This window comes from Algibacter ulvanivorans, assembly GCF_048381495.1.
In the GTDB taxonomy this organism is placed as follows: Bacteria; Bacteroidota; Bacteroidia; order Flavobacteriales; family Flavobacteriaceae; genus Algibacter_B; species Algibacter_B ulvanivorans.
The window spans coordinates 173,015-230,685 of sequence record NZ_JBLWGD010000003.1 but is presented as its reverse complement, the minus strand read 5'-3'; the positions used below and the strand labels follow the sequence as shown (position 1 = coordinate 230,685).

Below are 57,671 nucleotides of genomic sequence, written 5' to 3'. Positions count from 1 at the left end.
ATTGCTTTTTAATGCTTGGAAACGTTTTGAAACCGATGAGATTAAATGTGCTAAGATTAAAATTAAGCTAGGTGATGATAAATATTTTTATACTAAAACAGATTATAAAGGTTATTTTTTGTTTGAAAAAAATGTAGAAAATTTAAATAAGTATATAAACTCTGAAGGATGGATTAATTTAGAGTTCTCTTATGAAAAACCACCGCTAACCAGAATTATTAAGTCTGAAAATATATTTCCTGCCGAAATGCTTGTGCCATCAACCAATGCGTCATTTGGAGTAATAAGTGATATTGATGATACCATATTGCATACAGGGTTAACATCGGTTTTAAAATGGCGTGTTTTAATTAATACATTGCTTACATCTGCAGGGAGGCGTTTACCGTTAGATGGAGCACCAGAGTTTTACCATTTATTGCACCAAGGCAAAACAGGGCAAGAGGCAAACCCTATTTTTTATGTAAGCCACAGTCCGTGGAATTTATATCGTTATTTAGAGTATTTTTTAAAGAAAAATAAATTTCCTAAAGGCCCTATTATTTTAAGAAGTTTCCCAAGGCCATTTTCATCAAATACAAAGGAAGAAAAACCACAGAAGTATAAAGAAATAGTTAATATTTTAAAAACATATCCAGAATTACGGTTTATTCTTATTGGCGATATAGGTGAGCATGATCCAAAAATTTATTTAGAAATAGCAACAAAATACCCTAAAAGAATAGCCGCAATATACTTAAGACATGTAAACGATAAACGTAAAAAGGAATATGTAATACAGTTATATAAAAATTTTGATAATATTCCTGTATTGTTAATAGAAACTAAGCAGCAAGCTTTAAGCCATGCTAGAAATAATGGGTTTATTAAGTAATTTAAAAGTTAAAGTACTGCTTTTAAAACAGGCCGTTAATTTCGGCATCAATGGTATTTATAATTTTACCTAAATCTTCTTGATTATCAACAAAGTCTAGATTATCAACATCAATAATTAATAATTTACCTTTATCGTAGCCATGAATCCAAGCTTCGTAACGTTCATTTAAGCGGCTTAAATAATCAATACTTATAGAGTTTTCGTAATCTCGCCCTCGTTTATGTATTTGGGCTACTAAATTAGGAATAGAACTGCGTAAATAAATTAATATATCTGGTCCTTGAACTAAAGATTCCATTAACTCGAAAAGCGATTTGTAGTTTTCAAAATCGCGATTAGTCATTAAACCCATGGCGTGCAAATTAGGAGCAAATATATGAGCATCTTCATAAATGGTTCTATCTTGAATAATTTGCTTTCCGCTTTGTCTAATTTGTAAAACTTGACGAAATCTACTATTTAAAAAATACACTTGTAAATTAAAACTCCAACGTTCCATTTGGGTGTAAAAATCATCTAAATAAGGGTTGTCTACGACGTCTTCTAATTGCGCTTCCCAATTATAGTGTTTCGCTAACAATTTTGTAAGCGTTGTTTTTCCAGCTCCAATATTTCCGGCAATAGCAATATGCATGGTTTTAATTAATTTTTAGTTGATATTGTTGTAGGGTTTTACCGTTGTAAATATACAAGGTTTCGTTGGTTACTAAAAACTGATTTATCAATAAATTTGATGTTGCAATTGGTATTGTTTTATCGCTATTCTTTTTCATGTAAAATAGGGCGTTTTCTTTCTTTAAAACAATATCTTCGTTGTTTTCGGCTAATGCTGTGTACCCTAAATTTTTTACTTTTTTTATAAGGCTTCCAAAGTAATTATACATTAGTAAGTAGTCTGCTGTAAGTAACCAGCAAAAGTTATAATTACTCTTTAAATCTATTATTTTACTTTGTACAGGAACAGTATGTGCTCGGGTTTTTCTGGTTTTGTAATCAAAAAGTTCTAAACGTTGTAAGTCTTGGTTAAATACCCAAATAGTATTGTCATGCCCTGTAGAGATGTGAGAAACGTTTTTATAATTATCAAGGTTATTAAAATCTATCTTAAATATTTCAGACAGCCTATTGTCTAGAATAATAGCAGTATTAAAATCTTTATAAAACAGGTTTGTTTTTAAAGGATTAAATGTATTAGCACTATGTATTGTGCCTAGTTGTAAGTTATTATAAGTTATGTTGGTTTTGTCTGTTTTTTTATAAAGTACATTGTTTGTTATATAATAGGACGTACCAAAATTATCTACAGATATTAAAAAATCGGTATTATAATTTACTTGACTAATAAATTTAGCTTCAATAGGCTCTTGAGCAAATATTGAAATGGATAGTAAAATATGAATATAAATAATGTATTTCATAGCAGTTTGAAAAGTACAAAAATCAATCCATATTATTTATTTCAAACCTTATAAATAGGAGTGTTAAAATTTTGTCTGTTTTTTTAACGTAATATTAACTTTTTATGGATTAAACTAAAAAGCTGTAAACATGTCCAAAAAAAATACAGAAAAGCAACAAAAGCTTTTTTACCATAAACTACAACTTTATATATTTTTTTATTATGAAAATAAACAACAATAAACGTTATGCTTTCATTTTAATTTTATTAGCTACTATATCTTTTCAAGCACAAGATTTTCAAGGTAAAGCGTACTACTTTTCTAAAACAACAATGGATATGAGCCGCTTTAATAGAGGAGGCGAACAAATGTCTGAGCAAAGAAAAAAAGAGCTGCAAGCTCGTTTAAAATCTATGCTAGAAAAAAACTATATTTTAACATTTAATAAAGAAGCATCTATTTTTAAAGAGGAAGATAAGTTATCTACTCCTGTTTCGGGCTCTGGAAGAGGTCCAGGTGGATTTGCAAGCAATTTTTCTCCTGGGCCTGAGTATAAAAATATTAAGTCACGTTTGTATTTACAAGACCAAGAATTTTTTGGCAAGCAATTTTTAATAAAAGAAGAGTTGCAACCTTTGGCTTGGGTTATGGAAACAGAGACAAAACAAATAGGCCAGTATTTATGTTTTAAAGCAACTGCTAAAAAAGTATCTACAAGTATAGAGTTTGGACCGCCACGACGAGGCAATAATAAAACAGAAGCGCCTAAAGAAGAAAACAAGGAAAAAGAAACGCAAAAAATGATTGATGTTGTAGCGTGGTATACTCCTCAAATACCTGTAAGTCAAGGCCCATCAGATTATTGGGGTTTACCTGGTTTAATTTTAGAAGTTAGTGCAGGTAACACTACAATACTTTGCTCTAAAATTATAATTAATCCGGAAGAGAAAACAGAAATAGAAGCACCCAAAAAGGGGCAAGAAGTTACAAAGCAAGAGTATAAAGATATTATAACCAAAAAAATGGAAGAGTTTAGGTCTAGTCGAGGTAGAAGAAGCGGAAGACGTTAATAAGTTATAACATTTTTATATTATGATAAAGAAACTGGTTTTAATTGCAACTGTATGTTTAACCCATACCACAATAGCACAAATTAAATTAGAAGGCGTAGTAAAAGATAGTATAGGCGAACCCTTAGAGTTAGCAAACGTTATTGCTATTAATCAAGATACAAAAACATTGCAATCTTATGGTATTACAGATGCTAATGGATTTTATAGAGTAAGTTTATCTAAAAATACTTCATACAGCATTCAAGTAAGTTATATAGGAATGAAAACCCATACCGAAACGGTATTTACCAAAGAAAATCATATAATAAAAGATATTACTTTACAGGCCGATAATGCTCTAGATGCTGTCGAGCTAACTTACGAAATGCCAGTTACTGTAAAAGGAGATACCTTAATTTATAATGCAGATTCTTTTAAAAGTGGTTCTGAACGAAAACTAGAAGATGTGTTAGAAAAATTGCCAGGCGTAGAGGTTAATGATGATGGACAAGTAGAGGTAGAAGGCAAAGTAGTTAGTAAACTTATGGTTAATGGTAAAGATTTTTTTGATGGCGATACCAAATTAGGAATAAAAAACATTCCTTCTAATGCTGTCGATAAAATACAAGTATTGCGTAATTACTCCGAAGTTAGTCAACTAAGTGGTGTTACAAATAATCAAGATAACGTGGCCTTAAATATTAAGTTAAAAGAAGGCAAGGAAAACTTTTGGTTTGGTAATGTTACTGCAGGTGGTGGTGCATCAACCAATAACGAATTATACTTATTACAACCCAAATTATTTTATTATAGTCCTAAATTTAGCTTAAACTTTATTGGCGATTTAAATAACCTTGGCGAACTTGCCTTAACACGTCGAGATATTAGAGGTTTTGGTGGCGGATTTCAAGCTCCAAGCAGAAGTAGTGGTACTAGTATAAATTTAGGAGATAATAGTCTTAACTTTTTAACATCACAAAATAATGCCCTGGAGATTGAAAATAAATTGGCAGCAACAAATTTTAGCTACTCGCCAAGCAAAAGTTTAGATGTAAGTGGTTTTGCGATTTTTAATAGTAGTAAAATAGAATCTAAAAAAACAAGTTTTATACAATACACCGATTCCGACTTAGGAATTCCAGACGAAAATACCGAGCAAAGTAGCCTTGAACGCTCTAACCAAGGTTTATTAAAGTTAAGTGCATCATATAAACCTAATGTAAATAATCAATTAGATTATGATATTTTAGGGCGTTTTTCAAAAGACGAGCAAGATCAAAACTTTTTATCATCCGTAGTAGGTAATACCAATCAATTAGAAGAAGTAACCCCTTTTAGTATCAATCAAAATTTAAATTACTACTATACACATAACGAAAATAATATTTTTGCTTTTGAAGTTCAACACTTAATAAAAAACGAAGATCCGTTTTATAACGCATTGTTAGTTAACAATCCAGATAATAACGATGAAATTAATGAAGATGATAGAGATGCTTTTGATACTACAGCTGAAGCTATTGGTTTTGTAACAAATTTGGATTATTATGATATTGGTCAAGACCGTCGCATAAAATCAAATCAAGTTGATGCTAAGTTAGATTATTACAATATACTTAACGCAAAAAGTAATTTAAATTTTACATTAGGTACCATTTTGAGCAAGCAAGAATTTAATTCTAATATTTTTCAGTTTTTAGACGATAATTCGCAGTTTCAACCCACACCAACCTTTAATGATGGTTTGGCTACTAACGATACCCAATATAATTTCACCGATTTTTATTTAGGCACACATTACACAATAAAAACAGGAATTTTTACAATAACACCAGGATTTTCGCTACATGCATATGGTAATAAAAATATTCAATTTGGCGAAACGTTTGAAGATAATTTCTTTAAATTTTTACCAGACTTTGAAACCATAATACAGTTTAAAAAAAGCGAGAGTCTTACACTTCGATACAAAATGCAAAACCAGTTTACCGATGTAACCAATTTAGCGCAAGGTTTAGTGTTTAACAACTATAATAGCATTCAATACGGAGAGCCCGAATTGCAAAATGCACTATCACATAATGTAAGCTTATTTTACCGCAGTTTTAATTTATTTAATTACACTAATGTTTTTGCAAGGTTATCTTATAATAAAAATATAGACCAAATTCGAAGCCTTACAGACTTTGATAATGTAATTAGAACAAGCACATTTTTTAATTCTAATTTTGCCGATGAAAATGTTTCTGCAAGTGGGCGTATACAACGTACTTTTGGTAAGTTAAGAGCCGGGCTTTCTACCAGCTTTAACTATAGTAAAATAAACCAATTTATACAAGGTGTGCAGTCTTTAAATGAGCAATTTACACAAACTTACAGACCCGAATTGCGTACCAATTTTAGAGAGGCTCCAAACGTAAGTTTAAGGTATAGGTATAGTGTTTCAAACAATAATCAAGGGTCTAACTCTACAAAGTTTGTTACCAACGCCCCGTCTATAGATTTTGATGCTTACATCTGGAAATCGTTAACATTAAAAACAGATTTCACATACACCAATCAAGATAATGGTGTAAACCCATCGCAAACATTTAAAACCTGGGATGCATCATTATCTTACAGAAAAAACGAGAATTCGAAATGGGAATACGAAATAAAAGCAACTAACTTATTAGATATTGATTCTAGAATAACAAATAGCGCAAATAATTTATCGGTTTTTAATACAGAAACCTTTGTGCAACCTCGATTCGTTTCATTTAGAGTACGTTACGAGTTGTAAATATTCTGGTAATATTTAAGCTTGTTTAAATAATATATTTTAAACGAAATTATTATTAAGTAATCTATATTAATTAAATAGCTTAAACTTAATAAATTGATAAATTTTTAAATTAATTATTCAATTTCTCTTTGCAGAATTAAGAAACAATAATATATTTGCGGTCAGTTTTGGGGAGATACTCAAGCGGCCAACGAGGGCAGACTGTAAATCTGCTGACTATGTCTTCGCAGGTTCGAATCCTGCTCTCCCCACCAAAAAGCAAGCTAATATTAGCTTGCTTTTTTATTTGTTTTTAGTTTATAGTATTATTTGTGTTTTTAAATAATATGAAATAAAAAAAATCTGTAATTATAAATTACAGATTTTAAAATTTATTTAAAAAAGTATTTTATCCTTTTTTCTGTTTATTAATTTCGTCTTGTAATTGGCGTCTAACCTTTTGTTCGCGTTCTAAAGCCGTTTTACGGTGCTCGTTAAACTCTTCTTCAATTTCAGCTAAATTACGGTTAGCTTTTCTAGTAATAGCATTACTATTTTTAAATTTATAGATAAATAAAATAAGTAAAGCTAATAAGCCTCCAATTATAGACCACATAAGTACATTGTAGCTAACCTTACTCATTTGCATACCAAACAAAGCCATATTGTTTTTTTCGGTATTTGTTTTATCTAAATCTATTTTAGTGTTTTCTAGATTAGATTTTAAATCTGAAATTTCTTTAGCCTGTGCTTTAACTACAGCTTGTGTTTCTGCTAAATTTTTATGAACGGTTTTTAAAGAGTCTAAAGTGTGTGCCCTTAAAGCAAGAAACATACTGCGTTTTACAGCCTCGTATGCTTGTCCGTTTGTGCCTTTAAAATTACCAGATTTTTTAAGAATGTATTCAAATTGATTATCTATAGAACTATTGTATAACGATAATTGCTCGTCGTTTTTATTAGTTTGAGCATACAAATTTAAGCTTAGTAAGCAGGTAAATACTATTAAAAGTAAAGATTTTAAAGGATTCATTTTAAACAATTTTTGGTTGTATTTGGTTTGCGAATTTATAAAATATTGTTTACTAATTGGTTGCAATTAATAAAAAAGCCTCAATTTAACGAGGCTATTTTATATACGATTTAAATTTGAAATTAGATTTTAAAATTAATTTTTAATTTAAATACATATTAATAATAAGTAAAACGCCTTACTTTAGCAATATATTTTGCAAGTCTAATAACTTGATGGCTGTAACCATATTCATTATCATACCAAATGTAAAGTACAATGTTTTTTCCGTCTTTACGTACAATAGTAGCTTTACTATCGTAAATAGAAGGAGCAGAGCTTCCTACTATATCACTAGATACAAGCTCGTCGCTTAATTCGTATTTAATTTGTTCAACTAAATCACCTTCTAAAGCATATTTCTTTAAAATGGTATTTACACCATTAAGTGAGGTTTTATTATTTAGCTCTAAATTTAAAATGGCTAACGATCCGTTAGGTACAGGTACACGAATTGCGTTTGATGTTAGTTTGTCTTCTAAGCTTGGTAAAGCTTTGGATACAGCACTACCAGCACCAGTTTCGGTAATTACCATATTTAGTCCAGCAGCTCTACCACGACGGTATTTACTATGAAAATTATCAACTAAATTTTGGTCGTTGGTATAAGCATGTATAGTTTCTAAATGCCCGCTTTTAACTCCAAACGAATCTTCAACAGCCTTCAATACAGGTGTTATTGCATTTGTTGTACACGATGCCGCAGAAAAAATATTAACCTCGTCTGGGTTGTGCTCTTTGTGGTTTACACCGTATACTATATTAGGAATTTCTTTTCCTGGTGCTGTTAATAAAACTTTATCAACACCTTTAGATTTTAAATGTTTGTTTAATGCTGTTTTATCTCTAAAAGCACCCGTATTATCAATAACTAAGGCATGGTTAATGTTAAATTTTGTATAGTCTATATCTTCTGGGTTGTTTGCAGATATAATATGAACGGTAGTACCATTAATAATTAAGGCATTATTTTTAGCATCAATATCTACAGTACCAGGAAAATCGCCATGCACTGAATCGTTACGTAATAGCGATGCTCTTTTTTCTAAAATTTTAGCATCAATGGTGCCACGGGTAACAATGGCTCTTAAGCGTAACTGGCTACCTTTACCAGTTCTAGTCATAAGTTCTCTAGCAACTAATCTACCTATCCTACCAAAACCATAAAGTATAACATCTTTTGGCTCTATACTTCCATTTTTGCTAGCATCTTTTAATTTGTTAGCAACAAAAGCTTTGGCATTATTGTGTTTGTTTTCTTCTAAATGATATTCGTAAGTTAGTTTACCAATATCTAATTTTGCTGGAGGTACATTAAGGGCTTTTATAGCTTGCGCTATTTCAACAGAGTCAAAAATTGAAATTGGTTTTTGTACAAATTTGCCAGCATAATCATGTAAGTTTAAAATCTGACTTACATTTCTATCAATAAGTTGATTTCTAAATAAAACCAATTCGATAGATTTATCATACCATAAATCGCTTACTGTTTTTATAAATTCTACAGTAGCTTTTCTACGGTCTGCTTGAAAGGCTAATTCTTTTTCATAAGTTTTGTTAGAACCCATTGCTTAAATAGTTTAATTTGTGGTGAATAATTTTGGCAAAAATACCATATTTCAAACGTTTTCGTAAGCTATTTTTAAAAAAATATACACACCTTAAATTTATCTTAATTTTAGTGTGTTTAGAAAGTCTAAATACCCGCATATTTACACAAAAAAATACGCCTTTAAATAAAATTTTATTTAAAGGCGTGATGGTAGTTTTTTTAAGAGATACTTTAAAAATGTGTCTTTATCTAAAATTATAACGCTCTAAATCTCCATTACTATTTATAAGTTCAAGACGTAACGATTCGTTATAAGATTGATTTTTTAATGCGCGTTGTGCATCTTCAATATTATTAACTTTAATATCGTTAATAGAGGTTATAATACAACCTTCATTTATACCGTTCTTTTTCCAATACTCGGCATATTTAGAGTTTAGTTCGGCAATTTTAACACCATGCGAAGCTTTGTACTTTTTTAAATCGGCAGATTTTGCATTTTTAATTCTACCAACTAAAGGCATAGTAAAGGTGTTGTTTTTAGCAAGTGTAACAGGTATGGTTTTAATAGTTCCGTCTCTAGATACTTTTAGTTTTACCACATCATCGGGGCGTTTTGCGCTTAAATGACCAGTTAAATCAGAGAATTTAGATACTTTAATATTATCTATCTCTTTAATAATATCTCCTTTTTTTACACCAGCTTTTTCTGCTCCAGAATCTTCAACTACGCTATCAATATAAACGCCTTCGGTATCTGTAACACCAATTTTTTCGGCCATAATACTATTTAAAGCGCCACCTTGAATACCTAAAATACCATTTTGTACATTACCGTATTCCATAATATCTTCAATCACTTTTCTAGCTATATTGCTAGGTACAGCAAAAGAGTAGCCCACATAAGAACCCGTTTGCGATGTAATAGCAGTATTAATACCAACCAATTCGCCATTAGTATTTACCAAAGCACCACCAGAGTTACCAGGGTTTACAGCAGCATCGGTTTGAATAAAAGATTGCCTGCTAGTACCCGACAAATCTCTAGATTTAGCACTAATAATTCCGGCGGTAACTGTAGATGTTAAATTAAAAGGATTGCCTACAGCTAAAACCCACTCGCCAATTTTAGCATTATCAGAATCTGCAAAAGTTACAAATGGTAAATCTTCATCGGCTTCAATTTTTAAAAGTGCAATATCGGTTTTTGGGTCTGTACCAATTAACTCGGCAGTATATGTTTTATTATTATTTAAAGTAACCGAAAGCTCGTGGGCATTACTAATAACGTGGTTATTGGTAATAATATAACCATCAGAATTAATAATAACACCAGACCCAGTTCCCATTTGTGCACGCTCAGAACTTCTGCCCGAAAACAAATCTTGTAACGTATATTGTCCAGAGCTAAGCGTTACATTTTTTACATGTACAACAGCATTAACAGTATTTTCCGCCGCAATAGTAAAATCTACTTTTTCTTCAGCGCTAAACAAATTCATATTGCTTGTAGGTAAAAAATCTGCCTTTGTTTGTTCTTGTGCAACTACAACGGGTTTTACATCATTTTCTAAAAAAACTTTGTAGGCTCCTAAAGTAAAAATGCCACCTAAAGCCGAAACTAATACTAAAGTTAAAATCTTCTTCATTTTTATATATTCTTAATTAGGTTTAAAAAAATTAATTCAATTTATTTAACGATTAAAATTAAATAATTATTGAATTTACATAGCTTTTTTAACTTTTTTTAACGTGCTTTTTAACGGCTATTTAACAGTACAGCATCCTAATGTTTTGGGCGTTACCACAAGGGTCGGGCTTTCCACTATATCTTTTTTTGCGTGCCTTAAAAAAGGATGCCGTTGCAATCCCTAACGCAACTTAAAATTATTATATATAAATCCAATCAAGTTTTTATAATTCAATAAAAAATTTAAAACACTTCTTTATCTTTGCCTAACATTATGCAACAGATATTTTATAAATACCAAGGAACAGGAAACGACTTTGTGATGATTGATAATCGTCAACAAACATTTAATAAAAAAGATACTAAACATGTGGCATTTTTATGCGATAGGCGTTTTGGTATAGGGGCAGACGGGCTTATTTTATTAGAAAACCATCCCGAATACGATTTTAAAATGGTGTATTACAATGCCGATGGAAACGAAAGTTCTATGTGTGGTAATGGCGGACGCTGTTTAGTGGCTTTTGCAAAGCAATTAGGGGTTATAACAAATACGGCAACCTTCGAGGCTATCGATGGTTTACATCATGCAACAATACAAGATGGCGTAGTAAAACTTCAAATGTTAGATGTAAAAACTGTAGAAACCCATAAAAACCATGTATTTTTAAATACAGGATCGCCGCATCATGTACAGTTTGAAAATGATATCGAAACATTTAATATAAAATCTAAAGGCGCTTCAATTCGTTATGGCGAGCCATACAATGAAGCAGGAAGTAATGTGAACTTTGTTAAGAAAGTAAACGATACTTTGTTTAGAGTTAGAACCTACGAGCGAGGTGTAGAAAACGAAACCCTTTCCTGCGGTACAGGAGTAACTGCTGTAGCTATTGCTATGCATCATTTAGGCGAAACCCATAAAAATCAAGTTACATTAAATGTTGAAGGCGGAAAACTTGAGGTTTGCTTCGATGTTGATAACGGAACCTATAAAAACGTATGGCTTATTGGCCCAGCAACATTAGTTTTTAAAGGAAGTATATGATTACTTTAAAAGGCAATAATATATATTTGCGTGCTTTAGAACCTGAAGATTTAGAGTTTATTCATACCATTGAAAACGACGAGTCTATTTGGGAAATTAGTAACACACAAACACCATATTCAAAATTTTTAATAAAGCAATATTTAGAGCATGCTCACAAAGATATTTTTGAAGTGAAACAACTCCGGTTAGTAATTTCAAATTATAATAATGACGCTATAGGTATGATTGATTTGTTCGATTTTGATTTTAAAAACAAAAGGGCAGGAGTTGGTATTTTAATTAAAGAATCTAGTAATAGATTAAAAGGGTATGGTCGCGAAGCTTTAAATTTATTAATAAATTATAGTTTTAATCATTTAGATTTACACCAACTATATTGTAATATTTCTGAAGATAACGAAGCAAGTATAAAACTATTTACAAACCAAGGTTTTAAACAAATAGGATTAAAAAAAGATTGGAACTATGTAAAAGGTTCTTATAAAAACGAATATTTATATCAGCTTATTAATAATTAAATGTACATAAAAAAAATACTCTTAGCAATAGTAATTATTGGCCTTGTAGTGGCTGCTTTTTTTGCAAATTTTGTTTATAAAGCTATGTTAAAACCTAATACAGCTTTTAACAACGAAAGGGCCTATATTTACGTACCAACAAAAGCTAATTATCAAGACGTTAGAAGCCAATTACAGCCGTTGCTGGTTGATATTGAGTCTTTTGATGATTTAGCCGAACAAAAAAAATATACAACCAATATTAAAGCAGGGCGTTTCGAAATTAAAAAAGGAATGACAAATAACGATATTATAAATTCCATTAGAAGTAATAATTTACCAATAAAAGTATCGTTTAATAACCAAAATACATTAGAAAAACTAGCAGGGCGTATCTCTAAAGATATTGAAGCAGATAGTATTTCGCTTTTAAAAGCTATGAAGGATAGTACTTTTTTAGCCGATAATAATTTTAAAACAGAAACAGCTTTAGGTATGTATTTACCTAATAGTTACGAGTTTTTCTGGAATACATCGGCCGAAGCTTTTAGAGCAAGAATGCTTAAAGAATACAAACGTTTTTGGACAGATGCAAAAATAAAAAAAGCACACAATTTTGGTTTATCTCAAGATCAGGTTTTAACACTAGCATCTATAGTTTATGAAGAGTCTAAACAAGCTTCAGAACAACCAAGAATAGCAGGTGTTTATATGAATAGAATTAGAATTGGGATGCCACTTCAAGCCGATCCTACTTTAAAATTTGCAGCCTATCAACTTCCTAAATATAAAAATACTGTTATTAAGCGGGTTTTAAATAAACATAAAGATATTGATTCTCCTTACAATACATATAAAAATAGAGGTTTACCTCCAGGGCTTATTGCTATGCCAGACATATCGGCAATTAATGCGGTTTTAAATTACGAAAAACACAAATATTTATACTTTGCCGCTGATGCCAAACGTTTTGGTTATCATAAATTTGCAAAAACATTAGCACAACATAACGTAAATGCTAGAGAATATCAACGTTATTTATCATCTCAAGGCATAAATAGATAGTGTATTTTATAGGTTTAAGACATATTATTTTTTTTGTTTTTTTACCGTTGTTTTCTTTTGCTCAATCCTCAAAATTAGATGTATTTTTAACGCCAAGCGATACTTTAAATATACCTAGACGTAATGCTGTTATAATATCCGAAGCATCAATAGGCGTATTAACACTTGTAGGGCTTAATCAACTCTGGTATGCAGATTACGAGCGCTCGAAATTTCATACTATTAATGATAATAACGAGTGGATGAAAATGGATAAGCTAGGGCATGCTTTTACGTCGTATCAATTAGGGAAACATGGTGCACAACTTTTAAACTGGAGCGGTGTTAAAAAACGCGATAAGTTATTGTATGGAGCTACTTTAGGTTTTACTTTTTTATCTGCTGTCGAAATACTTGATGGATTTTCTAAAGAATGGGGGTTTTCTTGGGGAGATATTCTTGCTAATGGAGCAGGAACGGGTTTGTTTATAGGGCAAGAATTACTATGGAACGAACAACGAATTGCTTTAAAATACTCTTTTCATCATACAAACTATGCAAGTAGAAGTCCAGATAAGCTTGGAGAAACGTATTTAGAACAAATTTTAAAGGATTATAATGGGCAAACTTATTGGTTAAGTGCTAATTTACATGCTTTTTTTAATAATAGTAAATTACCTAAATGGCTTAATCTTGCCGTAGGTTATGGTGCTAATGGTATGTTAAACGGTGTAAAAGATATTGACAATCAGTTGTTAACAAATAATGGAAGGTATAAACAATTCTATTTAAGTTTTGATTTAAATTTGAATAAGATAAAAACCAAATCCAAATTATTAAAAACGGTATTTAGCATTTTTAATATGATAAAAATACCAATGCCAACCCTAGAATTTAATAAAAAAGGAACGGTATTTCATCTATTCTACTACTAATTATAGCACATAATCGATTAATTTGGTCATAATCAAATTAATGTGTAATTTTGCACGCTCAAATTTCAAGGCGTATATAATAATTAAAATATGCCGAAAAAATTTAAAAATTATGGTAAGAAATATTGCAAGTTACGTATCTATTACGCTTACAATATTGGCACTATTGTATGTCTCGTTTCAATCTAATGAAACTATTGATTTAAGGAAGTATTCAACAGAAGGCTTAAACTTAAACTATACTGTAAGTATTGATGCATCAGAGCACAATAAGTCTACGCAATTTAATAATCTTGATTTTGAGTTTTCTCCTTATTTAGGTAAATCGTTTGTTGGTTTTAAAGAAGCTTTAGCTTTTAAAGAGTCTGGAGGCGATTATACTTCGGTTAACACCTATGGTTATTTAGGGAAGTATCAATTTGGGTCTGAAACTTTAAAGTTAATTGGTATTTATAATCCATCAAAATTTTTAAAAAGTCCAAAACTTCAAGAAAAGGCTTTTATAGCTAATTCTGCTCGAAATAAATGGATTTTAAGACGTGATATTAAAAACTTTGTAGGTAAACGTGTTAATGGTATTATAATTACAGAATCGGGTATACTAGCTGCAGCACACTTGGCAGGACCTGGTAGTGTTAAAAAGTATTTAAGAAGTTATGGTTTAGATAATTTTGCCGATGGTTATGGCACAACTGTACACCATTACATGAAGCGTTTTTCTGGTTACGACACGTCTTTTATTAAAGCAAATAAAAAAGCTAAAGCAATTTAAAGTTATATTGAATTTAGCTTTTATGAATAATAAAAATGGTAGGTCTTTTATGAAGGTCTACCTTATTTTTTTTCCATTGATTTGCTGTTAGTGTTTTTATAAACTCACTATCTAAAGTAATATCGCAAGCTACACAAACATCTGTATTGTTTTCTAAAATACCCGATAAGTCTTCAAGCATTTTATTATTTCTATAAGGTGTTTCAATAAATATTTGCGATTGGTTTTGTTCAAAAGATAGACGTTCAAGTCTTTTAATTTCTGTTTTTCGTTCTGCTTTATCAATAGGTAAATAGCCATTAAAAGCAAAGCTTTGTCCGTTCATTCCAGAACTCATAATGGCCATTAATATAGATGAAGGTCCAACTAAAGGCACAACTTTTATGTTTTTTGAGTGTGCTATTTTTACAATATCGGCACCAGGATCTGCTACTCCGGGGCAACCAGCTTCAGAAAGCAAGCCTACATCTGTACCATTTAAGCATGGGTTTAAAAAAGTTGGTATATCTGCTTGTTCTGTAAACTTGTTTAAATGAAACATGTTTAATGAAGGTTGCGATTTTTCAGGACTAATCCGTTTTATAAATCGTCTGGCTGTTTTATCATTCTCAACTATAAAAGTATCTATTTTATCAATAACTGCTTTTACTGTAATAGGTAAAACATCTAAAGGGTTGTTATCTCCTAATGTTGTTGGTATTAGATATAATTTGCCAGTTTTATTAGTCATGATTTTGTAAAAGTTTTTTGGCTATTATGTCGCAGGCTTCGTTTATCATTTTGTAAATGTTTTCAAAACCTTGGTCGCCGCCATAATAAGGATCTGGAACTTCTAAATTTTTCCCTTGATGTATTTCATTTAAAATTAATTTTACTTTTGCAATGTCTGCATCTTGTCTTGCTAATTTAATTACATTTTGGAAGTTCGATTGATCCATAACATAAATTAAATCGAAAGTATCAAAATCGGAAACGTTAAATTGCCGACCTTTTAAATTAGAAATATCTAGACCATGATTTCTTGCAACTGCAATAGAGCGTTTATCGGGTGCGCTTCCTGTGTGGTAATTTGCTGTACCTGCAGAATCTACAGTAAAATGATTTGTTAATTTTGATTTTAATATACCTTCAGCTAAAGGAGAACGACAAATGTTTCCTAAGCAAACCATTAAAATTTTAGTCATGATTATTGGTGTAACTTAAACAGAAAGTTTTTTACCTATATCTTCAACGTATTTTCTAAATTGTTTGTCTGTTGATGATAAGTTATCAACAGTTTTACAGGCATGTAAAACTGTAGCATGATCTCGTTTTCCTATTTGCGATCCTATACTTGCTAAAGAGGCTTTAGTAAACTTTTTTGCAAAAAACATGGCTAATTGACGGGCCTGTACGATATGGCGTTTTCTAGTTTTAGATTGAAGTGTATCTATATCCATCTGGAAATAATCTGATACTACCTTTTGTATATAATCTATAGAAACTTCTCGTTTTGTGTTTTTTACGAATTTTTCAACAATAACTCTAGCTAAATCTAGTGTGATTTCTTTTTTGTTGAAAGATGATTGAGCAATTAAAGAAATTATAGCACCTTCAAGCTCTCTAACGTTAGATTTAATGTTTTTTGCTACATATTCAACAATATCCTCTGGCATTTCAACACCATCACGATATAATTTGTTTTTTAATATAGAAACACGAGTTTCAAAATCTGGGTTTTGTAACTCAGCAGATAATCCCCATTTAAAACGCGACAATAAACGTTGTTCAATGTCTTGCATGTCAACAGGTGCTTTATCGCTAGTTAAAATAACTTGCTTTCCGTTTTGGTGTAAGTGGTTAAAAATATGGAAGAAAACATCTTGTGTTCCAGTTTTTCCAGATAAAAATTGTACGTCGTCAATAATTAACACATCTATAATTTGATAAAAATGAATAAAATCATTTCTGTTATTTTTCTTTACAGCATCAATATATTGTTGTGTGAATTTTTCAGCAGAGATGTATAAAACTGTTTTTTCTGGATATTTATCTTTAATATCTACGCCTATAGCATGAGCTAAATGAGTTTTTCCTAAACCAACACCACCGAATATTAATAACGGATTAAAAGATGTGCCCCCAGGTTTATTTGCAACTGCTAATCCTGCACTACGTGCTAATCTATTAGAATCTCCTTCTAAAAAGTTTTCAAAACTATAATTTGGGTTAAGTTGCGATTCAATTTTTACATTTCTAATGCCAGGAATTACAAAAGGATTACGTAACTCAGGATTTTTATTGTTTAAAGGAACATCTACATCTTGAGATTTTAGTGCTCCTCTGTTAGAACTAGGAATTTTTTCGGTAAATGGTTGTTTATTACCATACGTGTTTTCCATTTTAATAATGTAAACAAGTTTTGCGGTTTCTCCTAATTCTTTTGTAAGTGAAACTTTTAGAATTTTAACATAATGCTCTTCAAGCCACTCATAAAAGAATTTACTAGGTACTTGAATACTTAAAGCGGTATCTGTAAGTTTAACTGCTTTTATTGGTTCAAACCAAGTTTTGTATGCTTGCGGTTGGATATTATCCTTTATGAATTCTAGACAGTTATTCCATACCGATTGCGCAGTTACACTCATGTTTTAATTTTTGTTCTGTTTTTTGTTTAGAATTTATATGAAAAATATAATTTTCATACCCCCTTTTAATGTGTGGCAAATATGTGAACAAAATTCTTAAAAAAAAAATGAATATCTATTGAATTTTAAGAAATTTTTCCTCATGTTTAAGCTCTAGCCGAAACTACAAAAAAATATCCAATTATACTTATGAAAATCGATGAAATACAAATAAGAGTGAGATATGGTGAAACAGACCAAATGGGCGTTGTTTATCACGGTAATTATGCGTTATATCTTGAAATGGGAAGAATTGAGTGGTTGCGTAAACTTGGTGTTTCTTATAAATCGATGGAAGAAAACGGCATTATGCTTCCAGTTGTTTCTTTAAGTGTAAATTATAAAAAATCAGCAGGTTATGACGATGTAATTAATGTAAAAACTCAACTAAAAAATAAGCCTACTGCGAAGATTGAATTTGAATACGAAATTACTAACAAGGATGGCGAAATTCTTACTACGGCAAGTACAGTTTTAGTTTTTGTAGATATGAAAACGGGAAGACCTATTAAAGCGCCAAAATATATTTTAGACTTGATAAACGATTAATTAAATTTCTTTTATTTCAATTTCATATAATCGATTGAAAATTTCAAAAATTGAATTAGCATCCTTTTTTCTTACCGAAATTATAATCTGGCAATCCATTTCTAGTTTTTGGTTGGTAATATTTAGTTGTTTTTCTTTTATTACACGCATTACAGTATTCATGTTTTTATAATCAAAAACAATTAAGTAGTTTATGTTTATTGTTTTGGTAATTATTTTTGAGGCCTCAAGACTCATTTGCGCTGCTGTTTTGTAGGCATTAATTAAGCCACCAACGCCTAATTTTACACCGCCAAAATACCTAACAACTACTATTAAAATGTTTGTAACATTAAAAGATTGAATTTGTCCATAAATAGGCATGCCGGCCGAGTTGCTTGGCTCTCCATCATCATTGGCACGATACGCTAAAGTTTCTGTTCCTATTTGATATGCGTAGCACCAATGTCTTGCTGCATGGTGTTCTTTTTTTAAGTTTTCAAGGTGTGTTTTAACTTCTTCTTCATTTAAAACGGGAAAAGCATAGCCAAAAAACTTACTGTTTTTGTCTTTAAATAGAACGGGTTTTGTAGCTTTTGTAATTGTTTTGTATGTGTCTTCTTTAATCAAAGTTATTTAAATAAATGTTTTTTAGTATCAAATAAATTAACAACATCTTCGGTCTCTGGGTTTATGTGCCAGGTGTTAAATTTCATGTTGTTTGCTGTGTTTATATTGTCTTTATTATCATCAATAAAAAGGCATTCTTCAGCTTTAAGTTGGTTTTCGTTTAAAACAAACTCAAAAATATCTTGGTTTGGTTTTACTAGGTTTATTTCGTGAGAGAGGTAAAAAACATCAAAACAACTTTTAAATTCTTCATAAAATGAAACGTGTTTTTTTATGTAATCTATATGTATGGTGTTGGTGTTGCTAAGTAATATTAATTTGAAGTTGGTGCTAGATTTTAACTCTTTTAAAAAATCTAGCCTGTATTTTGGGAAATCTTTAAGTATAAAATTCCAGGCTTCAATGACTTCTTCTTTTGATAAATTTGGAAAATTTTCGGTATAAAAGGCTACAAAATTCTGGGGCGAAATTAATCCTTGCTCTAATGCGTTGTTCACTTTTATTATTTCGTCAGAGAGTGTTTCTGTTTTAAATGTTTTTAACGCATTTTGTAAAGCAGCTTCAATATTTAAATTGATAAATACGTTACCAAAATCGAAAATTAAGGTTTTAATCATTGTAATATATGTTAAGTTGGTCGGTAATTATGCGTGTTTTTGAAATTAACTTGTTGTTAAGTGTAGGGGCTTTTATGCCTGTTGCAAATGCTGTTTTGCCTTTAAACACTCTAGCTTCATCCCAAAGGTTTTTGTTAATAAAAGTTTGAATTGTTTTTGTGCCTCCTTCAATAATTATAGAGTTTATGTTGTTGTTAAATAATAGGTTACATATTTGCTTGGCTATGGGTTTATAGAAATCTATGTTATTTTTTGTTATTAATATAGTTTTGGCTTTGTTGTTAAAAATACTTAGCTCTTTTGGTAGTTTTTCTTCTTTATCTATAACAACTCTAACAGGGTTTTGTCCAGTCCAATCTCGTGTTGTTAGACTAGGATTATCTTCTAGGGCTGTATTTGTTCCTATAAGAATGGCTTGCTCTTCAGCACGCCATTTATGCACCATTTGTCTAGAAAAGGTATTTGTTATCCAAACTGGTTTTTGTTCGTTTTTGTGCTGCGGGGCTATAAAACCATCTGCGCTTTCGGCCCATTTTAAAATAATGTAGGGGCGCTTTTTGTTATGGAAAGTAAAAAAGCGTTTATGGTGTTTTTTACATTCGTTCTCTAAAACGCCTACTGTTACATGGCAGCCAGCATCTTTTAGTTTTTTTATTCCTTTTCCTGCTACTTGCTCATTATCGTCAATGCAACCAATTACTATATTGGGAATTTTGTGTTTTATTATAAGGTCGCTGCATGGTGGTGTTTTACCATAATGCGAACACGGTTCTAGCGTAACATAAATAGTGGCTTTTTTTAATAAGTTTTTGTTTAAAACAGCATTTATGGCATTTACTTCGGCATGATTTCCGCCGTAAGCACTAGTGTAGCCTTCTCCAATTATTTTATTGTTGTAAACAATTACGCTGCCAACCATAGGGTTTGGTCTAGTGTTGCCTAGTCCGTTTTTTGCAATTTGCAAGCAGCGTTTTATGTAAGTTTCGTGATTACTCAAAATTTAATTTTTACATCTTCGGTTTGGTCAATATTATAATAATGCGAAAAACCTAAAACCTTGTATTTTATTTGCCCTTTATATTGTACTTTAACTTTTTTACTAAATAAACTTCCTAGTAAGCCACTAAGGTTTTTGTTGCTAAAAAGGCTGTCTGTAGAAATATTGGTTTTTAAAGGAATTGAAAATTCTTTTTTTGCAGGAACTTCAAAACTTTTTGTTGAAATGGAAGCCATTTCGTTATTATTAACAAATACTTTTATTTCATCAGTTTGTAATTTTCCACCAATATCGTTAGGGTTTATAAATTTTGCATTTGCAGTTAAGGTAATATGTTTTGATGTAGATTTTAAAACTTTAATGTTTTCAACACCAATAAATTGAGGCTTTTCGTTTACAGAGCAGTTAACTAAAACAATGCAAATTGTTGATAAGATTATAAGCTTTTTCATACCTCTTTTTTTCTATTTAATGTATCTTCACTACTTTAAAAGTAAAGATTTAAGTGAGTAAAGATACTATAGTTATTCGAGAAATTGAACCTCAAGATAATAAGCAATTAGAGCAAGTTATAAGGGCGTGTTTTCATGAGTTTAAAATTCCCTTAGAAGGCACAGCGTATTCTGATGCAGAAACACCACAAATGTTTGAGTCTTATCAGAATAGTAACGATGTGTATTTTGTAATTGAAGTTAATGGCAATATTCTAGGTGGTGGCGGAATAAAGCCTTTGGCGAATTTTAAAGACGATGTTTGCGAAATTCAAAAAATGTACTTTTCTCCTAAAATTAGAGGTAAAGGTTATGGTAGAGTTTTGTTTAAGAAATGTTTAAATAAAGCAAAACAACTAGGTTATAAGCAATGTTATTTAGAATCGGCTTCGCAATTAAAAGCGGCCATTCATATATACGAAAGTTACGGATTTAAGCACCTAAAAGGCGCTTTAGGAAATACGGGACATTATTCATGTGGTGTTTGGATGATAAAAAACTTATGAAATTAAAAGATATTCAAAATAATTTCCATCAAGAGTTAGATGCTATTTACGGTAAGAATGAAGTAGATAGTTTTTTTTTCATGTTAATAGAATTTTATTTTAATATTTCAAGAATTCAATTAGCAATGGATTCTTGTTTGGTGGTTAATAACTCTAAAACTATATTAAATGCTTTAAAGTTATTAAAACAACAAAAACCAATTCAATATATAATTGGAGAAACATCTTTTTATGGCTTAACATTTAAGGTAAACGAAAATGTTTTAATTCCTAGAACAGAAACCGAAGAGTTGGTAGAATGTGTTGTTAAACATACCATTAATAGTAAAGAAGTTAAAATTTTAGATATAGGTACGGGTAGTGGATGTATTGCAATATCTATTGCAAAACAATTGCCTAACACAAAAGTATATGCGCTAGATGTAAGTAAAAAAGCATTAACCATAGCTAAGCAAAATGCTAAATTGAATAATGTTGAAATTGAATTTATTGAAGCTAATATTCTAAATACAAAAACAATTAAAGGTTTAAAATTTAATGCTATAGTATCTAACCCACCTTACGTACGTGAAAAAGAAAAAGCATTAATGAAGCCTAATGTGTTAGAAAACGAACCGCATTTGGCGTTATTTGTAAAAGATGAAAACCCATTACTGTTTTATGAGGCTATAGCACATTTTGCAATACAAAATTTAGTAACACATGGCGCTTTGTATTTTGAAATTAACGAATATTTAGGTAACAATATGATTGCCTTACTAAATAAAAACAATTTTACTAACATAGAGCTTAAACAAGATATCTTTAAAAAAGATAGAATGATAAAAGGAATTAAAAATTAATGAATACAGTAGAACAACAAATACAAGATCTTCGTGACGAGTTAAGAACACATAATTATAACTATTATGTACTTGATAACGCTACTATTTCCGATTTCGATTTTGATTTTAAACTTAAAACACTACAGGAACTAGAAGCTAAACATCCAGAATATTTTGATGCAAATTCTCCAACTCAACGCGTAGGAGGCGCAGTTACTAAAAATTTTGAAACTACTGTGCATGAGCATCGTATGTATTCGTTAGATAATTCATACTCAAAAGAAGATTTACAAGATTGGGAAACACGTATAAAAAAACTTGTAGACGGAAACATACAGTATACATGCGAGTTAAAATACGATGGAGCCTCTATAAGTTTAACTTATGAAAATGGTAGCTTAGTAAAAGCTGTAACCCGTGGTGATGGTTTTCAAGGCGATAATGTAACAGCTAATATTAAAACAATTAAATCTGTGCCATTGCAATTAAAAGGAGATTACCCTTTAAAATTTGACATAAGAGGTGAAATTGTTTTGCCATTTGAAGGGTTTAATAAAATGAACGAAGAGCGCATAGAAATAGGAGAGGAACCTTATAGGAATCCAAGAAATACAGCTTCAGGAAGCTTAAAACTTCAAGATAGTGCAGAGGTAGCTAAGCGTCCATTGGAATGTTTGTTGTACAATTTAACAGGTAGTAATTTAGGTGTAAAAACACAGTTTGAAAGTTTGGAAAAGGCAAGGCAATGGGGGTTTAAGGTTCCAGAAGTAGCAAAATTATTTAATTCTATTGATGACGTTTTAGAGTTTATATCATATTGGGATGATCATCGCCACGATTTGCCGTACGAAACCGATGGAGTGGTTATTAAAGTGAATAATTTACAGCAGCAAGAGGAGTTGGGTTACACAGCAAAAGCGCCACGTTGGGCTATGGCCTATAAATTTAAAGCCGAACAGGTTTCTACAAAATTAAATAGTATTACATATCAAGTAGGAAGAACAGGGGCAATTACGCCTGTAGCAAATCTAGAACCCGTAGAATTGGCTGGAACTACAGTAAAAAGAGCATCGCTACATAACGCAGATCAAATTAAAAAATTAGATATAAGAGTTGGCGATGAAGTGTATGTTGAAAAAGGAGGCGAAATTATTCCAAAAATACTAGGTGTAGATTTAACTAAGCGTCCAGAAAACTCTCAACCAACAGAATATATTACAGCTTGCCCAGAGTGTAATACCAAATTAATAAGGCACGAAGGAGAAGCACAACACTATTGTCCTAATTATATTGGGTGTAACCCTCAAATTATTGGTAGAATACAGCATTTTATATCCAGAAAAGCTATGGATATAGATGGTTTAGGAGGCGAAACAGTAGCGTTGTTGGTAAATGAAGGCTTAATATCTAATTATTCCGATTTATATGAATTAACAAAAGTACAAGTTATACCATTAGAACGTATGGCAGAGAAAAGTGCAGATAATTTAATTCGTGGTATAGAGCAATCTAAAAATATTCCTTTTGAGCGTGTAATGTTTGCGTTAGGAATACGGTATGTAGGCGAAACCGTTGCAAAAAAGTTAGTAAAGCATTACAAAAGTATTGATGCTATTATAAATGCAACCCAAGAAGATTTGGTTAATGTTGATGAAATAGGAGTTAAGATTGCAGAAAGTGTAAGTTTATTTTTTAATGCCGAAGCAAATATAAACACAATAAATAGGTTAAAAGCTTTTGGTGTACAATTAGAAATGTCTGCAGAAGCTTTAAGTGGGCAAACAGATTTACTTAAAGGCGATGTGGTAGTTGTTTCTGGAGTATTTAGTAAAGTTTCAAGAACAGAACTTAAAAAAATTATAGAAGATAATGGAGGTAAAGTAAGTAGTTCTATTTCTTCTAAAACTAGTTATGTGGTTGCCGGAGATAATATGGGACCTAGTAAAAAGAATAAAGCAGAAAAATTAGGGGTAAAACTAATTAGTGAAGATGAATTCTTACGTAGCGTGATTTTTTAATCGATAAAACGCACAAAAATACGTTTATTTGTTTTTTTTTAGTTATGTTTGTGTATTAACAAAAATAATCTCTCATGTTCAAGTCGAAAGTCTTGGTAGGATTTGTTATAGTATGCTATTTTTCATTTATTGCTTTAGAATTTAGTGGTAATGAAGAGGTTGCATTCTATTTTCATTCATTAATTGTACCGGTAATTACCATTTTGTATACATTGCTTATAAAACCAAAAAGTAAACTGTTTTGGTTATTTTTAATTTTTTACTCGTTATCAGATGTGTTAGGGCTTGTTGTAGTTAATATGCCTTATGATGATACTCAGAGATTATATGATTTTGAGTATTATGTTGGTAATTCGTTATATATAATAGCGTATGCTTTTTTAATTATTAAAATAAGTAAATCAATTAGTTATCAATATGTAATAAAATCACTTAAAATGCATGTGGTTGTATTATTAGCGCTAAATGTTTATTTGTTATATGTCTTACATGGTATTATAAACCCAAATTTAATTCAAGAAAGCGACTATTATTTGGAGTTAATTTATAATGTAGTAGTTCTTACATTGCTATCTGTGGCATTATTAAATTATTTTTATAGAGATAATAAAAAATCACTTTATTTGTTTTTCGGTGCGTTATTCATAGTGTTTTCTGAAGTTATGGATATTGCATATATTTATATAGCGCAGCGTGTATTGTTAAATTTTTTATCTACAACTTTATCGCTTTGTGCATTTTACTTTTTTTATCAACAATCAAAATTTTTAAATGTTGTTAATGACGAGGAAAGGTATGCTATGTTAGATTAAATATTATTTTTTTTATAAAACGGAATATCATTTTTGTATAAGTATAGAGTTATTCCAGAAAGTACAAATGTAAATAGGGCGGTTATAAATAGAATACCACCATCGTTTTTTACTTCAATACCTAATTGGGTTAAATGCATTATTATTGCACCTCCAATAACTCCAATAGTTAAAATAGCCCCAAGCCAAGCGGTTTTGGGTATGATTAAAAATATACCAGCAATAAGCTCTAAAATACCAATACCTATTCTGCCTATGGGCTCTAATCCTATAGTGCTAAAAATGTAAACACTATCGGGGTGTGCAAAAAATTTAAAGCGTAAAGTTTGTATTAAAATAGCTGCAATAATAAGCCTTAAGGTTAGCGGAATATATTTTTTCATGAGTAAGATATTTAGTTATGTCTGTGTTAATTAGACGTGTTTTACTAAAAATCTTAACAAACTAATTAAACAATAATTGAAGTGCCGCTAGCCGATTTGTTTTTATCCGTATCAAAGTAAAAATCTATTCTACCTAAATTTATTCCATGACACCCAACTTGATTAACTAGCATATTTTTGTTTTCAATATTTTTAACAACTGTTGGTTTGGGTAAAAAGGTATGCGTGTGTCCGCCAATAATTAAATCTATGTTTTTTGTGGCTTTGGCAAGTGTTAAATCGCTTATTTTATTAGGGTTGTTTTTGTAGTGATAGCCTAAATGCGATAAACAAATAATTAAATCGCAATGCTCTTCGGTTTTTAAAATTCTAGTCATGTCTTGACTAATTTCTATAGGATCTAAATATTTCGTTTCTTTAAACATGTTAGGTGCTACCAATCCTTCTAGTTTTATTCCTAAGCCAAAAACACCAATTTTTATACCGTTTTTTACAAATACTTTGTATGGTTTTGTATGTGTGTCCATTATGGTATTAGAAAAATCATAATTTGCAGATACAAACTGGAATTCTGCATGCGGTAATTGAGCAAATAAACCATTTATACCATTATCAAAATCATGATTTCCAATAGTTGCAGCATCGTATTTTAATTTACTCATAAGTTTAAATTCCAATTCGCCACCATAATAATTAAAGTAAGGAGTGCCTTGAAAAATATCGCCAGCATCAAGTAATAATGTGTTTGGGTTTTCTTTTCTAATAGTTTCAATTAAACTAGCGCGTCTTGCTACACCTCCTTTATTTGCATTTCTGGTGTCTTCTGGGCCAAAAGGGTCGATATGGCTATGCACATCATTAGTGTGAAGAATTGTAATTTTAGTGCTTTTCGAAACGTTTGTAAAAGATTGTAAGCCTAAACTTCCTAAAGTTACTAAAGCTGTTCCTGCCGATGCTTTTTGTATAAAATGTCTACGTTTCATAATTTATTTTATCTGAGTAAAACGATTGTCGATTGATGGTTTTATAGTGTCTAATTTATTAAACTTATCAATTAAAATGTTTCTAATTTTATAATTTAATCTGTAAACACTATCGTTTGGTTTAAAAAACGACATATTATCTCCGCCATTAAATAAATAATCGCTTGTAGCTACATAATAAGTTTTATTTTTACTAATTGGTTGATCTTTAATTTTAGCTTCAATAACATTAAAATTTTTATCAAGAGATAATTTTAATTGAGAAATAGGGTGCGCCCTTTTTGCTTTAGCTAAGTAGTTAATTAATTGGTTTATTTGGTTGTATTTAAGAGCTACAATCACAATTTTATTTTCAAAAGGCATTAATTGAAAAGCTGTTCTTTTCGATACTTCTCCTTTATTTAAAGTCGCTCTTATGCCGCCATGGTTTATTATAACCATATCTATTTCAAAGCCTGTTCTACTTTTAAAAATAGGGTTAGCTTCTGTATAAATGGCATCGGCCATAAAGTTTCCAAGTGCCGTATTAAGCTGCCCATTGTTTTTAGAGTATGTATTGGCAGAATAGGCAATTGTACTATCTAGATCCTTTTGGATATTATCTCTGTAAGGTTTTATAAAGGCTTCAATACTAGAATGGCTTGTTAGTGTATCGGTAATTTGAATTTGTTTCCCTTCAATTTTAGAAAGCTTTAGTTTTTCATGTTTACAATTCATAAAAACTAAAAAATATAACAAAATAAAGAAATGTGTAAACCTCATATTAAAATCTATAATTTGAATGTACTTTTGCTACCTTTGCGCAAAGTATAAAGGTAAATGATTTTAAGGGGTTTTAAAGAAAAATCTAATAAAAAGTATTTAAACAAATTGTTAGCAAATAGAGTTGTTAACGTTAATAGCAGTAAAGCTATAAGTTTAGGTGTTGTTTTAAATATTGATGAGTTTAATGAGTTTGAAGCCTTTAGAGATTTAGCTGAATATATAAAGGTAAGACCAAATAGGTTGAAAATTATAGCTTATTCTTCTAGTAAAAAAGAAGGATTACATTCTTGGGATGAATGTTATAACCCTAAAGATTTTGGCTGGAAAGGAACTATAAAAAACAGCGAGCTGCAATCGTTTTTAAACACAGAATTTGATGTTTTAGTTAGTTATTACGAAAAAGATGTATTAGAATTGAAATTGATTACAGCCCAATCAAGAGCTAAATTTAAAATTGGAATTTTACAATCTGATGAACGATTAAACGATTTGATAATTAAAACCAATTTAAAACAGTTTAAACTTTTTAAAGAAGAAGTGTTTAAATACTTAACCATTTTAAAAAAAATTAGTAGTAATGAATAATAAGTTTGTAGGCACAGGAGTTGCTTTAGTTACACCATTTAATTCAGATTTAAGTGTAGATCATACCGCATTAGAAAATATTGTAAACTACAATATTGATAATGGAATAGATTACCTTGTAATATGTGGTACAACAGGAGAAAGTGTAACGTTAACCAAACAAGAAAAAAAAGCGGTAATAGCAACAATATCAAAGGCTAATAATGGGCGTTTACCTTTAGTTTTAGGTGTTGGAGGTAATAATACAGCGCAAGTTATAGACGAAATAAACTCTACAGATTTAAGTAGTATTGATGCTATTTTATCTGTATCGCCATATTATAGCAAACCAACACAAGAAGGTATTTACCAACATTTTAAAGCCATAGCCCAAGCATGCCCAATAGATGTTATTTTATATAATGTACCAGGACGTACATCAAAAAATGTCGATGTAGAAACTACATTACGATTGGCAAACGATTTTAAAAATATTGTAGGCGTTAAAGAAGCCGGAAACAATATGAGCCAATATTTAGAGTTAATAAAAAATAAGCCAGAAGATTTTTTAATAATTTCTGGTGATGATGATTTGGTTTTAGGAGTTACTTTAGCAGGTGGTGCTGGTGTTATCTCTGTTATAGGGCAAGCATTTCCTAGAGAATTTTCAGATATGATTCGTTTAGGGTTAAAAGGCGATGCAAAAGCAGCCTATAAGTTGCATTATAAACTTATGGATATAATTGGTCTTATTTTTGAAGAAAATAATCCTGCCGGAATTAAAGCTGTTTTTCAAACTTTAAAATTATGTCAAGATACAGTACGATTACCGTTAGTTGTAGCATCAAATAACCTAAAGGCAAAAATAACAGAATTTGTAAATAAGTTCTAATCTGTTAAATAATACTTAAACCTTACATTTACTGAGTTTTTGCTATTATTTTAGCCAGCAAATAATATTTTTTAAATTCATAATAATAGCGTATTTTTGCGTGCTGTATTAAAAATCTATGAACAAATTTTTTTACTTATTAGTATTTTTTACTGTTTTAAGCAGTTGTAGCGAGTACCAAAAAGCTTTAAAAGCAGATGGAGAAGGTGCAATAGCTATGAAGTTTAAAATGGGAGAAGCACTTTATAACGAGGGTAAGTTTGCAAAAGCAAATAGGCTTTTTGCTCAAATTGTACCTAATTATAGAGGGAAACCACAAGCTGAAAAATTAATGTATTTGTACTCTAACTCATTTTTTAAAATGAAAGATTACTATGTTGCTGGTTATCAGTTTGAGCGTTTCGCATCAAGTTACCCTAAAAGTGAGAAATTAGAAGAAGCCTCTTTTTTAAGTGCAAAAAGCGCTTATATGTTGTCGCCAGTTTACAGTAAAGACCAAACAGAAACTAAAGAAGCTATTGAAAAACTTCAAGAGTTTATAAACCTTTTTCCAGAATCTAACTATGTAGCCGATGCAAATAAATTAGTACAAGAGTTAGATTTTAAACTAGAAAAAAAGGCTTACGAAATAGCTAAGCAGTATAATCTTATCTCAGATTATCCTGCATCAGTAAGATCGTTTGATAATTTTATTTTCGAGTTTCCAGGATCTAAGTTTAGAGAAGATGCCTTGTTCTATAGGCTAGATTCGGCATATAAATTAGCCATTAATAGTGTAGAAGTTAAAAGAACAATTCAAACCGGCTTAGTATACTTAAAAAAAGAACGTTTAGAAGCAGCCAAAGAATACTCTGAAGCTTTTAAAAAATCTTATGCAAACTCAAAACATATTGAAGATGTTGAGGAAATGGCATTAGAAATAAATGAAGAATTAAAAAATTACAGCACAAAAAGTTAAATATATAATACCAATGGATTTAAAAAAAACCAATGCTCCAGTTAATACGGTAACGTATGATAGAAATCAAATTGATGAGCCTACAGAAAATATCTACGAGTCTATATCAATCATTTCTAGACGTGCAGAACAGATTAATACAGAGATTAAAAAAGAACTTATAGATAAGTTAGAAGAATTTGCTACTTATAATGATAGTCTTGAAGAAATCTTTGAAAATAAAGAGCAAATCGAGGTTTCTAAATTTTACGAGAAATTACCAAAGCCTCATGCGTTAGCTGTTCAAGAATGGTTAACAGATAAAATTTATTTTAGAAATACTGAAGCAGATAACCAGTAATTTTCTAAATTTAAACACCATTAAATAAACTCCAATTCCGTTTTACTAAATGGTCTTGGAGTTTGTTTGGTTAATAAACAAACCCTTTTTTATGAGTGTATTAAGCGGAAAAAATATATTATTAGGTATAACTGGTGGTATTGCCGCTTATAAAACAGCCTCGCTTGTTCGTTTGTTTATAAAATCTGGAGCTCATGTAAAAGTGATAATGACACCCTCTGCTAAAGATTTTATAACACCATTAACACTATCAACACTTTCAAAACATCCAGTATACTCTTCTTTTACTAATGAAGAAGACGAAAATGCTATATGGAATAACCATGTAGATTTAGGTTTATGGGCCGATTTGTTTATTGTTGCTCCAGCCACAGCAAATACGATGTCTAAAATGTCAAATGGCGTTTGCGATAACTTTTTGTTAGCCACATATTTATCAGCTAAATGTCCTGTCTATTTTGCACCTGCAATGGATTTGGATATGTATAAACATCCAACAACCCTCGAGTCTTTTAAAAAATTAAAAGCTTATGGAAATATTATAATTCCTGCTACAAGTGGAGAACTAGCAAGCGGCTTGGTTGGCGAAGGTAGAATGGCAGAACCAGAAGATATTTTACATTTTATAGAGCAAGATATCTTAAAAAAATTACCACTTAAAGGCAAAAAAGTATTAATTACAGCAGGACCAACTTACGAAGCCATAGATCCTGTACGTTTTATAGGAAACCATTCTAGCGGAAAAATGGGTTTTGAAATAGCCAAAGCTGCCGCCAATTTAGGAGCTCAAGTAATTTTAGTGTCGGGGCCAACACATCAAAAAGTAAAACACTCTAATATATTGGTAAAACCAGTAGTTAGCGCTCACGACATGTATGTAGAAGTACATAAACATTTTAAAAACTCGCATATAGCCATATTATCGGCAGCAGTAGCAGATTTTACACCCAAAGAAGTAGCAAATAATAAAATAAAAAAGAAGTCTGATACGTTAACTTTACATCTAGAAAAAACTAAAGATATTTTGGCTTCATTAGGTAAAATAAAAAAGCATCAGTTTTTAGTTGGTTTTGCTCTAGAAACTAATAACGAACTAGAAAATGCAAAAGGAAAATTAAAAAGAAAGAATTTAAATTTAATTGTATTAAATTCGTTAAAAGACAAAGGTGCAGGTTTTAAAACCGATACTAATAAAGTAACTTTTATTGATAGCAATGAAAACATTTTAGAATTTGCATTAAAATCTAAAACAGAAGTTGCTTCAGATTTATTAAATAAAATAATATCAGAAATTAATGCGTAATATTTTAGTTGTATTAATATTTTGCCTTGTATTTAAAGGCCATTCGCAAGAGTTAAATTGTAATGTAGTTGTAAATGCAGAACAAACAGGAAACGAAAATTTTCCTATTTTTAAAACACTAGAAAAACAACTTAACGAGTTTGTTAATAATACAAAATGGACTAAAAAAACTTTTAAGGATCAAGAGCGAATTAATTGTAACATGTTTGTAAATATTACAAATTATAGTGGCGAATCTTTTCAAGGTACATTACAAATACAATCATCAAGACCAATATACGGCTCATCATTTAGCACACCTATTTATAATTTTAACGATAAAGATTTTAGTTTTAATTATCTTGAATTTCAAAACTTAATATACAACCCTACACAATTCGAGTCTAACTTAATATCGGTATTAGCATTTCATATTAATATAATTTTAGCTTTAGATGCAGATTCTTTTGCAGAAAAAGGAGGAGACGAGTATTATAAACAAGCTCAAATTATTACAAATTATTCACAGCAAGGAAATTTTGAAGGTTGGAAGCTAGAAGATGGTTTACAAAGCCGATTTACACTTATAGATAATGTGTTATCTCCAACTTTTAAAGAGTTTAGAGAAGTTATGTATACCTATCATAGAAAAGGTTTGGATGTAATGAGTGAAAATGTAAAAGAAGGAAAAGACCAAATAGCATCGACTATTCAAAATTTTAAAACCATGAATAGTAGAAGGCCCAACTCTTTTTTACTTCGAACATTTTTTGATGCAAAGGCCGAAGAGATAGAGCAAATATTTTCTGATGGGCCTCAAGTAAACATAGTAAGTTTAAAAGAAACACTTCAAAAAATAGCGCCAATGCATAATAGTAAATGGCAAAGTATTAAGCTTTAATAAGCAACATTTATATAAATAGAGGTAGTTAATTAGTATTACCAAATTAAAACTTACAGATATATTACTCTGAAAAATGCTAACTTCACTTTCAATAAAAAATTACGCTTTAATTGATAAACTACATGTAGATTTTAACAATGGTTTTTCAATAATAACAGGAGAAACAGGAGCAGGAAAATCTATTTTACTTGGCGGATTATCGTTAATACTAGGAAAACGAGCAGATTTAACCAGTTTAAAAGATGCATCGCAAAAATGTATTATCGAAGCTGTTTTTAATATTTCAAACTATAAACTTAAGGCTCTTTTTAAGACCGAAGATTTTGATTACGAAAACCAAACCATTATAAGACGAGAAATATTACCCTCTGGTAAGTCAAGAGCCTTTGTAAACGACTCGCCAGTAAATTTAAGTAGTTTACAAGTTTTAGGTGCGCGGTTAATTGATATACACTCGCAACACCAGACACTACAATTAACAAGTAACGATTTTCAGTTTCAAGTTATTGATGCTCTAGCCCATAATGAAAATGTATTATTAAGCTATAAAGCCGAGTTGAAAGCTTATAAAACACTCGAAAAAGAATTAGAAAAACTCAAAACTTTTCAAGCTGAAGCTATAAAGGAGCACGATTATAACACGTTTTTATTAAACGAATTAACCGAAGCTAATTTAGTAGAAGGCGAGGTAGAAAGCTTAGAAGAAGAATACGAAACCTTAAACAATATTGAAGGAATTAAAGAAAAACTAGCAGAAGCGCACCATTTGTTAAGCGAAGAGGAAATAGGTGTTTTAACATCGCTAACAACATTAAAAAATGTGTTTCAAAAATTATCTAGCTTTTCATCAAAATATGAAGATTTATTTAATAGAGCCAATAGTAGCCTTATTGAAATGGACGATATGTTTAGCGAAATTAACAATTATCAAGAAAGCATAGATGCAGACCCATCAAGGCTAGAGGTTGTTGATGCTAAACTAAAAATGCTACATAGCTTAATGCAAAAACATGTAGCCGAGAATGTTTCAGAATTAATTTCAATAAAAAACCAATTAGAAGAAAAGGTTTTAGTTACCGAAAATTTAGACGATACAATTCAACAAAAACAATTGGAAATTAGCGAAAAAGAAAACGAATTAAATGCGATAGCAAAAACAATACACGATAAGCGTAATAAAGTTATTCCAAAATTAAAACAACAATTAGAAACTATTTTGGCAGATTTAGGAATGCCAAATGCACAGTTTAAAATTGAAACTATTTTTGGAAATGCTTTTTACACAAACGGAAAAGATGAATTGTTGTTTTTATTTTCGGCAAATAAAGGAGGTACTTTTAACGAACTTAAAAAAGCAGCATCTGGAGGTGAATTATCTAGAATTATGCTAGCCATAAAATCTGTTTTAGCTAAATACATACAGTTGCCAACCATTATGTTTGATGAAATTGATACTGGAGTTTCTGGCGAAATTTCAAATAAAATGGGCGATATTATGTTGCAAATGAGTAAAAATATGCAAGTATTTTCTATAACACATTTACCACAAGTTGCAGCTAAAGGACATTCGCATTTTAAAGTATATAAAGAAGATGTAAATGAGGTTACACAAACCAATTTAATTAAATTAAATCATGATGAGCGTATTGTAGAAATAGCTCAAATGTTAGGTGGCTCAGAAACATCAACATCGGCAATTGCTCACGCAAAAGAATTACTTAATTAGATTACTATTCCTGTTAAGAGGCTAAGCTTAATTACATGAAATCTTAATTTTAATATTATCTTTGTTGTTTAATAAATAACTTAAGTTAAGCAAATAATTAATCAACATATAAACCAATACATATGTATAACTTATTAAAAGGAAAAAAAGGAATTATTTTTGGTGCTTTAGATGAAAATTCAATAGCATGGAAAACCGCAGAACGCGTTCATGAAGAAGGCGGAACTTTTGTTTTAACAAATGCACCTGTAGCTATGCGAATGGGGCAAATTAACGAGCTGGCTAAAAAAACAGGTTCTCAAATTATTCCTGCCGATGCTACTTCAGAAGAAGATTTAAAAAACCTTGTAGAACAATCTATGGAAATACTTGGAGGTAAAATAGATTTTGTTTTACACTCTATAGGTATGTCAATTAACGTTAGAAAAGGAAAACATTATACAGACCAAAATTATGCATGGACACAAAAAGGAACAGATGTTTCGGCCATGTCTTTTCATAAAGTTATGCAAACACTTTACAAAGCAGATGCTATGAACGAGTGGGGTAGTATAGTTGCATTAACATATATGGCTGCACAACGTGTGTTTCCAGATTATAATGATATGGCAGATAATAAAGCCTATTTAGAAAGTATTGCACGTAGTTTTGGATATTTCTTTGGTAGAGATAAAAATGTGCGTGTAAATACCATTTCGCAATCGCCAACACCAACTACAGCTGGTAGTGGTGTTAAAGGTTTTGATGGGTTTATTGCTTATGCCGATAAAATGTCGCCACTAGGTAATGCAACAGCTTTAGATTGTGCAAACTATACAGTATCTCTGTTTAGCGATTTAACTAAACGTGTAACATTACAAAATTTATATAACGACGGTGGTTTTAGCAACATGGGAGTTAGCGATGCAGTTATGAGCACTTTTGTAGGAGAAGACGAATAAAACAATTTATATATATATCGTAAAAGCCACCCTTAAAACGGTGGCTTTTTTGTTACTTTTGTAGTATGCAATTACAGTATTCATTTATAATTCCAGTTTTTAACCGCCCAGACGAAATTCAAGAACTTTTACAAAGTTTTGAAGCACTAGAAAGCGATATACCGTTTGAGATTGTAATCATTGAAGATGGATCAATAAATACATCAAAAAATGTAGTCAATACATTTATAAGTAAACTAAATATATCTTACTTTTTTAAAGAAAATTCTGGGCCTGGAGATTCTAGAAATTTTGGTATGCAACATGCAAAAGGAAACTATTTTATTATTTTAGATTCCGATTGTATTTTACCTAAACAATACTTACTAGAAGTCGATAAAAGTTTAAAAACAAACTATGTAGATTGTTTTGGTGGGCCAGATGCAGCCCATCAGTCGTTTTCTAACTTGCAAAAGGCTATTAATTTTTCAATGACATCGGTTATAACAACTGGGGGTATTAGAGGAAATAAAAATAGTGTAGATAAATTTCAGCCTAGAAGTTTTAATATGGGGCTTTCAAAAAAAGCATTTCAAGATTCAAATGGTTTTGGAAGAATTCACCCTGGTGAAGACCCCGATTTATCTATAAGGTTATGGAATTTAGGATATAAAACGAAACTAATACCAGAAGCTTTTGTGTTTCATAAACGTCGTATTTCTTGGCGTAATTTTTATAAACAAGTTAATAAATTTGGTTTAGTAAGGCCAATTTTAAATAAATGGCATCCGTCTACTAAAAAGTTAACTTATTGGTTTCCTTCTGTATTTATTATAGGACTTTTATTTTCAATTTTGCTATTTGTATTAGGATACAAGCTTTTTTTGTTTTCTTATGCTTTATACTTTGTATTGGCATTTGTATTGGCTTTATTAAGTACCAAAAATATTATAGTATCTGTTCTTACAATACCAGCAATTTTAATTCAGTTTTTTGGGTATGGCTATGGCTTTTTAAAATCTACCTTTGCAGTTTCTATTTTAAATAAAACCCCAGAAACACATTTCCCTAAATTATTTTTTAAATTAAAATAATGAATAAAATAAAAGCTAATATTATATCATCATTTAAAAACAAAAAAGTTAATGTGTTTATTTTGTTTTTATTTTTGGCTTTTGTTATTTTAATGTTTACAAAGCTTTCTAAAACATATACAAACACCATAGCTTTTAATGTCGAAAAAATTAATGTACCACAAGAAAATATTATTTTAAACGATTCGTCGCAAATACATATTACCCTTAAAACGCATGGTTTTAAATGGTTAAGCTTCTATTTTGCTACGCCAAAAATTAAAATAGACTTTAGTAAAGATGTTCATAAAACAGAAAATACTTTTGTATGGAACAAGTCTAAGGCTTATTTAAACAATACACAGTTTACTAAAGAAGTAGAACTACTTAATATAGAGCCAGACCCTATTACATTTAGGTATGGTATAAATATGGTAAAAAAAGTACCTATAGTGTTTTCTCCAGAAATTAGTTTTGTTCCAGGCTATAATATGGTTAATACTTTAACTTCAATACCAGACTCTGTAACTGTTATTGGACCAAATATTTTGGTCTCTAAAATAGATTTTTTAGAGTCAGAAAAAACAGCAATTAAAAATGTTAGAGCAGATATAAATAAAAAAGTAAACCTTAAATTACCAGAAAACATAGCAGATTTAAAGTTTTCTGCAAAACAAGTTGTTTTAAAAGCACAGGTAGAAAAATTTACTGAAGGCACTCTTAAAGTACCCGTTTTAGTAATTAACGCTCCAAAAAACACAAAAATTAAGTTTTTCCCTAAAACAGTAAGCGTTTCGTATAATGTTAGTTTAGGTAATTTTAAAGCTATAACAACTAAAGATTTTAAAGTAATTTGCGATTATAAAAAAACGAATAAAAATCAATCTTTTTTAATACCAGAATTGGTAAAAATACCAGAATTGGTACAACATGCAAAAATTAGTCAACAACGCATTGAATTTATAATTACAAAATGATTATTGTAGGTCTTACAGGCGGTATTGGAAGCGGTAAAACTACCGTGGCAAAGCAGTTTTCAAAGCTAGGAATTCCTGTTTATATAGCTGATGATGAAGCAAAAAGTTTAATGAGAAGATCGAAAATAATTAAAAGGAAACTTACCAAACTATTTGGAGAAGAAGCATATATTAATGGCGATTTAAACAAACCCTTTTTGGCAAATATTATTTTTAACGATAAAACTTATTTAGAAAAAATGAATGCTATTGTGCATCCTAAAGTAGCAAAGCATTTTGAAAAATGGGTTAAAAAACAAGAAGGCGCACCTTATGTAATAAAAGAGGTTGCTATTTTGTTTGAAAACGGAGGTAATAAAGCTTGCGATTATGTAATTACCGTAACAGCCCCCATTGAAACAAGAATTAAACGCTTGCTAAAACGCGATAATACTACAACCGAAAAGATTAAAGCCATAATGAAAAATCAATGGTCGGACGAAGAAAAAATAAAACAATCTCACTTTGTAATTCAAAATACAATACTTAAAGATACTATAAATCAAGTCTTAAAAACACATAAGAAACTACTTGTTAAACAATAAAGGTCTTAAATTTTAACATTTTTGTTAATGTAAGGTTAAAACATAAGATTGATAAATGTTAAAATGTTAATTTTGATTGATGGGCAAAAAGCTATTCATCCTGTTAATAATACTTATGAGTTTATCTCTTATAGGTATTATTGCCATACAGGCATATTATATTAATGATTCGGTAGAAAACGAAAAGGAACGTTTTAGGTTTAATGTAGTTAAAGCACTTAATTATGTTTCTAACACCATAGAAGAAAACGAATCGGAAAAATATTTTTCTAAATTTTTTAATTTAGATAACGATAAAAAAGCAGATGAAGAAGCCGTTTCTCAACTATTAATTTATCAAAAAAATAATAGCACCAAAGAAACACTCATTTATAGAAGTAATGTTTTAGAAGAAAACTATAAACTTTCTTCTTCGCTCTTTGACATTGGTTTAGATAGTCTTGATATAAAAAATATAACAGCAAAATCTACAACCGAAATTTATAGTAATTCAAATATCGATAATAAAGATATTAGTAGTCCAATTTCTAAAATTATTAGAAGCGGAACAATTGACGAAGCACAAAAATTGAGTTTTGATAAAAGTTTTAAAGAAATTTCTAAAAAAACACCAATACATAAGCGTGTTTCAGAAAAAGAAATAAAAACATTATTATCAGAAAAGCTAAAAAAAGACGGCATAGATATAGACTTTGAGTTTGCTATATACGGTAACGACTTAGCAACTAAAGTGCAGAGTAATAATTTTGAGTACGAGCAAAATTCTACATTTAAAGTACCCATATTTTATGACGAAAATAACCAAACACCATACAGATTACTGGTTAATTTCCCAGACGATAAAAAGTTTATATTATCGGGTATTATAGGCATGATTTTGCTATCAATAATTTTTACATCAATTATTATATTAGCATATTCAAGCGCATTACTGCAACTGGTTAAACAGCGTAAAATATCTGAAATTAAAACAGATTTTATTAATAATATGACGCATGAGTTTAAAACACCAATTGCAACTATAAATTTGGCTTTAGATGCTATAAAAAACCCAACAGTTATAAATGATAACGAAAAGGTAATGCGTTACCTAAAAATGATTAAAGAAGAAAATAAACGTATGCATGCTCAGGTAGAAAATGTATTACGAATATCTAAACTAGAAAAAAACGAACTAAATATTAGTAAGGATAGAGTAGAATTGCACGACTTAATTGTTGATGCATTAACACATGTAGAGCTTATAGTAGAAGATAGGCAAGGTTATATAAAAACATTTTTTGAAGCCGAAAAATCATCTGTTTTAGCCAACGAAACACATTTTACTAATGTTGTAGTTAACATTCTGGATAATGCCATTAAGTATTCTCCAAATGCACCCAAAATTGAAGTTTATACTGAAAATATTGGAACAAATATATTATTAAAAATTAAAGACCATGGTAGTGGCATGAGTAAAGCAGCTGCCAAACGCGTGTTCGAAAAATTTTATAGAGAACACACAGGAAATATTCATAACGTAAAAGGCCACGGATTAGGTTTGGCTTATGTTAAACGAATTGTAGAAGACCATCAAGGTCATGTATCAGTAGAATCAGAAAAAGAAAAAGGAAGCACATTTATTATAAAGCTTCCACTAATATCATAACTATGGAAGAGTTTAAAAAAAGAATACTATTAGTTGAAGACGATCCAAATTTTGGAACCGTCCTTAAAGATTATTTAATGATGAATGAGTACGAAGTAACACATGCTAAAAACGGTATGGAAGGCTTCGAAAAATTTAAAAAGGACGATTTCGATTTATGCATACTTGATGTTATGATGCCTTATAAAGATGGCTTTACTTTAGCAAAAGAAATTAGAGAAAAAAATAGCGATGTGCCTATTATTTTCTTAACAGCTAAAACCATGAAAGAAGATGTTTTAAAAGGGTATAAAGTAGGAGCCGACGATTATTTAAATAAACCTTTTGATAGTGAGGTGCTTTTAATGAAAATTAAAGCCATTATACAGCGTAAAGCAACCGAAACAATTTCTGATAGTAAGCAATTTGAATTTAAAATAGGACGTTTCGACTTAAACTCTAAATTACGATTTTTAAAATTTGATGGTGGCGAACCTGTAAAGCTATCACCAAAAGAAAATGAGTTATTACGCCTTTTAGCTCTACATGAAAACGATTTAATGCCACGAGAGTTAGCGCTAACAAAAATTTGGAGAGACGATAATTATTTTACTTCTCGTAGTATGGATGTATACATTGCTAAATTGCGTAAATACATGAAACAAGACGAAAAAGTAGAAATACTAAACATTCATGGTGAAGGTTTTAGGTTAGTTGTTAATAGCTAAGCAAACTTTACAATAAAAAAAATCCAGCTATAAGCTGGATTTTTTTTATTGTATTAATTTTTAAAGACGCTTAATAAGCCAATCTTTAAGCTCATAAAAATTTTGAGGTGCTACGCCATGTCCAACAGGAAATTCAGAATATTTATGCTTAATGTTTAAAGCATCTAAAAAAGGCGCAGTTAATCTTGCCCAATCAACTGGTATTACTTGATCTACGCTTCCGTGCGAGCAGTAAAAATTTAAATGCGAATAATCGTTACTTTCAATATCTTCAGGCAAAATATCTTTATTTATATAACCGCTAAGAGCTACTATATTTTTTATTTTTTCAGGATAAGTAAGCGCTACAGCATAACTTAAAATAGAACCTTGACTAAACCCTAAAAGCGATACATTATTTTTGTTTACAGGATAAGTTGTAATTGCTTCGTCTATAAATTTAGCAATTAAATCTCTAGATTGTTTAGCTTGTTCGTTATCGCTCCATTTTCCCTTTTCGGCATCAAAATTTATAGCATACCAAGCATTTCCAAAGGGTTGCATAGTGTGCGGTGCTTTTACAGAAATAATAAAAAGTTCTTCTGGTAATTCGGTTGCAAACGAAAATAAATCGTTTTCGTCGCTACCATATCCATGCATCATAATAAGTAATGGTGCATTTTCTTTTAAGTTAGACTCACGAATAACGTGGTGTAATGAGAGGGTGTTATTTGCCATTTATGCTCCTAGATTTGAAAAAATACGTTGGTAAAAATTGCCAACAAGTGGTACGGGTTGTGCTTTTCTTGCAATAGCATTAGAAAATCCAAAAATAAAAAGCACAGCAAAAAATAAATAGAACGAAGCGGTTATTAGCCAACTATTAAAACTGCCTATTATATAACCTAAAGCAAAAAATGTTAACCATAATCCTAAGGATTGTCTTATATGAAAGCTGGCAAATTTACTTTTTTTATCATCTTCGTTATTCATAAAAAAAGCAATAATTACACCAAATATGGTAATGTAGCTAATTATAGCGTTTTGTCGCCCTTTGTTTATATCTTGTTCTGTCATTTTTATTGTTTTATAACAACCTGATTGTTTGATACAATGCCGTAAACTTTACCTTTTAAAGTTTCGTTTTCAAAAATAGCGTTTTTAGATCTCGATATTATATCCTGTTTGGTAAATGTGTATTTAGTTTCCGGATTAAATAGTGTAATATTTGCTTTATTACCAACTTTTATAGGTAAGGTTTCAATACCAAATCTGGCTTTTCCTTTGGTTAAAATATCTATAGTTTTTTTTGTGGTAAAGATGTTTTGTAAAGCTCCAAAAGCACTTTCTAACCCAATAGAGCCGTAGTTAGCATGATCAAACTCTATTTTTTTTTCTTCAATATCAATAGGTGTATGGTCTGTAGTTACCATATCTATGGTGCCATCTTTAACAGCATCAATTAACGCTGTAATATCTGTTTGTGTTCTTAATGGAGGTAATACTTTGTATTTGGTTTCAAAATCTGTTAAAACCTCATCTGTAAAGTATAAGTTGTGTATGGCTACACTACAAGTAATATCTAGTTTTTTCTTTTTTGCTTCTTTAATTAAACTTACAGAAGTTGCTGTAGAAATGGTGGGGATGTGTAGTTTTCCGCCGGTATATTCTAGTAAAAATAAATCTCTAGCAATTTGTAATGCTTCTGCTAAAGCAGGAGTTCCTTTTAAGCCCAACTTTGTGCTTGTTATGTTTTCATTCATAACGCCATTTCCAGAAATTCTATTTTCTTGCGGAAACGAGCACACTAAACCATTAAAATTACTTGCATATTGCAAGGCAATTTTCATTAGGTTTGGGTTAGATATTGCTTTTTTATAATCGTAAAATGCAACTGCACCTGCGGTGTTCATGTCGTAAAGTTCGGCTAAATCTTCACCTTTACTGGCAACTGTAAGGGCTCCTATTGGTAGCAAATTAACAGCATTATTATTTGCTTTAGAGTTTAAAAATGTAATATCTGCATTAGAGTCTATTACAGGGTTGGTATTCGCATTTACAGCAACAGTTGTAAAGCCCGAAAGAGCCGCTGTTTTTAAACCGTTTTGTACTGTTTCACGTTCTTCGTAGCCTGGTTCGCCAAAACTAACGCTACTATCAAACCAGCCTTGAGAAACATGAAGATTCTCGAAACTTATTTCTTTGTAACTTTTTGTGTTTTTTATGTTGCTGGAAATCTTAGTAATCTTGCCGTTTTCAATAAGTAAATCTTGAGTTGTATTGTGAAACTCGCTTTTAGAATCTATAATTGTGGCAGATTTTATAAGTATGTTCATTTAAAGAATTTTAAGATGAGCATTTCAATAATCAATAACGCTAGTGCAAAAATAACAAACCATTTCCATAGCGCATTAACTTTTGTGTTACTTTTTATAGTATTAAAAACGTTGGTTACAGAATTGCTAACGGTTACATGTTGTAAAGTATCAAGGTTTTTGTAAGTTAAGTTACTTTCATTTCGGTTATAATTATAGCTTACGTTTTTTATTGTTTTGCTTTTATTATTTATGGAATATATGCCTGCTGTTTCTGGAGTTTCTAAAGTGTTTACTACTACTTTATTGTTAAAGTATTGTTGCTTTGGTATTATGTTTATATCTCTGTTTACTAGAGTTAATACTGCATCTTGTTGCATTTTTGTTTCTACATCAAATGTGTTTTCTTTACCTATTGTATAATACAGTTTTGGGGTTTTAAAACTTTGCTTTGCTATATTATATAGTGTAGGCACAATTAATGGCGAGTTTTTAAAGCTTGAATTATCTTTATTTAATGCTGCCGAAAACATGTATATTCTGTTTTTTTGACCTAAAAAAGTTTTATTGTCTTCAAATTTTAAAATCGATGCTAGTCCAGAGGATGCTATATTGTAAAAGCTATTTACTTTTGGGTATTGAAAGTTTTTTACTTGCTTTTCAAAAACACCATGATTAAACAACGGGTGCGAGTATGAAATATTTGTGATACTTTTTTTAGATGATATTAACGTATTAAATTGGGTGTTGTAATTTGATAAAAATTGATTGTAAGAATCTGTGTTTATAGATTGCGATGGTATTAAAACTATATATCCACCTTGTTTTGTAAATTGAGTTAGTGCAGATGCTAAGGCAACGGGCATATTATTTAACTCGTTTAAAACAATTAAATTTTGATTGTTTATAAGATTATAGTTTAATTGTTTTGTAGTTGTAGAAGTGTAATTAAATTCTTTTTTAGTGTAAATACGGCGTAAAAATGAATCATTACTTTCGTTTATGCTTAATACATTAATTTTTGATGCTTTGTTTAAATTAAAATATAACGAATTGTCAAATTGTAAGCTAGAATCGTCAATAGTAATTTTCCCATTTATTGTTTCATTATTAGGAATAGAAAAAGTGGTTTCGGCATTTTGCTGTGTAATAGCAACCGATGTTTTTGCAATAAGGGTATCGTTATTAAATAACGAAATAGGTAAGTTTTTAACAGAAGAGCCATTACTTTTTAGTAAAACTTTTAGTGTTAAAGTGTTTGGGGTGTTTTCAAAAACATATAAACTATCAAGAGTTATGTTGTTTCTATTTTCTGGGCTTAATTTAACAAAGCTTAAGTTTAGTAGCGTGTCTTTTTTTGTGTTAAAAGTAGATTCGTCTTCTTGAAAATCTGAAATTAAAATAATGTTTTTTAACGTGTTTTTTTTGTGGCTTAAAAGCGTTTTGCTTTTTAAAATCACAGCTTCTGTACTTAGTTTATTTGATGCGTAGTCTAGTTTTAGTAAGTTGTTTTTTATAGCTTTTATTGTTGTATTTTTAAAAATGCTATTATTGGTAAAAATAGAAATGTTATCGTCTTCGGGTACGTTATTAATAAGATCTTGTACAGCGCGTTTTAGTAACTCGCCTTGATTACCTTTGGCTTGCATACTAAACGAATTATCTAAATAAATTACGGTTTCTTTTTCTGTTTTAAAAGTATTAGATTTAGATGTAAAAGGTTGGGCAAAAGCAAAAACTAAGGCAGCAATAAGTAACATTCTGGTTAGTAAAATGAACCATTTTTTTATTTGGGCGCTTTTTCGGGTTTGTTGTGTTGCTTTTTTTAAAAATGCAACATTGCTAAATTCTACTTTTTGAAATTTGCGAAGCTGAAATAAATGAACAATAATAGGTATAAGCAGTAAAAATAAAGCGTAAAGAAGTTCTGGGTGTTTAAACTGCATATGGATTTATATTGCTCAAATATAGAAAATGCAATTGAATTTATATCTGTGCTTTTTTATAATTTAATGTTTTAAAGTTATAGAATGCTAAAACAGGCAATTTAACTTTAGCAAAAAAACACATAATCTTCAATGGGTTTCATCTTTATGTTTTTAAGAAAATTTCTTATATCTGTTTGGTCTTCTTTATTAGCTACAGTAATTATACTTTGCGGGTTTTTAATTGTTTTTAAAATATTAAAGGGTTTTAAAATTTTGCCATAAATATTTTTTCCAATTTTTTTGGGGTTATCGCAAATCCACTCAAAGCTTATATTTTTTTTAATAAGCGCTTTTGCTATATGTTTTCCTTTATTGCCAGCTCCCCAAACCACTAAAGTTTTGCTTGCATTGTAGTCTAACTCTAAAAAATAATCTAGTTTTAATGGTATAAAATGGTTTTCGGCATAATGCTCATCTGTTCTAGACGTACGATGGCTATAATCGCGCCAATCATGTAAAACGTCATTGCAAGGAATGCATTTAAAACCATGTTTGTAAAAACGAAATGCTAAATCGTAGTCTTCTGGATATCTATCGGGGTTAAACCCATTGCAAGTAATAAAATCGTCTCTATAAATCATCCAGCAAGGCGAGGGGATAACACATTCTTTATATATTTCAGAATAATTAGTGCCTTTTTTTGTTAATGTATTTAGCCAAACTTCGTAGCTTTTATATCCTGCCTTTATGCCATTTTCTGCAAAGTAATTAACTAAACCAACAGCCAAATGGCCTTTACCGTTATTAATTAAATGGGTAGCTAATACTTCTAATTTATCAGGGTGCATAATATCATCACTATCCATTCGTGTAATTAACTGGCCCGAACTATGTTTAAAAGCCCATTGTAAAGCCTTAATAATACCATGCTCGGGGTTTTTTAAAAGCGTAATTCTGTTGTCGGTTTTAGCGTGTTTTTCAACAATATAATAGCTATTATCTGTAGAATGGTCGTCTACAATTAAAAGTTCCCAATTGGTATAGGTTTGTTTTAATATAGAATTTAAACAATCGCCAATAAACGCTTCGGTGTTTTTAAAGGGTATAACAATACTTATTAATGGATTTTGCATGTTGCGAATTTAACAAAACCTTAAGAAAACTGCCCGTAACATTATGGTAATTTGCACGTCAATTAAAAAACCATAAAAATTAATTTGATGTATACAAAAACACTATTTGCTTTATTTGCTGGCGCTGTGTTAGTTGGCTGCGGAGCCACTAAAAATGCAAAAAACGATTTAGCAACAAGTTTGCCTATTGAAACTTCAATAAACTTATCTGAAATTACTAATGATAAAGCACCTGTAACCATTAATCCTGGGCGTTTTACTGTAGAAACTGTTACTTACAGGTTACCAAAAGTTGTTCAAGGAACATACTCGGTTAGTGATTTTGGTAAGTATGTAGACGATTTTAAAGCCTTTGATTATAACGGAAATGAAATGGTAGTAAGTAAAGTAGATACCAATACTTGGACCATTGCCAATGCTAAAGAATTAGATAAAATAACTTATTTGGTTAATGATACTTACGATATTGAAACTAATGGAGGGATAGGTAAAGACACTCCGTTTTCGCCATCAGGAACCAATTTAGAAGCAGAAAATTTTGTGTTAAACTTGCACGGTTTTATTGGCTATTTTGATTCGTTAAAAAACAACCAATATAAACTAGATGTTACTGCCGCAACAAATTTTAAGCGTACTTCTGCGTTGCAAACTGTAAACTCTCAAACTAGTACAGATGGCAAAACAACAACAACAAGTTATTTTGCACCTAGATATTTTGATATTACCGATAACCCAATGATGTACGGAAACCTTGATGTAGAAGAGTTTTTAGTTGGTGATATAAAAATAGTTTTAAGCGTATATTCTCCAAATAAAGTACATACAGCCAAATCGCTTAAAGATATTGTTTTTAAAATGATGAAAGCTCAAAAAGCGTATTTAGGTGATATAAATTCTACCCCTCGATACGATATATATTTATATTTATCTGAAGGAAAAGAAAATTCGCCAAAAGGATTTGGAGCTTTAGAGCATCATACATCAACAGTTGTGGTATTACCAGAATCTATGGACGAAGCCGCAATTGCTTCAAGCATGACCGATGTCGTTTCTCATGAGTTTTTTCATATAGTAACTCCTTTAAGTGTACACTCTGAAGATGTACATTATTTTGATTACAATAATCCTACCTTTTCTAAACATTTATGGATGTATGAAGGGGTTACAGAGTATTTTGCAACTTTATTTCAAGTCGATCAAGGTTTAGTTGAAGAGAAAGATTTCTACAATAAAATTTATGAGAAAATTGAAAGCTCTAAACGTTTTAATGATGCTATGAGTTTCACTATTATGAGTGAGAACATATTAAAAGATGCCTATAAAGACGAGTATATTAATGTATACCAAAAAGGCGCATTAATTGGTATGTGTGTAGATATTATTATGAGAGAGCAAAGCGGAGGAAACAGAGGTATTCTATCATTAATGAAAGAACTATCTAATAAATATGGAAAAAATAAACCTTTTGAAGACGATAAGTTAATTGAGGAAATTATTACCATGACATATCCTGCCGTTGGAGAGTTTTTAAACACACATGTAGTTGGCGATATTCCAATTAATTATAGTGCGTTTTTCGAAAAAGTTGGTTTAGAAATTGCTGAAGGAAAAGTTGAAGCTAACTATATTTTAATAAATGGAGCACCAATAGTAAGCGGCGACCCAAATAAAGGGATTTTCTTTGTTGATGCTGTTTTAGAAAATAGTTTCTGGAAAGAACAAGGGGCTAAACCTAACGATATTATTAAAGAAGTTGATGGCCAAGCGGTTACCCTTCAAAACGCAAATGCCGTTTTAGGGCAAGTATTTGGTTGGAAACCAGGAAGAGCTATAGAGGTAAAGCTTGAAAGAGACGGTAAAGAGGTTATTATAAAAACTACGACTACTCAAGGTTATACTATAGGTAAATCTTTAAAAGAAAAAGAAAACGCAACAGAAGCACAAAAAACATTGCGTAAAGCCTGGTTAAAAGGATAACCAGAATAAGATATATTTACATAAAAACGATTGATGAATATTACTTCGTCAATCGTTTTTTTATTTCCAACTTACTAGTTAAGTTCGTTTTTAGTATATTATTTATCAGAGCTACTTTTTTGTGTATTTAGCGGCTTTACCTTTACTTAAGGAGTTGCTTATAAAGGTGCGTAAGTCTTCATTTGCAGCAATTAAATCGTCTTTTCTTAAATACATCATGTGTCCGCTTCTGTAGCCTTTAAAAAATAATCTGTCTTTCATTTTTCCGCTAGGGTCAATTTGTCCCATTGTGTATTTAGCAGCAAAATAAGTTGTGGCACCATCATAATAACCAGATTGTATTAATACTTTTAAGTAAGGGTTTTTAGCCATAGCTTGTCTTAGACCTTCTCTTACATTATTATTTCTTTTATCCCACGGATGAACATCGCCAAACATATTATATTTAATATCTGTTTTAAAGTTTAAATGTTCTCTTATGTAATAATTTATGGCAGGGGTAAAGGAATGCATCCAAGAGGTTAATTCTGGGTTAAAATCTGGACTGTTTCCTGCTTCAGTTTTATCAATTCCTAAATATCTAGAGTCTAGTCTTCCAATGGTTTGTCCAGTTTCATCTCGTAATAGTTCTTTCCAAAAAAAACGAGTAGGAACATCTAAATTATGTTGTAAAATAGAAGTTTTGCTTAAACCCGAGTAGTAAGCCATTTTTTTTGCAACATCTTCTTTTTCACTAGCAGAAATAAATGCGCCTTTTACTAATGATGGTATGAGGTTGTTTATTGCAAAATTTTCTGCTTCTGGTAAAATATCTAATAAGTCCTTTTCTTGTAATTCTGGACTTAATGCGTTTTGGTACCAGGCGGCGGCTGTAAAATAAGGCAAATTTAAAGCCGAGTATATAGGTTGGCCGGTGCTGTATAATTTATAATCTGCTGGCGATACTAAAATAACACCATTTAAATACATCCATTGGTTGTCTTGTAACTCTTTAGCTAATCCCATAACACGAGTTCCTCCGTAGCTTTCACCTATAATATATTTAGGCGATTCCCATCGGTTTTTTCTAGTTACAAAAGTGTTTATCCATGAGGCTAAATATTTAATATCGGCATTAATACCAAAAAAAGTTTTGCGGTCTGGTAATTTTCCATCTTTATCTTCAATCATTCTGGAATATCCTGTGTTTACAGGGTTTACAAAAACAATGTCGGCAACGTCAAGTATAGAGTTGGGGTTGTCTTTAACGCCATAGGGTTGTACAGGATAGCCTTCATCATCAATATTTAAAACTTTAGGGCCTGTGTATGCAATATGCATCCAGACCGAAGCAGATCCGGGACCACCATTAAACGAAATAACTAAAGGTCTGTTTGCTTTGTCTTTAACATTATTGCGTTCGTAATAGGTGTAGTATAATGTTGCAATTGGCTCGCCGTTTTTATTCCAAACTGGTTGTGTTCCTGTTGTTGCTTTATAAGAAATGCTTGTGTTTTTAATTGTAGTGGTATGGTTAGTAACCACTATAGTGTCTGTTGGTATTTTTAAAGTTTGAGAAAATCCAATGACGGAGATTAAGAGTAAGAATACTGTAAAATTGTGTTTCATATTTAAAAAGATAATTTTTTTTAAATATATAAAACCAAGACGAGTAAATGTGTTAAAATTCTTCAAAAACACCTAAGCCAAATAAAGCAAAATCGTATTTAACAGGATCGGTTGGATCTAGTTTTCTTAATGCATTATCTAGTTCGGTTAAGGCTTTGCCATCGTTTTGTTTTCTGGTAAGTAAGCCTAGTTTTCTGGCTACGTTTCCGGAGTGCACATCTAAAGGGCAAGAAAGGTAACTTGGCGAAATGGATTTCCATATACCAAAATCTACTTCAGCGTTATCGTTTCTAACCATCCACCTTAAAAACATGTTAATACGTTTTGCTGCCGAATTTTTTAATGGATCGCTTACATGTTTTTGGGTGCGTTGTAAATGTTCTATCTCGAAAAAAGTAGATTTAAATTTCGATATAGAGTTTTGAAGAGAGTTTGCCTCGATATGTTTAAGAAAAACAGCTTCTAAACCACCATGGTTTTTATAAATGTGTTGTAACGATTTTATAAATTGTATGCAATCGTTTCCGTTAAATGTTCTGTGTACAAATGATTCAAGTTTTTCTAAATCGGTTTTTTTATGGTTTAACACAAAATCGTATGGCGATTCATCTAATAATTGCATTAATTTATAAGCGTTATTTATTATGCTTTTTCTGTTACCCCAAGCTATAGTTGAAGTTAAAAATCCAGATATTTCTATATCTTCTTTTTTACTGAATTTATGCGGGATTTGAATGGGGTCGCTTTCTATAAATTTGGGGTTATTATATTGTATTACCTTGGCATTTAAAAAATCTGCTAGTTCGGTTTTAGTGAGTTTTATTTGTTTTTCTTTCATAGTTTCACAAAAATAATTGTAATTAGCTTAATAAAAAGCAGACTTAACTGTTTTAATTAAATTAATGATTAGTAAAAAGGTAATTTTATCTGTTATTGTTTTCTCTCAGTTTTGTTGTACTTCTTTATGGTTTGTTGGAAATGCCATTATTGTAGATTTAATAAATAACTTTAATTTAAAACCTTCAGCACTTGGAGATTTAGCATCAGCCATTCAGTTTGGCTTTATTCTAGGAACTTTTATATATGCTATTTTAACTATTTCAGATCGGTTTTCACCATCAAAGGTATTTTTTGTAAGTGCTTTAGTTGCTTCTGCTTTTAATGTTAGTATTGTTTTTACAACACATTCGCTTTATAGCTTATTTGTTTTTAGGTTTTTAACAGGTTTTTTTCTTGCAGGAATTTATCCTGTAGGAATGAAAATAGCATCAGATTATTATGAAAAAGGGCTTGGAAAATCGTTAGGTTTATTAGTTGGTGCTTTGGTTTTAGGTACAGCATTTCCGCATGTGTTAAAAAGTTTTGAAAATGTAATGGTTTGGAAACACATGTTATATATTACCTCTGGATTAGCTGTTTTTGGGGGCGTATTAATTTTGTTGTTAGTTCCAGATGGACCTTTTAAAAAAGCTTTACAAAAGTTTGATATTTCTGTGTGCTATAAGATTTTTAAAATTAAAAAATTTAGATACGCAGCTTTTGGGTATTTTGGTCACATGTGGGAATTATATACATTTTGGGCATTTATTCCTGTTTTATTAAAGCTATATACCGAATCTTATGCTAATGTAGATTTTAATATTTCTTTATTAAGCTTTTATGTAATAGCTGTTGGGAGCTTAGGGTGTTATGCTTCAGGATATTTATCTGAAAAATTTGCACCTAAAAAAATTGCAGGATTGTCGCTTACCTTATCTGGTATTTGTTGTTTAGTATCTCCGTTGTTTTTTATATTAAATCAAGAATACATTTTTGTTTCTTTTTTAATGTTTTGGGGCGTTGTGGTTATTGCAGACTCGCCTTTATTTTCAACTTTAGTGGCTCAAAACGTTGAAACAGAATTAAAAGGAACTGCGCTTACCATTGTAAACTCAATAGGTTTTGCTATAACTATTGTTAGTATTCAGGTAATGAATTGTTTGCAAACTTTTGTGGCTGCAAAATACCTTTTCTTGATTTTAGCTATTGGACCTATTTTAGGAGTGTTAGCGCTTTACAAGAAAAATTAGTTATTAATATTCCCATCTACCATTACCAATTTTCTGTCGGCCATGTTTGCTAAATCTTCGTTATGAGTTACAATAACAAAAGTTTGACCAAATTCATCACGAAGCTTAAAAAATAGATTATGTAAATTTTCGGCAGATTCGCTATCTAAATTTCCAGAGGGTTCATCGGCAAAAATTAAATCGGGATTATTAATTAAGGCTCTAGCAACGGCTACGCGTTGTTGCTCGCCCCCAGAAAGCTCGTTAGGTTTGTGGTTATATCTGTGCGACAGACCTAAAAAGTCCAATAATTCTTTGGCTCTAATTTCGGCATCAGCCTTTTTTGTTCCTTTTATAAAAGCTGGTAAACAAACGTTTTCTATGGCTGTAAATTCCGGTAAAAGTTGGTGAAATTGAAATATAAAGCCAATATGCTGATTTCTAAACTTGGCTAAAGCTTTGTCTTTAAGTGTATTTATATTGGTGTTGTTTATTATTAATTCTGAATTTGTTTTTGCATCAGCTCTGTCTAATGTACCTAAAATATGCAATAATGTTGTTTTTCCGGCACCCGATGCACCAACAATAGATACTATTTCGCCTTTTTCAATATTTATATTTACACCTTTTAAAACTTCTAAAGAGCCGTAATATTTATGAATGTTTTTTGCTTGAATCATCTGTTATAAATAATAGTTGTGAAAATAATACTTTATAGCGTTATAGCAAATGAATTTTATAAGGAATGGTATTTAGTGTTTATGCTCGGTTTTTATTTTTAAAGATGTTTTTGGCATCATTATAATCAATAAAATAAACTAATCTTAACGAAAAGGTGTTGCGCTTTTCTTGTTTAAATAAGGCGTTTAAACTGTCAAAATAACTGTCTTTCGAATTTTCAGAATAATTAAAAATTTGATTTCTATATAGGGCTGTTAATTGGCTTCCTGGTGCAAATTGCCATGTGTAACTAAAATCTAAATTCCAGGTATTAAAATTTGCATCTGGGTTAAAATCTGTGTCTTCGCCTATGGTTGTTTTTGTATGGGTGTTTGAAACTAATAAACTTCCGTTTTCTTGTAAGTTATATACTTGATTATCATACGTTACTCGGCTTAAATAGTTTCTAAAGCTTAGTGTTAATGCATTAAATGGATTAAAATTATAACTGCCAGAAATGCTTAATGTGGTTTCTAGTCGTTCTCGCTGCCCAAAAATAATAGTGTTGTCTACGTCTTGGTTATTTATGTAGCCACGGTCTGCATTATAGTCGTCAAATTCATAACCTAAAGCAACTAAAAGTTTGTCATTAAATTTAAAACGAGGTTTAAAGCCAAACCACCAATTGTTAAAGTTGTGTCTTTCTTTATCAAAAAATAAGGCATATCCAAAATTAGCATCTAAAGCAAAAAAGTTGTTGTAGTTTGACGATACCCATGCGTTACTTTCCATGTAGTTTCTGGTGGTAAAAAAACTATTAAAGCCGTTTCTAGGCTCAAAATAATCATGGCGTTTCCCTATGTTCCAATTACCACTTAAACCAAAAGAGTGTAGTTTTTTATTTGTGGCTCTAAAGTTAAAATTAATGTTGCTTCCTGTATATGTATTTGGGTTTGCTAGTTGGTTATAATTAAACCATAAGTTAATTTGATAATTATTTAAGTTTTTTGTGGGCTCAAAAATTCTATAGCTCATTTCTGCACTATAGTTACTAAAATTGTTTCTAAATTGAATGCCTAAATCGTTAATATCAAAATTTTCATCGGCATAATCATATAATGCTGTAAACCTAAATTTCCCACTATTTTTGCCAAAGCCAAACCTAGTGCTGTATCCGTTATCAATATTTTCAACATCGTTAAAGGTGCTCATTTTTACTTCTCCAATAACGCCATAAGTGTTTTTTTTGTTTATTAAATCTAGTAGTAAACCAGTTACGTTAGCATCTTTAAAGTTTCCGTTTCTTGTAACATTTGTATTAATTAATGTTACAGAAGAGTTTTTGTTAAATTGTTGGTCTAGAACCATAATGTTATAATTGGCTAGCGGTTCTACAATTTCGTTTCTTTTGGTTTTTAAAGTTGTTTGGTTAGGTGTGTTTTCATTTACAATTTCGGTTTTTTCAATGGTTGTTAAGGTTTTTTCTGTAATGGCATTAAAAAAACCAATGCCTAATCCTTTTTTTGTTCTTCCAGATATTTTTACGGCATTAAGTAATTGTACTTTTTCTGGGTGGTTAATTAATTCTTCATCATCATCAATTTCTGGTGTTGTTGAAGGGTAACCACCAACTCGTCTAGAGTAAAATAAGTTTCCTTTGTTAAATAAATCGACACCTTCTGTAAAAAACTGGCGCTGTTCGGTAAATTGTTGTTCAAACGGGCCAAGATTTAATATAACATTATCAAATCCAGCTTGGCTAAAATCTGGAATTAAAGTAGCATCTAGAGTAATATTTTCTGTAATACCGTATTTAACATCTAGTCCTGCTGCAAAATCAGATTTTGTTTCACCTTCAAAACTACTTACTAAGCTAGATGCGTAAGGGTAAAAGTTTAATCTGGTTGGAGGTACAATATTTTTAAGGTCTTTTAATTCAGCATTGTAAAGACCAAAGTTCCCTTTAGTTACATCAATAGCATTCCAGGTAAATTGAGCTCTGGTTTTTCTATAGTGTCTATGAAACTGAATTCCCCAAGTGGGGTTTTCTTGTTGTGTAAAGCGTAATGCTCTATAGGGTATTTTTACTTCTAAAGTCCAGCCATCATCTACCATTTTTACGGCACTTTCCCAAACGGCATTCCATCCAAAATCTTCACCATTACTTGGGCTTTCAACAGCATCGGCCTGTGTGCCAGAACTAAAAACAAAAAATTCTGTATTATTTTGTGCATCGTTATTTGGGTTAAAAATAATTCCAAAAAAATCAGATTGCCCAAAATTATCTCGTTGTGTAAATTGGCGCATTATATCTGCAGGGGTGTCATGTAAATAAGCTGATATGTATATGGCTTTATCATCATAGCACATTTTTACTTCGGTGCGTTTTTCCTTGCCAGGTGTTTTTCCTACCTCTGGTTTAAATTGTATAAAATCAGTAGCTATTTGTAGGTTATTCCATATACTTTCATTTAAAACACCATCTATGTTTGGCGCTTTATTAGTTCTAGTAATATGGTACGTTTTTTTGGTTTGAGCATTAAAATGCATACACATGCATAAGCATAGTATTAAAAAAGATACTTGTCTCATGATTTTGATTGATGATGTGTTTGTTATTAGTCACTTAACCACACAAAACTAAATTTGTTATTTTTTAATATTCACAATAAAAAGTTAAAAAAAGCAGAGCTATATTAAAAAGTAGAGATTTTCATTATGTTTTTATAATTATCTTTATTTTTATAATCTAAAAAAAAGATACGCACTATGCCATATAAGAGTTTCGAGGAGTATAACATGAAAGTTACCGATGATGTTAAAAACAGATATGAAAATATTATAAAAGATTTGGGTGAAGATACCAATAGGGATGGTTTGCTAAAAACACCCGAACGCGCAGCCAAAGCTATGCAATTTTTAACTCAAGGCTACAATCAAGACCCTGTAGAAATTTTAAAAGGCGCTATGTTTAAAGAGTCTTATAACGAAATGGTAATTGTAAAAGATATTGAATTGTATTCACTTTGCGAGCATCATATCTTACCATTTTTTGGAAAAGCACATATAGCTTATATACCAAATGGCCAAATTGTAGGTTTAAGCAAACTACCCAGAATTGTTGATGTTTTTGCAAGACGATTACAAGTACAAGAACGCTTAACAGAACAAATATTAGATTGTATAAACGATACACTAAAACCACAGGGTGTAGCAGTTGTAATAGAAGCATCGCATATGTGTATGATGATGCGAGGCGTACAAAAACAAAACTCAATAACTACAACATCTGGGTTTAGAGGGCAGTTTGAAAAAAACGAAACCCGAAATGAGTTTTTAAAGCTTATTGGAAAATAACTTACATAACTAAATTTGGTATATTTCTTGTTATTAACTTACTAAAAATAAATAATGAGTTTAGAAAATTTAAGTAAATATAAAAAGTTAGGTTTAAGTCTTGTGTTTGATGCCATTGGTATGCTTACCATTTTCGATATTGTTTGGGCACCAGCTTCTGGTTATTTAATGAGTAAAATGTATAAAGGCACAAAAGGAAAAATAGCAGGCGTTGTTTCTTTTATAGAAGAAATAATTCCTGGGTTTGATATTATACCAACCTTTACCATAATGTGGGTGTTAACTTATGTACTTCAAAAGGAAGAAAAAGTTGTAGAAGTGTAGCAGTTTTATTTAAATTAAGAATACTTAAATACTAAGTAAAATTTTTTCAAGTAATTTTTAAAACAAATCTATCAGAAAATCAATTGAAAAATTGTTAACAAGTCCCGCCTAAATAACTATTTTAATTTTGTAAATTTGCCTGCGTTTATAAGCGCAACATGACAACTACAGCAAAATACATATTTGTAACCGGTGGGGTTACATCGTCTTTAGGAAAAGGCATCATAGCAGCATCTCTTGCTAAATTACTTCAAGCTCAAGGCTATAGAGTAACTATTCAAAAATTAGATCCATATATAAATGTAGATCCAGGCACTTTAAATCCGTACGAACATGGCGAATGTTATGTAACAGAAGATGGTGCTGAAACCGATTTAGATTTAGGCCATTACGAACGTTTTTTAAATCGCCCTACAAGTCAGGCTAATAACGTAACAACGGGTAGAATTTACCAAAGCGTTATTGAAAAAGAGAGGCGTGGCGAGTTTTTAGGAAAAACGGTGCAAGTAGTACCACATATTACAGATGAAATTAAGGAACGCGTGCAAATGCTTGGCAAATCTGGAAATTACGACATCGTAATTACAGAAATTGGCGGTACTGTTGGCGATATAGAATCGTTACCATACATTGAAGCCGTACGTCAATTACGATGGGATTTAGGGAAAAACAATGGTATTGTTATTCACTTAACATTAGTTCCTTATTTATCGGCAGCAGGCGAATTAAAAACAAAACCAACACAACATAGCGTAAAAACACTTATGGAAAGTGGAGTACAGGCCGATATATTGGTTTGTAGAACAGAACGTAACTTACCTAAAGATTTACGCAGAAAATTAGCATTATTTTGTAATGTTAGTGAAGATGCTGTAATTCAATCTATAGACGCATCAACGATTTACGATGTACCAAATTTAATGCTAGATGAAGGTTTAGATAAGGTTGTACTAGAAAAACTTAACTTAAAAAGCTCTAAACCAGATATTAATCAATGGAATCAATTTGTACACCGTCATAAAAACCCTAAAACCGAAATAACTATAGGGTTAATAGGTAAGTATGTAGAGTTGCAAGATTCGTATAAATCAATTCTAGAAGCCTTTATTCATGCAGGAGCAGAAAATGAAGTAAAAGTGAATGTAGAATCTGTACACTCAGAATATATAAATAACGATAATGCCAAATTAAAACTATCGCATCTTGATGGTGTTTTGGTAGCTCCAGGTTTTGGAGAGCGTGGTATTGATGGTAAAATTGATGCAGTAAAATATGTTAGAGAAAATAATGTGCCATTTTTAGGTATTTGCTTAGGTATGCAAATGGCTGTTATCGAGTTTTCTAGAAATGTTTTAGGGATTAATGATGCCGCTTCTACAGAGATGAATGCTAGCACAAATAATCCTGTAATTGGTTTAATGGAAGACCAGAAAAATATAACAGACAAAGGCGGAACCATGCGTTTAGGTGCTTGGGGTTGCGATTTAAAAATAGGAAGTAAGGTACGAGATATTTATAAAGCCGAAAGTATTACAGAACGCCACAGACATCGTTATGAATTTAATGGCGACTATAAAGATAAAATTGAAGCTGCCGGAATGATTGCAACAGGCTTAAATCCAGATACAGGATTGGTAGAAATTGTTGAAATTCCAGAGCACCCATGGTTTGTTGGTGTGCAATACCATCCAGAATATAAAAGTACGGTGGCTAATCCGCACCCTCTATTTGTAGCCTTTGTTAAAGCGGCATTACAACATAAAAAAAAGAAAAATAATGCCACTATGGCATAAACATAAAATTGGATAGCTATTTGATAAGTTTTTTTAAGAACGCTTAACTTATTTAAGAATTTTATTAATAATTATTAGGCTACTAAGCACTATAACTAACACATGGAAGAAAAGAAATTAGATATTAACTCGATTATAGGTTTTATACTTATTTTCGGGATTTTAGCATACATGCTATGGCAAAACCAACCTACGCCAGAAGAAATTGAAGCCCAAGAAAAAGCAAAGCAAGAACAAGTTGAAGCGCAACAAAAAGCTAAAGCACAAGAGGAAGCCTTAGTAACTACAGCAGCCGATTATGCTGTGGGATCTGGAGTAGATTCGCTTCAAATGATTCAATTAAAAAACAAATTAGGTGCTTTTGCTTATTCTGCAACACAATCTAATGATAAAGAAACAATTGTTGAAAGCGATTTATTAGCATTAAAATTTAATAATAAAGGCGGTTATCTTTCTGAAGTTAGATTAAAACAATTTGTCGATTACGATTCTATTCCTATTTATATGATTAAGGATAATAATGCCTCTTTCAATATAAATTTTGGAACAAACGACAGCCGAATTTTAAATACCAAAGATTTACCATTTGTACCGCAAGTAACTAAAAATGGAAATGTAACGGTTGTATCTATGAAATTAAAAGTTTCAGAAAGTCAGTTTTTAGAATACCGTTACGAGCTTAAAGAAGGAGATTATATGATAGATTTTGCTATCCGTTCTCAAGGGTTAAGCAACGTAATTAATAGCTCGCAAGCCATTAATTTAGATTGGAAATTAAAAGGGTATAGACATGCAAAAAGTATATCTTACGAAAACAGATATACCGATGTGCATTATGATTATGAAGACGGAAAAGCCGATTATACAAGAGATGGCGAAGATGATATAGAAGATGTTGCTTGGATTGGTTATAAACAGCATTTCTTTTCGTCTGTTTTATTAACAGACAATCGTTTTAAAAATGTAAAAGTAAAAACTGAAAACTTAGTTAAAGAAGAAACTATTGATACCGTTTTTACCAAAAGTTTTGCAACAACTATTCCTTTAG

General features: G+C 30.7%; 56 protein-coding genes and 1 tRNA gene (2 of these 57 running past the window's edge). 33 read left to right on the top strand and 24 right to left on the bottom strand.

Features of this window, described 5'->3' with window-relative positions:
• Positions 1 to 874, top strand: the 3' portion of a protein-coding gene (locus tag ACNG5D_RS09460) for an App1 family protein (RefSeq protein WP_418183271.1). Its footprint begins 125 nt before the window's first position; only the last 874 of its 999 coding nucleotides appear in the window; the start codon falls outside the window, past its left edge; the stop codon is at positions 872 to 874.
• Positions 875 to 896: 22 nt separating this feature from the next.
• Here ACNG5D_RS09460 and ACNG5D_RS09455 read toward each other — a convergent pair whose 3' ends face one another.
• Both ACNG5D_RS09455 and ACNG5D_RS09450 read right to left on the bottom strand, forming a co-directional pair.
• Complete coding sequence (locus ACNG5D_RS09455; protein WP_418183270.1) at positions 897 to 1,511, bottom strand: deoxynucleoside kinase; 615 nt, start codon at positions 1,509 to 1,511, stop codon at positions 897 to 899.
• Between the two features lie 4 nt (positions 1,512 to 1,515).
• Entirely contained in the window at positions 1,516 to 2,295 is a 780-nt protein-coding gene (locus tag ACNG5D_RS09450) for a hypothetical protein (RefSeq protein ID WP_418183269.1), read from the bottom strand.
• 203 nt (positions 2,296 to 2,498) lie between these two features.
• On the opposite strand from ACNG5D_RS09450, the gene ACNG5D_RS09445 reads away from it, so the two are divergent.
• The 3 genes from ACNG5D_RS09445 to ACNG5D_RS09435 all read left to right on the top strand — a co-directional run bounded on the left by ACNG5D_RS09445 (position 2,499) and on the right by ACNG5D_RS09435 (position 6,368).
• Complete coding sequence (locus ACNG5D_RS09445; RefSeq protein WP_418183268.1) at positions 2,499 to 3,347, top strand: GLPGLI family protein; 849 nt, start codon at positions 2,499 to 2,501, stop codon at positions 3,345 to 3,347.
• 22 nt (positions 3,348 to 3,369) lie between these two features.
• Entirely contained in the window at positions 3,370 to 6,111 is a 2,742-nt protein-coding gene (locus tag ACNG5D_RS09440) for a carboxypeptidase regulatory-like domain-containing protein (RefSeq protein WP_418183267.1), read from the top strand.
• 172 nt (positions 6,112 to 6,283) lie between these two features.
• Positions 6,284 to 6,368 (top strand) — tRNA-Tyr (locus ACNG5D_RS09435).
• Between the two features lie 134 nt (positions 6,369 to 6,502).
• Here the strand turns inward: ACNG5D_RS09435 and ACNG5D_RS09430 are convergent.
• From ACNG5D_RS09430 to ACNG5D_RS09420, 3 genes are all read right to left on the bottom strand, one after another.
• Positions 6,503 to 7,126 (bottom strand): tRNA (guanine-N1)-methyltransferase, encoded by a 624-nt coding sequence (locus ACNG5D_RS09430; RefSeq protein WP_418183266.1) that lies wholly within the window; start codon positions 7,124 to 7,126, stop codon positions 6,503 to 6,505.
• Between the two features lie 158 nt (positions 7,127 to 7,284).
• Positions 7,285 to 8,733: a glyceraldehyde-3-phosphate dehydrogenase gene (locus ACNG5D_RS09425; protein ID WP_418183265.1), complete on the bottom strand. Its 1,449-nt coding sequence runs from the start codon at positions 8,731 to 8,733 to the stop codon at positions 7,285 to 7,287.
• 229 nt (positions 8,734 to 8,962) lie between these two features.
• Entirely contained in the window at positions 8,963 to 10,366 is a 1,404-nt protein-coding gene (locus ACNG5D_RS09420) for a trypsin-like peptidase domain-containing protein (RefSeq protein ID WP_418183264.1), read from the bottom strand.
• Between the two features lie 315 nt (positions 10,367 to 10,681).
• Between ACNG5D_RS09420 and dapF the strand changes: the two genes are divergently transcribed.
• The 5 genes from dapF to ACNG5D_RS09395 all read left to right on the top strand — a co-directional run bounded on the left by dapF (position 10,682) and on the right by ACNG5D_RS09395 (position 14,706).
• Positions 10,682 to 11,455, top strand: a complete 774-nt coding sequence (dapF, locus tag ACNG5D_RS09415; protein WP_418183263.1) for a diaminopimelate epimerase — start codon at positions 10,682 to 10,684, stop codon at positions 11,453 to 11,455.
• Positions 11,452 to 11,976, top strand: coding sequence for a GNAT family N-acetyltransferase (locus ACNG5D_RS09410; RefSeq protein ID WP_418183262.1), 525 nt, complete (start codon positions 11,452 to 11,454; stop codon positions 11,974 to 11,976). The genes dapF and ACNG5D_RS09410 overlap by 4 nt, the downstream gene beginning before the upstream one ends.
• Positions 11,977 to 13,020, top strand: coding sequence for an endolytic transglycosylase MltG (gene mltG, locus ACNG5D_RS09405; RefSeq protein ID WP_418183261.1), 1,044 nt, complete (start codon positions 11,977 to 11,979; stop codon positions 13,018 to 13,020).
• A 47-nt stretch (positions 13,021 to 13,067) separates the two neighbouring features.
• The gene (locus ACNG5D_RS09400; protein ID WP_418183260.1) at positions 13,068 to 13,934 is read left to right on the top strand and encodes a DUF2279 domain-containing protein; all 867 of its coding nucleotides are present in this window, start codon (positions 13,068 to 13,070) and stop codon (positions 13,932 to 13,934) included.
• A gap of 112 nt (positions 13,935 to 14,046) precedes the next feature.
• A complete protein-coding gene (locus tag ACNG5D_RS09395) occupies positions 14,047 to 14,706 on the top strand; it encodes a lysozyme family protein (protein ID WP_418183259.1) in 660 nt (219 codons plus the stop codon).
• A gap of 13 nt (positions 14,707 to 14,719) precedes the next feature.
• Here the strand turns inward: ACNG5D_RS09395 and ACNG5D_RS09390 are convergent, their stop codons facing one another.
• The 3 genes from ACNG5D_RS09390 to dnaA are packed head-to-tail and all read right to left on the bottom strand — an operon-like array spanning position 14,720 to position 17,333.
• Positions 14,720 to 15,436, bottom strand: coding sequence for an SAM-dependent methyltransferase (locus ACNG5D_RS09390; RefSeq protein WP_418183258.1), 717 nt, complete (start codon positions 15,434 to 15,436; stop codon positions 14,720 to 14,722).
• Complete coding sequence (locus ACNG5D_RS09385; protein ID WP_418183257.1) at positions 15,429 to 15,890, bottom strand: low molecular weight protein-tyrosine-phosphatase; 462 nt, start codon at positions 15,888 to 15,890, stop codon at positions 15,429 to 15,431. The genes ACNG5D_RS09390 and ACNG5D_RS09385 overlap by 8 nt, the downstream gene beginning before the upstream one ends.
• 15 nt (positions 15,891 to 15,905) lie before the next feature.
• Positions 15,906 to 17,333: a chromosomal replication initiator protein DnaA gene (gene dnaA, locus ACNG5D_RS09380; protein ID WP_418183256.1), complete on the bottom strand. Its 1,428-nt coding sequence runs from the start codon at positions 17,331 to 17,333 to the stop codon at positions 15,906 to 15,908.
• Between the two features lie 189 nt (positions 17,334 to 17,522).
• Between dnaA and ACNG5D_RS09375 the strand changes: the two genes are divergently transcribed.
• Positions 17,523 to 17,921: an acyl-CoA thioesterase gene (locus ACNG5D_RS09375; protein ID WP_418183255.1), complete on the top strand. Its 399-nt coding sequence runs from the start codon at positions 17,523 to 17,525 to the stop codon at positions 17,919 to 17,921.
• Here ACNG5D_RS09375 and ACNG5D_RS09370 read toward each other — a convergent pair whose 3' ends face one another.
• Genes ACNG5D_RS09370 through ACNG5D_RS09355 form a run of 4 tightly spaced genes read right to left on the bottom strand, consistent with a single transcriptional unit; the run spans position 17,922 to position 20,596 of the window.
• Positions 17,922 to 18,530, bottom strand: a complete 609-nt coding sequence (locus ACNG5D_RS09370; protein WP_418183254.1) for an IMPACT family protein — start codon at positions 18,528 to 18,530, stop codon at positions 17,922 to 17,924. It abuts the gene before it with no gap.
• A 2-nt stretch (positions 18,531 to 18,532) separates the two neighbouring features.
• Positions 18,533 to 19,147, bottom strand: coding sequence for an HAD family hydrolase (locus ACNG5D_RS09365; RefSeq protein WP_418183253.1), 615 nt, complete (start codon positions 19,145 to 19,147; stop codon positions 18,533 to 18,535).
• The gene (gene ribD / locus ACNG5D_RS09360) at positions 19,140 to 20,144 is read right to left on the bottom strand and encodes a bifunctional diaminohydroxyphosphoribosylaminopyrimidine deaminase/5-amino-6-(5-phosphoribosylamino)uracil reductase RibD (RefSeq protein WP_418183252.1); all 1,005 of its coding nucleotides are present in this window, start codon (positions 20,142 to 20,144) and stop codon (positions 19,140 to 19,142) included. Before ribD ends, ACNG5D_RS09365 begins: the two co-directional genes overlap by 8 nt.
• The gene (locus tag ACNG5D_RS09355; RefSeq protein ID WP_418183251.1) at positions 20,141 to 20,596 is read right to left on the bottom strand and encodes a hypothetical protein; all 456 of its coding nucleotides are present in this window, start codon (positions 20,594 to 20,596) and stop codon (positions 20,141 to 20,143) included. Before ACNG5D_RS09355 ends, ribD begins: the two co-directional genes overlap by 4 nt.
• A gap of 53 nt (positions 20,597 to 20,649) precedes the next feature.
• Here ACNG5D_RS09355 and ACNG5D_RS09350 point away from each other — a divergent pair, with 53 nt between their 5' ends.
• The 4 genes from ACNG5D_RS09350 to ACNG5D_RS09335 all read left to right on the top strand — a co-directional run bounded on the left by ACNG5D_RS09350 (position 20,650) and on the right by ACNG5D_RS09335 (position 24,795).
• Positions 20,650 to 21,141 carry a GNAT family N-acetyltransferase gene (locus ACNG5D_RS09350; protein ID WP_418183250.1) on the top strand — a complete coding sequence of 164 codons (492 nt, stop codon included), beginning with the start codon at positions 20,650 to 20,652 and terminating at the stop codon, positions 21,139 to 21,141.
• Positions 21,138 to 21,983, top strand: a complete 846-nt coding sequence (gene prmC / locus ACNG5D_RS09345) for a peptide chain release factor N(5)-glutamine methyltransferase (protein ID WP_418183249.1) — start codon at positions 21,138 to 21,140, stop codon at positions 21,981 to 21,983. The genes ACNG5D_RS09350 and prmC overlap by 4 nt, the downstream gene beginning before the upstream one ends.
• Positions 21,983 to 23,983, top strand: coding sequence for an NAD-dependent DNA ligase LigA (gene ligA / locus ACNG5D_RS09340; protein WP_418183248.1), 2,001 nt, complete (start codon positions 21,983 to 21,985; stop codon positions 23,981 to 23,983). Before prmC ends, ligA begins: the two co-directional genes overlap by 1 nt.
• 74 nt (positions 23,984 to 24,057) lie before the next feature.
• Positions 24,058 to 24,795 carry a hypothetical protein gene (locus ACNG5D_RS09335; RefSeq protein ID WP_418183247.1) on the top strand — a complete coding sequence of 246 codons (738 nt, stop codon included), beginning with the start codon at positions 24,058 to 24,060 and terminating at the stop codon, positions 24,793 to 24,795.
• Here the strand turns inward: ACNG5D_RS09335 and ACNG5D_RS09330 are convergent.
• From ACNG5D_RS09330 to ACNG5D_RS09320, 3 genes are all read right to left on the bottom strand, one after another.
• On the bottom strand, positions 24,792 to 25,178 hold the full coding sequence (locus tag ACNG5D_RS09330; protein WP_418183246.1) for a DoxX family membrane protein: 387 nt from the start codon (positions 25,176 to 25,178) through the stop codon (positions 24,792 to 24,794). The two genes, ACNG5D_RS09335 and ACNG5D_RS09330, sit on opposite strands and share 4 nt — an antisense overlap.
• 65 nt (positions 25,179 to 25,243) lie before the next feature.
• Positions 25,244 to 26,161, bottom strand: a complete 918-nt coding sequence (locus ACNG5D_RS09325; protein ID WP_418183245.1) for a bifunctional metallophosphatase/5'-nucleotidase — start codon at positions 26,159 to 26,161, stop codon at positions 25,244 to 25,246.
• Between the two features lie 3 nt (positions 26,162 to 26,164).
• Entirely contained in the window at positions 26,165 to 26,878 is a 714-nt protein-coding gene (locus tag ACNG5D_RS09320) for a 5'-nucleotidase C-terminal domain-containing protein (protein WP_418183244.1), read from the bottom strand.
• 102 nt (positions 26,879 to 26,980) lie between these two features.
• On the opposite strand from ACNG5D_RS09320, the gene ACNG5D_RS09315 reads away from it, so the two are divergent.
• The 13 genes from ACNG5D_RS09315 to ACNG5D_RS09255 all read left to right on the top strand — a co-directional run bounded on the left by ACNG5D_RS09315 (position 26,981) and on the right by ACNG5D_RS09255 (position 39,501).
• On the top strand, positions 26,981 to 27,511 hold the full coding sequence (locus ACNG5D_RS09315) for a DUF6913 domain-containing protein (protein ID WP_418183243.1): 531 nt from the start codon (positions 26,981 to 26,983) through the stop codon (positions 27,509 to 27,511).
• Positions 27,504 to 28,382 carry a 4-hydroxy-tetrahydrodipicolinate synthase gene (gene dapA / locus ACNG5D_RS09310; RefSeq protein ID WP_418183242.1) on the top strand — a complete coding sequence of 293 codons (879 nt, stop codon included), beginning with the start codon at positions 27,504 to 27,506 and terminating at the stop codon, positions 28,380 to 28,382. Before ACNG5D_RS09315 ends, dapA begins: the two co-directional genes overlap by 8 nt.
• Before the next feature lie 118 nt (positions 28,383 to 28,500).
• Positions 28,501 to 29,340, top strand: coding sequence for an outer membrane protein assembly factor BamD (locus ACNG5D_RS09305; RefSeq protein WP_418183241.1), 840 nt, complete (start codon positions 28,501 to 28,503; stop codon positions 29,338 to 29,340).
• Positions 29,341 to 29,353: 13 nt separating this feature from the next.
• A complete protein-coding gene (locus ACNG5D_RS09300; protein WP_418183240.1) occupies positions 29,354 to 29,680 on the top strand; it encodes a DNA-directed RNA polymerase subunit omega in 327 nt (108 codons plus the stop codon).
• Between the two features lie 91 nt (positions 29,681 to 29,771).
• Positions 29,772 to 30,983 carry a bifunctional phosphopantothenoylcysteine decarboxylase/phosphopantothenate--cysteine ligase CoaBC gene (gene coaBC, locus ACNG5D_RS09295; RefSeq protein ID WP_418183239.1) on the top strand — a complete coding sequence of 404 codons (1,212 nt, stop codon included), beginning with the start codon at positions 29,772 to 29,774 and terminating at the stop codon, positions 30,981 to 30,983.
• On the top strand, positions 30,976 to 31,863 hold the full coding sequence (gene porD, locus ACNG5D_RS09290) for a type IX secretion system protein PorD (protein ID WP_418183238.1): 888 nt from the start codon (positions 30,976 to 30,978) through the stop codon (positions 31,861 to 31,863). The genes coaBC and porD overlap by 8 nt, the downstream gene beginning before the upstream one ends.
• A gap of 76 nt (positions 31,864 to 31,939) precedes the next feature.
• Positions 31,940 to 33,592: a DNA repair protein RecN gene (gene recN / locus ACNG5D_RS09285; RefSeq protein ID WP_418183237.1), complete on the top strand. Its 1,653-nt coding sequence runs from the start codon at positions 31,940 to 31,942 to the stop codon at positions 33,590 to 33,592.
• Positions 33,593 to 33,714: 122 nt separating this feature from the next.
• Positions 33,715 to 34,533 carry an enoyl-ACP reductase FabI gene (locus ACNG5D_RS09280; protein WP_418183236.1) on the top strand — a complete coding sequence of 273 codons (819 nt, stop codon included), beginning with the start codon at positions 33,715 to 33,717 and terminating at the stop codon, positions 34,531 to 34,533.
• Positions 34,534 to 34,598: 65 nt separating this feature from the next.
• Positions 34,599 to 35,606, top strand: coding sequence for a glycosyltransferase family 2 protein (locus ACNG5D_RS09275; protein WP_418183235.1), 1,008 nt, complete (start codon positions 34,599 to 34,601; stop codon positions 35,604 to 35,606).
• Positions 35,606 to 36,562, top strand: coding sequence for a YbbR-like domain-containing protein (locus tag ACNG5D_RS09270; protein WP_418183234.1), 957 nt, complete (start codon positions 35,606 to 35,608; stop codon positions 36,560 to 36,562). Before ACNG5D_RS09275 ends, ACNG5D_RS09270 begins: the two co-directional genes overlap by 1 nt.
• Entirely contained in the window at positions 36,559 to 37,146 is a 588-nt protein-coding gene (gene coaE / locus ACNG5D_RS09265) for a dephospho-CoA kinase (RefSeq protein WP_418183233.1), read from the top strand. The genes ACNG5D_RS09270 and coaE overlap by 4 nt, the downstream gene beginning before the upstream one ends.
• Before the next feature lie 115 nt (positions 37,147 to 37,261).
• Entirely contained in the window at positions 37,262 to 38,794 is a 1,533-nt protein-coding gene (locus ACNG5D_RS09260; protein WP_418183232.1) for a sensor histidine kinase, read from the top strand.
• A 2-nt stretch (positions 38,795 to 38,796) separates the two neighbouring features.
• Positions 38,797 to 39,501 (top strand): response regulator transcription factor, encoded by a 705-nt coding sequence (locus ACNG5D_RS09255; protein ID WP_418183231.1) that lies wholly within the window; start codon positions 38,797 to 38,799, stop codon positions 39,499 to 39,501.
• 60 nt (positions 39,502 to 39,561) lie between these two features.
• On the opposite strand, the gene ACNG5D_RS09250 is transcribed toward ACNG5D_RS09255, so the two are convergent.
• The 5 genes from ACNG5D_RS09250 to ACNG5D_RS09230 form a co-directional block, all read right to left on the bottom strand.
• The gene (locus tag ACNG5D_RS09250; RefSeq protein ID WP_418183230.1) at positions 39,562 to 40,218 is read right to left on the bottom strand and encodes an alpha/beta hydrolase; all 657 of its coding nucleotides are present in this window, start codon (positions 40,216 to 40,218) and stop codon (positions 39,562 to 39,564) included.
• Positions 40,219 to 40,557 (bottom strand): hypothetical protein, encoded by a 339-nt coding sequence (locus ACNG5D_RS09245; protein WP_418183229.1) that lies wholly within the window; start codon positions 40,555 to 40,557, stop codon positions 40,219 to 40,221. It lies immediately after the preceding gene.
• A 2-nt stretch (positions 40,558 to 40,559) separates the two neighbouring features.
• The gene (locus ACNG5D_RS09240; RefSeq protein ID WP_418183228.1) at positions 40,560 to 41,816 is read right to left on the bottom strand and encodes a dihydroorotase; all 1,257 of its coding nucleotides are present in this window, start codon (positions 41,814 to 41,816) and stop codon (positions 40,560 to 40,562) included.
• Complete coding sequence (locus tag ACNG5D_RS09235) at positions 41,813 to 43,741, bottom strand: BatA domain-containing protein (protein WP_418183227.1); 1,929 nt, start codon at positions 43,739 to 43,741, stop codon at positions 41,813 to 41,815. Before ACNG5D_RS09235 ends, ACNG5D_RS09240 begins: the two co-directional genes overlap by 4 nt.
• A gap of 107 nt (positions 43,742 to 43,848) precedes the next feature.
• Positions 43,849 to 44,856 (bottom strand): glycosyltransferase family 2 protein, encoded by a 1,008-nt coding sequence (locus tag ACNG5D_RS09230; protein ID WP_418183226.1) that lies wholly within the window; start codon positions 44,854 to 44,856, stop codon positions 43,849 to 43,851.
• A gap of 87 nt (positions 44,857 to 44,943) precedes the next feature.
• On the opposite strand from ACNG5D_RS09230, the gene ACNG5D_RS09225 reads away from it, so the two are divergent.
• The gene (locus ACNG5D_RS09225) at positions 44,944 to 46,833 is read left to right on the top strand and encodes a M61 family metallopeptidase (protein ID WP_418183225.1); all 1,890 of its coding nucleotides are present in this window, start codon (positions 44,944 to 44,946) and stop codon (positions 46,831 to 46,833) included.
• Between the two features lie 111 nt (positions 46,834 to 46,944).
• Here the strand turns inward: ACNG5D_RS09225 and ACNG5D_RS09220 are convergent, their stop codons facing one another.
• Both ACNG5D_RS09220 and ACNG5D_RS09215 read right to left on the bottom strand, forming a co-directional pair.
• Entirely contained in the window at positions 46,945 to 48,441 is a 1,497-nt protein-coding gene (locus ACNG5D_RS09220; RefSeq protein ID WP_418183224.1) for a S10 family peptidase, read from the bottom strand.
• Positions 48,442 to 48,493: 52 nt separating this feature from the next.
• Positions 48,494 to 49,279 carry a TIGR02757 family protein gene (locus ACNG5D_RS09215; protein WP_418183223.1) on the bottom strand — a complete coding sequence of 262 codons (786 nt, stop codon included), beginning with the start codon at positions 49,277 to 49,279 and terminating at the stop codon, positions 48,494 to 48,496.
• A gap of 64 nt (positions 49,280 to 49,343) precedes the next feature.
• Here ACNG5D_RS09215 and ACNG5D_RS09210 point away from each other — a divergent pair, with 64 nt between their 5' ends.
• Positions 49,344 to 50,510 carry an MFS transporter gene (locus ACNG5D_RS09210; protein WP_418183222.1) on the top strand — a complete coding sequence of 389 codons (1,167 nt, stop codon included), beginning with the start codon at positions 49,344 to 49,346 and terminating at the stop codon, positions 50,508 to 50,510.
• Here the strand turns inward: ACNG5D_RS09210 and ACNG5D_RS09205 are convergent.
• Both ACNG5D_RS09205 and ACNG5D_RS09200 read right to left on the bottom strand, forming a co-directional pair.
• Complete coding sequence (locus ACNG5D_RS09205; RefSeq protein WP_418183221.1) at positions 50,507 to 51,169, bottom strand: ABC transporter ATP-binding protein; 663 nt, start codon at positions 51,167 to 51,169, stop codon at positions 50,507 to 50,509. The genes ACNG5D_RS09210 and ACNG5D_RS09205 overlap by 4 nt on opposite strands.
• Positions 51,170 to 51,248: 79 nt before the next feature.
• Complete coding sequence (locus ACNG5D_RS09200) at positions 51,249 to 53,741, bottom strand: DUF5916 domain-containing protein (protein WP_418183220.1); 2,493 nt, start codon at positions 53,739 to 53,741, stop codon at positions 51,249 to 51,251.
• A 177-nt stretch (positions 53,742 to 53,918) separates the two neighbouring features.
• Between ACNG5D_RS09200 and folE the strand changes: the two genes are divergently transcribed.
• The 4 genes from folE to yidC all read left to right on the top strand — a co-directional run.
• On the top strand, positions 53,919 to 54,506 hold the full coding sequence (folE, locus tag ACNG5D_RS09195) for a GTP cyclohydrolase I FolE (RefSeq protein ID WP_418183219.1): 588 nt from the start codon (positions 53,919 to 53,921) through the stop codon (positions 54,504 to 54,506).
• 54 nt (positions 54,507 to 54,560) lie between these two features.
• Positions 54,561 to 54,830 carry a hypothetical protein gene (locus tag ACNG5D_RS09190; RefSeq protein ID WP_418183218.1) on the top strand — a complete coding sequence of 90 codons (270 nt, stop codon included), beginning with the start codon at positions 54,561 to 54,563 and terminating at the stop codon, positions 54,828 to 54,830.
• A gap of 158 nt (positions 54,831 to 54,988) precedes the next feature.
• Positions 54,989 to 56,623 carry a CTP synthase gene (locus ACNG5D_RS09185; RefSeq protein ID WP_418183217.1) on the top strand — a complete coding sequence of 545 codons (1,635 nt, stop codon included), beginning with the start codon at positions 54,989 to 54,991 and terminating at the stop codon, positions 56,621 to 56,623.
• 102 nt (positions 56,624 to 56,725) lie between these two features.
• Positions 56,726 to 57,671, top strand: partial view of a membrane protein insertase YidC gene (yidC, locus tag ACNG5D_RS09180; RefSeq protein WP_418183216.1) — the 5' portion only. 944 nt of this gene lie beyond the right edge of the window; the window shows 946 of its 1,890 coding nt (coding positions 1-946); it begins with the start codon at positions 56,726 to 56,728; the stop codon falls past the right edge of the window.

Coding starts and splice junctions, on each gene's coding strand:
- ACNG5D_RS09420 (WP_418183264.1), bottom strand. CDS start 10,366: ATGAAGAAGATTTTAACTTTAGTATTAGTTTCGGCTTTAGGTGGCATT.
- ACNG5D_RS09190 (WP_418183218.1), top strand. CDS start 54,561: ATGAGTTTAGAAAATTTAAGTAAATATAAAAAGTTAGGTTTAAGTCTT.
- ACNG5D_RS09315 (WP_418183243.1), top strand. CDS start 26,981: ATGATTTTAAGGGGTTTTAAAGAAAAATCTAATAAAAAGTATTTAAAC.
- ACNG5D_RS09240 (WP_418183228.1), bottom strand. CDS start 41,816: ATGAACATACTTATAAAATCTGCCACAATTATAGATTCTAAAAGCGAG.
- dapA (WP_418183242.1), top strand. CDS start 27,504: ATGAATAATAAGTTTGTAGGCACAGGAGTTGCTTTAGTTACACCATTT.
- ACNG5D_RS09270 (WP_418183234.1), top strand. CDS start 35,606: ATGAATAAAATAAAAGCTAATATTATATCATCATTTAAAAACAAAAAA.
- ACNG5D_RS09260 (WP_418183232.1), top strand. CDS start 37,262: ATGAGTTTATCTCTTATAGGTATTATTGCCATACAGGCATATTATATT.
- mltG (WP_418183261.1), top strand. CDS start 11,977: ATGTACATAAAAAAAATACTCTTAGCAATAGTAATTATTGGCCTTGTA.
- ACNG5D_RS09250 (WP_418183230.1), bottom strand. CDS start 40,218: ATGGCAAATAACACCCTCTCATTACACCACGTTATTCGTGAGTCTAAC.
- ACNG5D_RS09300 (WP_418183240.1), top strand. CDS start 29,354: ATGGATTTAAAAAAAACCAATGCTCCAGTTAATACGGTAACGTATGAT.
- ACNG5D_RS09355 (WP_418183251.1), bottom strand. CDS start 20,596: ATGAAAAAGCTTATAATCTTATCAACAATTTGCATTGTTTTAGTTAAC.
- ACNG5D_RS09320 (WP_418183244.1), bottom strand. CDS start 26,878: ATGAATTGTAAACATGAAAAACTAAAGCTTTCTAAAATTGAAGGGAAA.
- folE (WP_418183219.1), top strand. CDS start 53,919: ATGCCATATAAGAGTTTCGAGGAGTATAACATGAAAGTTACCGATGAT.
- ACNG5D_RS09275 (WP_418183235.1), top strand. CDS start 34,599: ATGCAATTACAGTATTCATTTATAATTCCAGTTTTTAACCGCCCAGAC.
- ACNG5D_RS09205 (WP_418183221.1), bottom strand. CDS start 51,169: ATGATTCAAGCAAAAAACATTCATAAATATTACGGCTCTTTAGAAGTT.
- coaE (WP_418183233.1), top strand. CDS start 36,559: ATGATTATTGTAGGTCTTACAGGCGGTATTGGAAGCGGTAAAACTACC.
- ACNG5D_RS09375 (WP_418183255.1), top strand. CDS start 17,523: ATGAAAATCGATGAAATACAAATAAGAGTGAGATATGGTGAAACAGAC.
- ACNG5D_RS09215 (WP_418183223.1), bottom strand. CDS start 49,279: ATGAAAGAAAAACAAATAAAACTCACTAAAACCGAACTAGCAGATTTT.
- ACNG5D_RS09305 (WP_418183241.1), top strand. CDS start 28,501: ATGAACAAATTTTTTTACTTATTAGTATTTTTTACTGTTTTAAGCAGT.
- ACNG5D_RS09450 (WP_418183269.1), bottom strand. CDS start 2,295: ATGAAATACATTATTTATATTCATATTTTACTATCCATTTCAATATTT.
- ACNG5D_RS09245 (WP_418183229.1), bottom strand. CDS start 40,557: ATGACAGAACAAGATATAAACAAAGGGCGACAAAACGCTATAATTAGC.
- ACNG5D_RS09440 (WP_418183267.1), top strand. CDS start 3,370: ATGATAAAGAAACTGGTTTTAATTGCAACTGTATGTTTAACCCATACC.
- recN (WP_418183237.1), top strand. CDS start 31,940: ATGCTAACTTCACTTTCAATAAAAAATTACGCTTTAATTGATAAACTA.
- porD (WP_418183238.1), top strand. CDS start 30,976: ATGCGTAATATTTTAGTTGTATTAATATTTTGCCTTGTATTTAAAGGC.
- coaBC (WP_418183239.1), top strand. CDS start 29,772: ATGAGTGTATTAAGCGGAAAAAATATATTATTAGGTATAACTGGTGGT.
- ACNG5D_RS09255 (WP_418183231.1), top strand. CDS start 38,797: ATGGAAGAGTTTAAAAAAAGAATACTATTAGTTGAAGACGATCCAAAT.
- ACNG5D_RS09365 (WP_418183253.1), bottom strand. CDS start 19,147: ATGATTAAAACCTTAATTTTCGATTTTGGTAACGTATTTATCAATTTA.
- ACNG5D_RS09330 (WP_418183246.1), bottom strand. CDS start 25,178: ATGAAAAAATATATTCCGCTAACCTTAAGGCTTATTATTGCAGCTATT.
- ACNG5D_RS09185 (WP_418183217.1), top strand. CDS start 54,989: ATGACAACTACAGCAAAATACATATTTGTAACCGGTGGGGTTACATCG.
- ACNG5D_RS09235 (WP_418183227.1), bottom strand. CDS start 43,741: ATGCAGTTTAAACACCCAGAACTTCTTTACGCTTTATTTTTACTGCTT.
- ACNG5D_RS09230 (WP_418183226.1), bottom strand. CDS start 44,856: ATGCAAAATCCATTAATAAGTATTGTTATACCCTTTAAAAACACCGAA.
- ACNG5D_RS09210 (WP_418183222.1), top strand. CDS start 49,344: ATGATTAGTAAAAAGGTAATTTTATCTGTTATTGTTTTCTCTCAGTTT.
- ACNG5D_RS09445 (WP_418183268.1), top strand. CDS start 2,499: ATGAAAATAAACAACAATAAACGTTATGCTTTCATTTTAATTTTATTA.
- ACNG5D_RS09220 (WP_418183224.1), bottom strand. CDS start 48,441: ATGAAACACAATTTTACAGTATTCTTACTCTTAATCTCCGTCATTGGA.
- ACNG5D_RS09225 (WP_418183225.1), top strand. CDS start 44,944: ATGTATACAAAAACACTATTTGCTTTATTTGCTGGCGCTGTGTTAGTT.
- ACNG5D_RS09325 (WP_418183245.1), bottom strand. CDS start 26,161: ATGAAACGTAGACATTTTATACAAAAAGCATCGGCAGGAACAGCTTTA.
- dapF (WP_418183263.1), top strand. CDS start 10,682: ATGCAACAGATATTTTATAAATACCAAGGAACAGGAAACGACTTTGTG.
- ACNG5D_RS09335 (WP_418183247.1), top strand. CDS start 24,058: ATGTTCAAGTCGAAAGTCTTGGTAGGATTTGTTATAGTATGCTATTTT.
- prmC (WP_418183249.1), top strand. CDS start 21,138: ATGAAATTAAAAGATATTCAAAATAATTTCCATCAAGAGTTAGATGCT.
- ligA (WP_418183248.1), top strand. CDS start 21,983: ATGAATACAGTAGAACAACAAATACAAGATCTTCGTGACGAGTTAAGA.
- ACNG5D_RS09430 (WP_418183266.1), bottom strand. CDS start 7,126: ATGAATCCTTTAAAATCTTTACTTTTAATAGTATTTACCTGCTTACTA.
- ACNG5D_RS09395 (WP_418183259.1), top strand. CDS start 14,047: ATGGTAAGAAATATTGCAAGTTACGTATCTATTACGCTTACAATATTG.
- ACNG5D_RS09280 (WP_418183236.1), top strand. CDS start 33,715: ATGTATAACTTATTAAAAGGAAAAAAAGGAATTATTTTTGGTGCTTTA.
- ACNG5D_RS09455 (WP_418183270.1), bottom strand. CDS start 1,511: ATGCATATTGCTATTGCCGGAAATATTGGAGCTGGAAAAACAACGCTT.
- ACNG5D_RS09410 (WP_418183262.1), top strand. CDS start 11,452: ATGATTACTTTAAAAGGCAATAATATATATTTGCGTGCTTTAGAACCT.
- dnaA (WP_418183256.1), bottom strand. CDS start 17,333: ATGAGTGTAACTGCGCAATCGGTATGGAATAACTGTCTAGAATTCATA.
- ACNG5D_RS09390 (WP_418183258.1), bottom strand. CDS start 15,436: ATGACTAATAAAACTGGCAAATTATATCTAATACCAACAACATTAGGA.
- ACNG5D_RS09425 (WP_418183265.1), bottom strand. CDS start 8,733: ATGGGTTCTAACAAAACTTATGAAAAAGAATTAGCCTTTCAAGCAGAC.
- ACNG5D_RS09385 (WP_418183257.1), bottom strand. CDS start 15,890: ATGACTAAAATTTTAATGGTTTGCTTAGGAAACATTTGTCGTTCTCCT.
- ACNG5D_RS09200 (WP_418183220.1), bottom strand. CDS start 53,741: ATGAGACAAGTATCTTTTTTAATACTATGCTTATGCATGTGTATGCAT.